General features: G+C 62.5%; 52 protein-coding genes (1 of these 52 only partly in view). 34 read left to right on the top strand and 18 right to left on the bottom strand.

The features are described 5' to 3' along the window. The 5 genes from BLO80_RS10715 to BLO80_RS10695 form a co-directional block, all read left to right on the top strand. Window positions 1-662: the 3' portion of a hypothetical protein gene (locus tag BLO80_RS10715; RefSeq protein ID WP_092333915.1), read on the top strand. It extends 1,552 nt beyond the left edge of the window; the window shows 662 of its 2,214 coding nt (coding positions 1,553-2,214); its start codon lies off the left edge, out of view; the stop codon is at window positions 660-662. 12 nt (window positions 663-674) lie between these two features. Next, window positions 675-2,789 (top strand): glycosyl transferase family protein, encoded by a 2,115-nt coding sequence (locus BLO80_RS10710; protein ID WP_092333913.1) that lies wholly within the window; start codon window positions 675-677, stop codon window positions 2,787-2,789. Next, a complete protein-coding gene (locus BLO80_RS10705) occupies window positions 2,786-4,594 on the top strand; it encodes a bacteriophage N4 adsorption protein A (protein ID WP_092333911.1) in 1,809 nt (602 codons plus the stop codon). Before BLO80_RS10710 ends, BLO80_RS10705 begins: the two co-directional genes overlap by 4 nt. Before the next feature lie 177 nt (window positions 4,595-4,771). Further along, entirely contained in the window at window positions 4,772-5,554 is a 783-nt protein-coding gene (locus BLO80_RS10700) for an alpha-amylase family protein (RefSeq protein WP_092333935.1), read from the top strand. A gap of 200 nt (window positions 5,555-5,754) precedes the next feature. Continuing rightward, a complete protein-coding gene (locus BLO80_RS10695) occupies window positions 5,755-6,003 on the top strand; it encodes a phage infection protein (RefSeq protein WP_092333909.1) in 249 nt (82 codons plus the stop codon). A gap of 90 nt (window positions 6,004-6,093) precedes the next feature. Here the strand turns inward: BLO80_RS10695 and hpaR (BLO80_RS10690) are convergent, their stop codons facing one another. After that, complete coding sequence (gene hpaR / locus BLO80_RS10690) at window positions 6,094-6,516, bottom strand: homoprotocatechuate degradation operon regulator HpaR (protein ID WP_092333907.1); 423 nt, start codon at window positions 6,514-6,516, stop codon at window positions 6,094-6,096. Between the two features lie 62 nt (window positions 6,517-6,578). Further along, the gene (gene hpaA, locus BLO80_RS10685; RefSeq protein WP_092333905.1) at window positions 6,579-7,484 is read right to left on the bottom strand and encodes a 4-hydroxyphenylacetate catabolism regulatory protein HpaA; all 906 of its coding nucleotides are present in this window, start codon (window positions 7,482-7,484) and stop codon (window positions 6,579-6,581) included. A 185-nt stretch (window positions 7,485-7,669) separates the two neighbouring features. Between hpaA and BLO80_RS10680 the strand changes: the two genes are divergently transcribed. The 8 genes from BLO80_RS10680 (at window position 7,670) to hpaI (ending at window position 15,112) form a co-directional block, all read left to right on the top strand. Further along, window positions 7,670-8,347: a fumarylacetoacetate hydrolase family protein gene (locus BLO80_RS10680; RefSeq protein WP_092333903.1), complete on the top strand. Its 678-nt coding sequence runs from the start codon at window positions 7,670-7,672 to the stop codon at window positions 8,345-8,347. Then, window positions 8,344-9,114, top strand: a complete 771-nt coding sequence (locus BLO80_RS10675) for a fumarylacetoacetate hydrolase family protein (protein WP_092333901.1) — start codon at window positions 8,344-8,346, stop codon at window positions 9,112-9,114. The genes BLO80_RS10680 and BLO80_RS10675 overlap by 4 nt, the downstream gene beginning before the upstream one ends. Window positions 9,115-9,119: 5 nt before the next feature. Then, window positions 9,120-10,580, top strand: a complete 1,461-nt coding sequence (gene hpaE, locus BLO80_RS10670; RefSeq protein ID WP_092333899.1) for a 5-carboxymethyl-2-hydroxymuconate semialdehyde dehydrogenase — start codon at window positions 9,120-9,122, stop codon at window positions 10,578-10,580. Window positions 10,581-10,795: 215 nt separating this feature from the next. Beyond that, the gene (hpaD, locus tag BLO80_RS10665) at window positions 10,796-11,653 is read left to right on the top strand and encodes a 3,4-dihydroxyphenylacetate 2,3-dioxygenase (RefSeq protein WP_092333897.1); all 858 of its coding nucleotides are present in this window, start codon (window positions 10,796-10,798) and stop codon (window positions 11,651-11,653) included. An 81-nt stretch (window positions 11,654-11,734) separates the two neighbouring features. Next, complete coding sequence (locus tag BLO80_RS10660; RefSeq protein ID WP_092333895.1) at window positions 11,735-12,127, top strand: tautomerase family protein; 393 nt, start codon at window positions 11,735-11,737, stop codon at window positions 12,125-12,127. 52 nt (window positions 12,128-12,179) lie between these two features. Further along, window positions 12,180-13,484 (top strand): MFS transporter, encoded by a 1,305-nt coding sequence (locus tag BLO80_RS10655; RefSeq protein WP_092333893.1) that lies wholly within the window; start codon window positions 12,180-12,182, stop codon window positions 13,482-13,484. 12 nt (window positions 13,485-13,496) lie between these two features. Next, the gene (hpaH, locus tag BLO80_RS10650; RefSeq protein ID WP_092333891.1) at window positions 13,497-14,300 is read left to right on the top strand and encodes a 2-oxo-hept-4-ene-1,7-dioate hydratase; all 804 of its coding nucleotides are present in this window, start codon (window positions 13,497-13,499) and stop codon (window positions 14,298-14,300) included. Between the two features lie 14 nt (window positions 14,301-14,314). After that, entirely contained in the window at window positions 14,315-15,112 is a 798-nt protein-coding gene (gene hpaI / locus BLO80_RS10645; protein WP_092333889.1) for a 4-hydroxy-2-oxoheptanedioate aldolase, read from the top strand. A gap of 77 nt (window positions 15,113-15,189) precedes the next feature. Here hpaI and hpaR (BLO80_RS10640) read toward each other — a convergent pair whose 3' ends face one another. The 3 genes from hpaR (BLO80_RS10640) to BLO80_RS10630 form a co-directional block, all read right to left on the bottom strand. Beyond that, a complete protein-coding gene (gene hpaR / locus BLO80_RS10640; RefSeq protein WP_092333887.1) occupies window positions 15,190-15,612 on the bottom strand; it encodes a homoprotocatechuate degradation operon regulator HpaR in 423 nt (140 codons plus the stop codon). 282 nt (window positions 15,613-15,894) lie between these two features. Next, on the bottom strand, window positions 15,895-16,836 hold the full coding sequence (locus tag BLO80_RS10635) for a p-hydroxyphenylacetate 3-hydroxylase reductase component (RefSeq protein WP_092333885.1): 942 nt from the start codon (window positions 16,834-16,836) through the stop codon (window positions 15,895-15,897). Window positions 16,837-16,901: 65 nt separating this feature from the next. Then, window positions 16,902-18,071 carry a p-hydroxyphenylacetate 3-hydroxylase oxygenase component gene (locus tag BLO80_RS10630; RefSeq protein ID WP_092333883.1) on the bottom strand — a complete coding sequence of 390 codons (1,170 nt, stop codon included), beginning with the start codon at window positions 18,069-18,071 and terminating at the stop codon, window positions 16,902-16,904. Window positions 18,072-18,382: 311 nt separating this feature from the next. On the opposite strand from BLO80_RS10630, the gene BLO80_RS10625 reads away from it, so the two are divergent. From BLO80_RS10625 to BLO80_RS10600, 6 genes are all read left to right on the top strand, one after another. Continuing rightward, window positions 18,383-19,681 (top strand): NAD(P)/FAD-dependent oxidoreductase, encoded by a 1,299-nt coding sequence (locus tag BLO80_RS10625; protein ID WP_092333881.1) that lies wholly within the window; start codon window positions 18,383-18,385, stop codon window positions 19,679-19,681. A gap of 44 nt (window positions 19,682-19,725) precedes the next feature. Next, window positions 19,726-20,091 carry a cupin domain-containing protein gene (locus BLO80_RS10620; protein ID WP_046065473.1) on the top strand — a complete coding sequence of 122 codons (366 nt, stop codon included), beginning with the start codon at window positions 19,726-19,728 and terminating at the stop codon, window positions 20,089-20,091. A gap of 51 nt (window positions 20,092-20,142) precedes the next feature. Beyond that, window positions 20,143-20,802 (top strand): helix-turn-helix transcriptional regulator, encoded by a 660-nt coding sequence (locus tag BLO80_RS10615; RefSeq protein ID WP_092333879.1) that lies wholly within the window; start codon window positions 20,143-20,145, stop codon window positions 20,800-20,802. A gap of 79 nt (window positions 20,803-20,881) precedes the next feature. After that, entirely contained in the window at window positions 20,882-21,703 is an 822-nt protein-coding gene (locus BLO80_RS10610) for a molybdenum cofactor biosynthesis F family protein (protein ID WP_092333877.1), read from the top strand. Then, the gene (locus BLO80_RS10605) at window positions 21,696-22,496 is read left to right on the top strand and encodes an SDR family NAD(P)-dependent oxidoreductase (RefSeq protein WP_092333875.1); all 801 of its coding nucleotides are present in this window, start codon (window positions 21,696-21,698) and stop codon (window positions 22,494-22,496) included. The genes BLO80_RS10610 and BLO80_RS10605 overlap by 8 nt, the downstream gene beginning before the upstream one ends. After that, the gene (locus BLO80_RS10600) at window positions 22,489-23,256 is read left to right on the top strand and encodes an SDR family oxidoreductase (RefSeq protein WP_092333873.1); all 768 of its coding nucleotides are present in this window, start codon (window positions 22,489-22,491) and stop codon (window positions 23,254-23,256) included. The genes BLO80_RS10605 and BLO80_RS10600 overlap by 8 nt, the downstream gene beginning before the upstream one ends. A 175-nt stretch (window positions 23,257-23,431) precedes the next feature. Here the strand turns inward: BLO80_RS10600 and feaR are convergent, their stop codons facing one another. From feaR to BLO80_RS10585, 3 genes are all read right to left on the bottom strand, one after another. Continuing rightward, a complete protein-coding gene (gene feaR / locus BLO80_RS10595) occupies window positions 23,432-24,394 on the bottom strand; it encodes a transcriptional regulator FeaR (RefSeq protein ID WP_092333871.1) in 963 nt (320 codons plus the stop codon). Window positions 24,395-24,518: 124 nt separating this feature from the next. After that, a complete protein-coding gene (locus BLO80_RS10590; protein WP_175459481.1) occupies window positions 24,519-25,139 on the bottom strand; it encodes a DUF3156 family protein in 621 nt (206 codons plus the stop codon). Beyond that, window positions 25,084-26,583 carry an APC family permease gene (locus tag BLO80_RS10585; RefSeq protein WP_092333869.1) on the bottom strand — a complete coding sequence of 500 codons (1,500 nt, stop codon included), beginning with the start codon at window positions 26,581-26,583 and terminating at the stop codon, window positions 25,084-25,086. Before BLO80_RS10585 ends, BLO80_RS10590 begins: the two co-directional genes overlap by 56 nt. Before the next feature lie 291 nt (window positions 26,584-26,874). Between BLO80_RS10585 and BLO80_RS10580 the strand changes: the two genes are divergently transcribed. Both BLO80_RS10580 and BLO80_RS10575 read left to right on the top strand, forming a co-directional pair. Next, window positions 26,875-28,203 carry an alginate export family protein gene (locus BLO80_RS10580; RefSeq protein ID WP_092333867.1) on the top strand — a complete coding sequence of 443 codons (1,329 nt, stop codon included), beginning with the start codon at window positions 26,875-26,877 and terminating at the stop codon, window positions 28,201-28,203. A 249-nt stretch (window positions 28,204-28,452) separates the two neighbouring features. After that, complete coding sequence (locus tag BLO80_RS10575) at window positions 28,453-29,940, top strand: aldehyde dehydrogenase family protein (RefSeq protein ID WP_092333865.1); 1,488 nt, start codon at window positions 28,453-28,455, stop codon at window positions 29,938-29,940. An 827-nt stretch (window positions 29,941-30,767) separates the two neighbouring features. Here the strand turns inward: BLO80_RS10575 and BLO80_RS10570 are convergent. Further along, window positions 30,768-31,775, bottom strand: a complete 1,008-nt coding sequence (locus BLO80_RS10570; RefSeq protein WP_092327918.1) for an ABC transporter substrate-binding protein — start codon at window positions 31,773-31,775, stop codon at window positions 30,768-30,770. A gap of 202 nt (window positions 31,776-31,977) precedes the next feature. Between BLO80_RS10570 and BLO80_RS10565 the strand changes: the two genes are divergently transcribed. Further along, window positions 31,978-32,988: a GlxA family transcriptional regulator gene (locus tag BLO80_RS10565; protein WP_092327940.1), complete on the top strand. Its 1,011-nt coding sequence runs from the start codon at window positions 31,978-31,980 to the stop codon at window positions 32,986-32,988. Window positions 32,989-33,014: 26 nt separating this feature from the next. Here BLO80_RS10565 and BLO80_RS10560 read toward each other — a convergent pair whose 3' ends face one another. Then, window positions 33,015-33,956, bottom strand: coding sequence for a LysR family transcriptional regulator (locus tag BLO80_RS10560; protein ID WP_092327917.1), 942 nt, complete (start codon window positions 33,954-33,956; stop codon window positions 33,015-33,017). Window positions 33,957-34,425: 469 nt separating this feature from the next. Between BLO80_RS10560 and BLO80_RS10555 the strand changes: the two genes are divergently transcribed. The 5 genes from BLO80_RS10555 (at window position 34,426) to BLO80_RS10535 (ending at window position 39,560) form a co-directional block, all read left to right on the top strand. Further along, window positions 34,426-35,877 carry a sensor histidine kinase gene (locus BLO80_RS10555; RefSeq protein ID WP_092327915.1) on the top strand — a complete coding sequence of 484 codons (1,452 nt, stop codon included), beginning with the start codon at window positions 34,426-34,428 and terminating at the stop codon, window positions 35,875-35,877. Window positions 35,878-35,882: 5 nt separating this feature from the next. Beyond that, window positions 35,883-36,524 (top strand): response regulator transcription factor, encoded by a 642-nt coding sequence (locus BLO80_RS10550; protein ID WP_092327938.1) that lies wholly within the window; start codon window positions 35,883-35,885, stop codon window positions 36,522-36,524. A 101-nt stretch (window positions 36,525-36,625) separates the two neighbouring features. Beyond that, window positions 36,626-37,000 (top strand): response regulator transcription factor, encoded by a 375-nt coding sequence (locus BLO80_RS10545; RefSeq protein ID WP_092327914.1) that lies wholly within the window; start codon window positions 36,626-36,628, stop codon window positions 36,998-37,000. A gap of 237 nt (window positions 37,001-37,237) precedes the next feature. After that, window positions 37,238-38,440, top strand: coding sequence for an NAD(P)/FAD-dependent oxidoreductase (locus BLO80_RS10540; protein ID WP_092327912.1), 1,203 nt, complete (start codon window positions 37,238-37,240; stop codon window positions 38,438-38,440). Window positions 38,441-38,648: 208 nt separating this feature from the next. Next, window positions 38,649-39,560, top strand: a complete 912-nt coding sequence (locus tag BLO80_RS10535) for a LysR family transcriptional regulator (RefSeq protein WP_092327910.1) — start codon at window positions 38,649-38,651, stop codon at window positions 39,558-39,560. A 199-nt stretch (window positions 39,561-39,759) separates the two neighbouring features. Here the strand turns inward: BLO80_RS10535 and BLO80_RS10530 are convergent, their stop codons facing one another. The 6 genes from BLO80_RS10530 to BLO80_RS10505 form a co-directional block, all read right to left on the bottom strand. After that, complete coding sequence (locus tag BLO80_RS10530) at window positions 39,760-40,800, bottom strand: ABC transporter substrate-binding protein (protein ID WP_092327909.1); 1,041 nt, start codon at window positions 40,798-40,800, stop codon at window positions 39,760-39,762. A 181-nt stretch (window positions 40,801-40,981) separates the two neighbouring features. Then, window positions 40,982-42,151: an acetylornithine deacetylase gene (gene argE, locus BLO80_RS10525; RefSeq protein WP_092327907.1), complete on the bottom strand. Its 1,170-nt coding sequence runs from the start codon at window positions 42,149-42,151 to the stop codon at window positions 40,982-40,984. Next, a complete protein-coding gene (locus BLO80_RS10520) occupies window positions 42,144-42,818 on the bottom strand; it encodes a DUF1028 domain-containing protein (protein WP_092327906.1) in 675 nt (224 codons plus the stop codon). The genes argE and BLO80_RS10520 overlap by 8 nt, the downstream gene beginning before the upstream one ends. Before the next feature lie 10 nt (window positions 42,819-42,828). Beyond that, on the bottom strand, window positions 42,829-43,239 hold the full coding sequence (locus tag BLO80_RS10515) for a RidA family protein (protein WP_092327904.1): 411 nt from the start codon (window positions 43,237-43,239) through the stop codon (window positions 42,829-42,831). Continuing rightward, the gene (locus BLO80_RS10510; RefSeq protein ID WP_092327902.1) at window positions 43,239-44,564 is read right to left on the bottom strand and encodes a flavin-containing monooxygenase; all 1,326 of its coding nucleotides are present in this window, start codon (window positions 44,562-44,564) and stop codon (window positions 43,239-43,241) included. The genes BLO80_RS10515 and BLO80_RS10510 overlap by 1 nt, the downstream gene beginning before the upstream one ends. A gap of 248 nt (window positions 44,565-44,812) precedes the next feature. Beyond that, window positions 44,813-45,727 carry a LysR family transcriptional regulator gene (locus BLO80_RS10505; RefSeq protein WP_092327901.1) on the bottom strand — a complete coding sequence of 305 codons (915 nt, stop codon included), beginning with the start codon at window positions 45,725-45,727 and terminating at the stop codon, window positions 44,813-44,815. A 123-nt stretch (window positions 45,728-45,850) separates the two neighbouring features. On the opposite strand from BLO80_RS10505, the gene BLO80_RS10500 reads away from it, so the two are divergent. Both BLO80_RS10500 and BLO80_RS10495 read left to right on the top strand, forming a co-directional pair. After that, window positions 45,851-46,690 carry a pirin family protein gene (locus BLO80_RS10500; RefSeq protein ID WP_092327899.1) on the top strand — a complete coding sequence of 280 codons (840 nt, stop codon included), beginning with the start codon at window positions 45,851-45,853 and terminating at the stop codon, window positions 46,688-46,690. A gap of 44 nt (window positions 46,691-46,734) precedes the next feature. Beyond that, entirely contained in the window at window positions 46,735-47,829 is a 1,095-nt protein-coding gene (locus BLO80_RS10495) for an alkene reductase (protein WP_092327898.1), read from the top strand. 196 nt (window positions 47,830-48,025) lie between these two features. Here BLO80_RS10495 and BLO80_RS10490 read toward each other — a convergent pair whose 3' ends face one another. Next, window positions 48,026-49,081 (bottom strand): LacI family DNA-binding transcriptional regulator, encoded by a 1,056-nt coding sequence (locus BLO80_RS10490; RefSeq protein ID WP_092327896.1) that lies wholly within the window; start codon window positions 49,079-49,081, stop codon window positions 48,026-48,028. Window positions 49,082-49,208: 127 nt separating this feature from the next. Here BLO80_RS10490 and BLO80_RS10485 point away from each other — a divergent pair, with 127 nt between their 5' ends. From BLO80_RS10485 to BLO80_RS10475, 3 genes are all read left to right on the top strand, one after another. Next, the gene (locus tag BLO80_RS10485) at window positions 49,209-50,132 is read left to right on the top strand and encodes a TIM barrel protein (protein WP_092327895.1); all 924 of its coding nucleotides are present in this window, start codon (window positions 49,209-49,211) and stop codon (window positions 50,130-50,132) included. Between the two features lie 18 nt (window positions 50,133-50,150). Beyond that, window positions 50,151-51,320, top strand: coding sequence for a Gfo/Idh/MocA family protein (locus tag BLO80_RS10480; RefSeq protein ID WP_092327893.1), 1,170 nt, complete (start codon window positions 50,151-50,153; stop codon window positions 51,318-51,320). A gap of 88 nt (window positions 51,321-51,408) precedes the next feature. After that, window positions 51,409-52,311, top strand: coding sequence for a sugar phosphate isomerase/epimerase family protein (locus BLO80_RS10475; RefSeq protein WP_092327892.1), 903 nt, complete (start codon window positions 51,409-51,411; stop codon window positions 52,309-52,311). A gap of 6 nt (window positions 52,312-52,317) precedes the next feature. On the opposite strand, the gene BLO80_RS10470 is transcribed toward BLO80_RS10475, so the two are convergent. Next, a complete protein-coding gene (locus BLO80_RS10470; RefSeq protein WP_092327890.1) occupies window positions 52,318-52,776 on the bottom strand; it encodes a metallophosphoesterase family protein in 459 nt (152 codons plus the stop codon). 128 nt (window positions 52,777-52,904) lie between these two features. Here BLO80_RS10470 and BLO80_RS10465 point away from each other — a divergent pair, with 128 nt between their 5' ends. Both BLO80_RS10465 and BLO80_RS10460 read left to right on the top strand, forming a co-directional pair. Continuing rightward, window positions 52,905-54,473: a sensor domain-containing diguanylate cyclase gene (locus BLO80_RS10465; protein ID WP_092327889.1), complete on the top strand. Its 1,569-nt coding sequence runs from the start codon at window positions 52,905-52,907 to the stop codon at window positions 54,471-54,473. 118 nt (window positions 54,474-54,591) lie between these two features. Further along, the gene (locus tag BLO80_RS10460; RefSeq protein ID WP_092327887.1) at window positions 54,592-56,592 is read left to right on the top strand and encodes a peptidase U32 family protein; all 2,001 of its coding nucleotides are present in this window, start codon (window positions 54,592-54,594) and stop codon (window positions 56,590-56,592) included. Window positions 56,593-56,740: the final 148 nt, after the last annotated feature.

Here is a 56,740-nt window from a genome sequence, read left to right as displayed (position 1 = left end):
CTACCAGCCATATCGTGCTGGACAAAACCTCATTGGGTGACGATTTCGCCGGCATCGCCGCACGCTTTGCCGTAGACACCCAAGTGCTCGTTCCCCAGGCCTACCTTGACCATCCGGCCAGCAGCCTGGCCCAGGTGATACCGGTGGCCGACGCCTCGGGTGTCTCGCCGCAGCGCGCACAGTTGAAAGTCAGCACCGATCCGAAAGCCGTCGTCAGCCCGGACAAAGCCTTCCTGGCGTTCGAACTGCCGCTCAAGGACAGCAAGGAGTCGGTCCAGGTCGACGAGCAGGGTCACCTGCGGATCAACCATAAGGACCAGGTGATGCTGGATGTGCAGCGCCTCAACCAGTTGGCGTCGTTGCAAGTGGTGCAGACCTCGGGCCAGCACGGCCTGGTCTATCGGGCCCTGGGCGACCAGCCCCCGAGCCTGGCCAAGCCGGTCGTACTGACCCGTGGCGATGTGGCGATTCTGGGCGACAACGGTGCCGTGGCGATCTTCGATACCCAGGATCCCAACGGCAGCCAGTTGATCGGCGAAGAAGAACCCAAGGGGCTGGATGCCTGGCGCAAACCCTCACTGCTTTGGCTGATCCCCGGTGGCATTGCCTTGTTCCTTATCTTGTTGCTGGCTGGCCGTAACGCCCGTCGCAATCGCCAGTAACGGTAACCTTTGATGACGTCGCTTTATTGGCCCTATTGGCTGGCCCACTACTATAACTACCTGGAAGCCGCGACCATTGTGGTCGCGGTACTGATCCTGATCTCCAGCCTGGACGATCTGATCATTGACGTGTGGTACTGGTCTCGCCGCCTGTACCGCAAGTTCACCGTGGATCGCAAATACCGGCCGCTGACCGCCGAGCAGTTGTTGGCCCGGGACGAACAGCCGTTGGCGATCATGGTGCCGGCCTGGCTGGAATACGACGTCATCGCGCCGATGATCGAAAACATGGTGTCGACGCTCGACTACCAGAACTACGTCGTCTTCGTCGGCACCTATATCAACGACCAGCGCACCATCGACGAAGTCGAGCGGATGCGCCGGCGTTACAAGCAGCTGCACCGCGTGGAAGTGCCCCATGCCGGGCCGACCTGCAAGGCTGACTGTTTGAACTGGGTGATCCAGGCGATTTTCCTGCACGAGAAAACCCATGGCATGACCTTCGCCGGCGTCGTGCTGCACGACAGCGAGGACGTGCTGCATCCGCTGGAATTGCGCCTGTTCAACTACCTGTTGCCGCGCAAGGACATGATCCAGTTGCCGGTGGTCTCGCTGGAACGCAACTGGTACGAATGGGTGGCGGGCGTCTACATGGACGAGTTCGCCGAATGGCACGGCAAGGACCTGGTGGTGCGTGAAAGCATGACCGACACCGTGCCCTCGGCCGGCGTGGGCACCTGTTTTTCCCATCGCGCCCTGCGGGTGCTGGCCGGCGAAACCGAAAACCAACCGTTCAACACCGACAGCCTCACTGAGGACTATGACGTCGGCGCGCGGTTGGCCAAGGTCGGCATGAACGCGATTTTCGTGCGCTTCCCGGTGCAGTTCCGGGTGCTGCGCAAATCCTGGTTCCGCAAGCCCTATGAATCGACCCTGACGATGCCGCTGTGCGTGCGTGAGTTTTTCCCCGATACCTTTCGCACTGCCTTTCGGCAAAAGGCTCGCTGGACCCTCGGCATCGGCCTGCAAGGCTGGGAACAGATGGGTTGGAATGGCTCGCTGGCCAACCGATACCTGCTGTTTCGCGACCGCAAAGGTGTGGTGACAGCATTCATCAGCATCATTGCCTATGTGATCCTGGTGCAACTGCTGGGCCTGATCATTCTGCGCAACAGCGGCTTGTGGGACGTCAGTTTCCCTACGCCCTTTGAAACCAATGGCGTGATCAAATACCTGTTGCTGGCCAACGGCGTTGCCTTGGCTTGGCGGATCGTGCACCGCTACTACTTCACCACGGTGCTGTATGGCTGGCAACACGGCCTGCTGTCGATCCCGCGCATGCTGGTGGGCAACTTCGTCAACTTCATGGCCGCCTCTCGCGCCTGGCGCATGTTCCTGGTGGGCAAGGTGATGAACCGCAAGCTGGTCTGGGACAAGACCATGCATGACTTCCCGTCCACGGACCTGGTCGCCATCGCACCGCGTCGCCTGGGCAGTGTATTGCTGTCCTGGCAAGCCATTACTGACACCCACCTGCAAAGCGCCCTCGACGAACAGCAGTCGCGTCATGTGCCGTTGGGGCGAATTCTGCTCAATAACGGCTGGCTGGACGACGAAACCCTGGCCGAAGCCATCGCGTTCCAGAATGACTTGCCGCGGGTCTTCGATGTGGCCGAAAAAGCCGCAGCCTCAACCTCGTCGCTGGCCAGCGAGTTTGCCTTGCGCTGGCGCGTCATTCCCCTGGGGCGCAATGGCGAAGGATGTGAACAGATCGCCGTCGCCAACCCGCTTTCCGATGAAGGTCTGCAACAGGTCAGCGCCGAACTGGGCAGCGAACCGGTGCAACTGATCGCCCGGGAGAGTGAAATTCTCGCGTTGTTGCGCCAATTGCCGGCGAACAACGGTCATGCCGTACCGAATGCCAGCGCGCCGCTGCTGGGCGATCTGCTGATCGAAATGGGCCTGCTCGATCGCGATCAGTTCAGTCGCGCCATGCTGCAGTATCGTCCGCAGCATCACGGCCGGATCGGCGACTACCTGGTCGACAGCGGCGTATTGCCCCGGGCGACGATCGAACAGGTGGTGGCACGCCAGCACAGCCTCTACCCCATGGAGCTTCCGGCATGAACCGCCCCCTTCTGACCCTCTTGGCCGCGGGGCTGAGCCTGATTCCCGTGCTCGCGTCTGCCGAGACATTGCCGCTGCCGTTGACGGGGCCGGCCTACACCGCCGCCAACGAGGCCTACAGCGCCTACGAGCGCAAGGACTACGACCTGGCCATCGCCAAGGCGCGCGAAGCCCTGCGCCTGCGCGCCGACGTGACGCGCCTGAACACACTGATCGAGTTGGCCGAGCGGGACAAGAAACTGCGCGACCAGCCGCAAACCGCCCGGTCATCCCGCCCCGCGCCGCCAGCACCGGGCTTCGCCGCCGCGTCCCAGGGCTTCAAAGCCTATGATCGCGAACAATTCGGCCTGGCCGCGCAATCGGCCCGCAAGGCCATCACCCAGGCACCCCGACGCCGGGAATACCGGTTGCTACTGGTCGACGCCCTGCAGCGCCAGCAACATCTGGAAGAAGCCGACCAAGCCGTTACCGATGCGCTAGGGGTCTTCACCAATGACACTACATTGCTGATGCGACGCAAAGAAATTCGCCGCCAACTGGCAGCACCGCTGGCGGTCCAGGGCTACCGCGCCCTGCAGCAAGGCAACCGCGCCCTGGCTGTGGAAAAGGCCCGCAAAGCCGTGGCCTGGGCTCCGGAAATCGCCGCCAACCAGCAACTGCTCGACAGTGCGTTGCTTGATGCCAACGATTCCGACGCACCGGTCCTGGAGTGTCAGGAAAGCGCCTTCGGCCTGACGTGCGCCACCCGGCCGGTCAACACCTATGAGCGGGCACCGGTGAGCGATTTGCAGCTTGCTTATGACTCGGTCCGCAGCGGCGATGACGAGGCGGCCCACGCCGCGTTCCGCAAGGCCGACGCCACTGAGCCGCTGAAGCCGGCGGCGGCCCAGGACGCGGCCTACAACGCCATGCGTGTCAATGAAGACGACGAAGCCGTCGCGTACTTCAAACGCGTGATCGATGGGCAAGAAACAGCAGAGACGCCCATGTCCGCGCAACAACTGTTCGATACCCGTCGCGCCGTGGGTGACGTTTCGCGCAGGATGGGCCTGACCAGCACCACCAGCTATCGCGGCAACAGCTCCAGTGGCTTGAGCGCCGCACCGAGCACCGGGGGCAGCGGCAGCCAAAGCAATGACTTGCTGCAAAACAGCACCGAGTTGTCCTGGCGCCCGTTGGGTTATCGCAACGCTCGCTTTGTCGAACTCTACGGGCGTATCACCGATACCCTGTGGAGCAAGAACAGCGATTCGGACACCGGCGCCGATGCCCTGCAAGGCGCTGTTGGCGTGCGGGTCAAACCCTTCAGTTCCGTCAACATCATGGCCGCCCTTGAACGCACCTTCCCCCTTGGATCGTCCAATGTCGACGGCGACTGGCTGGTGCGCCTGGGCTACGGTTCGAGCATCGGTACCGACCTGCGGGTCGATGTGCCGAGCTGGTGGACCTCGCAGTTGTATGCCGAGGTCGGCCATTACATCAATGACTCACGCAATTACTTCAACAGCGAATGGCAAGTGGGTCGCAGCTACGCCATCGGCGGGACCGGTTCGCGCTGGGTGACCTTCCCCCATGTCGTGGCGGCGATCGACTACGATTCGAAGATGAAGAGCGAGGCCGGTGGCGGCTTTTCTTCCGGCGACGCCGGGGGGATCGGGATAGGAAACAACGTACGCTATTGGTTCCGGGAAGACGCCTACAACGCGCCACGTTCCTATGTGGATTTTTCCCTGCAATACCGAGCCAGGGTGTTCGGCGAGGATCGTGCCAAAGGGGTGTTCGCGCGCTTGACCTACTCCTATTGATCCGCTGGGTGTGCCAGTCGGTCCATCGCTACGAAAAGCGGCTCGTCTTGCCGAGTCGCGACTACACTGCATCCAGAAGGAACTTGTTTGAAAAGCTTCGCAACGTTCATCCATCGCAAGACTGTCGCGGCGCTGTTACTGGCCGCGCTCCTCGCCGCAGGTACAGGGACGTACTACATGACCACCCGCGCGGCACCGAACATCGTCGGCATCGTCTGGCAGCCGGACAACCAGACCATCGGCATCAGCGGCAATTGGGAAAAACTGGGCGTGCACGAACTGCTGGTGCAATGGACGGTGGTGGACGACCAGGCCTTCGTGCCCGGCACCGGCCTGACCAGCGTGCCGGTACTGCCGGATTGGGCGCGCATCGCCAAGGCACCCTGGGCCCAGGATGTCATCCTCGGGCTGGCCGGCTATTTCAGCGAGAATCGCTCTCGGGACGATATCGAGCAACTGGCGGCGCTGTCGGAGCGCATCGCTGGGTTGCCCACGCCATTGCATGTCACCGGTTGGTATTTTCCGGCTGAAGTCGACCCCAGCTGGTCAGGCGCCACGGAGTTGCCGGCCCTGCTCGCCAAGCTGCCGCGGCCGCTGTGGATCAGTGTCTACGATGGTGCCAACATCGGCCCCACCGCCACCGCAGACTGGCTCAAGCAATGGCTGCCGAACGATATCGGCGTGTTTTTCCAGGACGGCGTCGGCGTCTACGCCCGCACCGCCCCAGTGGCCCGGAACTACGCCGATGCCCTGCGCGATCGGCTTGGCAAGGATCGTGTGCGGATCATCGTCGAAGCCTTCCGCCCCCAATACGGCGGTGGTTTCCGCGCCGCCACCGTCGCCGAGCTCACGCCACAACTGGCGGCCTATTCGGGCTACCCGCTCTACCTCTTCGATGGCCCGCACTACATGACCCCGGCATTGGTGGACCGGCTGAAGCAAGCCCTGGCCCAGCCCTGATCAGGCATTTGAACCTATCCGCTCGCCCTCGCTTACCGAGTTTGTATCGGTTTGTATATCCAAGGCGGGCTGATACGAAATGATGGATTTCGCCCCTTCTGGCACACATCGTCGATACATCCGCGCGTTTAACTGTGATCACCGGACAGCAACACATTCGTTGCCACCGGCCCACTCAATCAAGCGCAAGGAGAATCACCATGTTCAACTTCTCGAAACTTTCGTCCATGGCAATCGCCCTGACACTGGTTGGCGGCGTCGGCCTGTCGAACGCTGCCTCGGCAAAGAACGCCCCGGCCCAGGCTGCGCATCAACTGGCTGAAGGCGGGTCCGATCGTTTGATCCAGAATCGCGTGGCCGAGGGCGGCTCTGATCGTTTGATCGACAATCGCGTGGCTGAAGGCGGGGCTGATCGGTTGCAGGAGCTGCGTGAACGCAGCACGGTGTGAAGCGATTTTGTGGCCAGAGATTGCTTCCGCTCGACAGCTCCTAGGGGTGTTCACCTGCGGGAGTAGTCTCTGGCCATAAAAGCTTATGGCTCAAGGCTTGATGTTCTTGAGCTCATTGAGCAAGGCGAGCAGTTGCTGCATCTTTTCCTCGCCGAACTGTTCTTCGATCCGCCGGTAGTTGCCTTCCATGCCCTCGCTCATGGACACGAAGCACTGCTCGCCGCGCTCGGTCAGGCCAACGAAGACCCGCCGCTGGTCCTGGCTGGACTTCTGCCGACGCACCAGGCCGTCACGCTCCAGGCGACTGAGCACACCGGTCATGCTCGGCTTGAGAATGCAGGCCTGATGGGCAAGCTGGTGGCTTTCCAGCTCACCTTGCTGATGGAGGATACGGATCACTCGCCACTGCTGTTCCGTGAGGTCATGCTGGTTCAGCGCCGGGCGGAAAAAAGCCATCGCCGCTTCGCGGGCTTGCAACAACGTCAGGGTCAAAGAAGGTCTGGGGTTGGCCATGGTCGAACTGTGTGGATGGGCGAGTCGGCAGCTTAGTGTTGCGGTCACAGCGCTGCAAGCGCTCAACGCAACCCCGATTGCCGTTGGCGATACTCCCCCGGCGTGAGTTGGGCGTAACGCTGGAAAAACCGACTGAAGTACGCCGGGTCCTTGAACCCGAGCTGGTAGCAGATTTCATTGGCCGAGCTGCCGGTGAACAACAGCAGTCGCTTGGCCTCCTGCATCAGCCGCTCCATGATCAGGCGCTTGGAAGGCAGGTCGGCGATGCGTCGGCACACGTCGTTGAGGCGCGCCTCGGTCACGCCGATGCCCTCGGCGTAGCGTGACAGCGGCCAATGTTGCAGGTAGTGGGCTTCGATCAGCTCGTTGAAGCGATGAAAGATCTTCAGGTCTTCATGGCGTGCCGGCCTGGCTTCCAGGGAGTTGGAACACAGCCGCAACAGGCTGATCATGATCAACCGCGTCAACCCATCCAGCGCTGCACTGCGCCCCGGACGTCCCGCCACTACCTCCTCGCTCAGCTCTTCGAACAAGTATTCCAACCGTCGCACCTCACCCGCGTGCCCAGGCCCCAGTTGCGCCAAGGCCACGCAGGCGGCCGGCATTTGCATGCCAGCCGGCGCCAGGCTCGGGTCGGCGTCGATCAACTGCCACACCAAATGCTGGCGCACCGTCAGCACATGCCCGTCACTGTCGGCTTCGGTCACGAAAGCATGGGGAATGGTCGGCGGAGTGAGGAAGAACATCGGGCCGGATTCGACGTATTGCTGGTCATCGAGGTACACGCGCACGGTGCCGCTCTTGACGTAGTGCACCTGGAAGAACCGGTCGTGGCGATGCACCGGCATGTTGCGGCCGAAAAAACCCGCCAGGTTGGCGAGCCGGTCGTAATGCACTTCGGCGTCGCTGTAGCGCTGGTCATACACCTGACCAATGTTGATGTTCGGGATCGGCTGGCGGTCGGTCATCACGCAGTGCTCTTTTTTATTCTGATTCAGGTACCTGTCGCACTCATCCTGCACCGAATCCGGCGAGGCAACCAGTGCCGGTCATTCTGTCACGCTTGACGATAGTTAACATCTTAATTATAACTGTTAACACATTAACAATAACCGCAGAGCCCTCATCACTCTGCCATCGCCAGGAGACAAGCATGAGCCGTGCCCTGCATGACGTCGCGACCGGCACCCTGTTCGGGGTCGCGCTGAATTACCAGGGGCTGCTGAAACAGCGCCTCGCCGAGTTCGAGCAACCGCCCTACCAGAAGCCGCCGCTCAAGCCCGTGCTGTTCATCAAGACGCCCAATACCCGCAACCGGCACGGCGCCGATGTGGTTCACCCGGGTCATGGCGAAAGGCTGCAACCCGGACCGGCCCTTGGCGTAGTGATCGGCAAATCGGCCAGCCGCGTCAGCGCCGCCGAAGCCCTGGACTACGTGGCCGGCTACACCGTCGTCAATGAATTCAGCCTTCCGGAAGACAGCTATTACCGCCCCGCCGTCAAGGCCAAGTGCCGGGACGGCTTTTGCGCCATCGGCCCGGAACTGGTGCCGCAAGCCCAGGTGGCCGACCCCCACAGCCTGGCGATCACGCTGTATGTGAACGGCCAGGTACGCCAGCAAAACAACACGGCCAATTTCGTTCGCAACATTCCCCAGTTGATTGCCGAAATCAGCGAGTTCATGACCCTGCATGCCGGCGACGTCTTGATCACCGGCACGCCTGAGGGCCGGGTCGACGTATTGCCCGGTGACCGTGTCGAAGTGGACATCAGCGGCCTGGGCCGTCTGGTCAATACCATCGTGGCCGAGGAAACAGGAGCAGGTTCATGAAGCACGCGCGCATTCGTTTTGAAGGCCAGGATCATGCCGTCACCGTCGAAGCTCACAACGCCGTACGCCTGGCGGACGGTCGCCTGCTGGCCGAGGATCAGGTCCAGTGGCTGCCACCGGCCACCGGCAACATGTTCGCCCTGGGCCTGAACTATGCCGATCACGCCGCCGAACTGGCGTTCAAACCACCGACCGAACCCCTGGCGTTCATCAAGTCGTCCGGCACCTACACCGGCCATAACCAGGTGACCTGGCGTCCCGACAACGTCGCCTACATGCATTACGAGTGCGAGCTGGTGGCGGTCATCGGCAAAGCCGCGCGCAACGTCAAGCGCGAGGATGCGCTGGGCTACCTGGCTGGCTACACCGTGTGCAATGACTATGCGATCCGCGACTTCCTGGAAAACTACTACCGCCCCAACCTGCGGGTGAAGAACCGTGACGCCACGACCCCCGTCGGCCCATGGATCGTCGACGTGGCCGATGTGCCGGACCCGAGCAACCTGAAACTGCGCACCTGGATCAACGGCCAGTTGCGCCAGGAAGGCAGCACGCAGGACATGATTTTCGACATCCCCTACCTGATCGAATACCTGTCCAGCTTCATGACCCTGCAGCCCGGCGACATGATCGCCACCGGCACGCCGGAGGGCCTGGCGGACGTGGTGCCGGGTGATGAAGTGGTGGTGGAAGTGGAAGGCGTCGGTCGCCTGGTCAATCGAATCGTCAGCGAAGCCGAGTTCTTCGCATCCCGTAAAGAGGCTTGAGCAGCATGATCAAACACTGGATCGACGGCCTTGAGGTCGAAAGCAAAGATGTGTTCGTCAACTACAACCCAGCCACGGGCGAAGCCATCGGCGAAGTCGCCAGCGGCGGCGCCGAGGAAGTGGCCCAGGCGGTCGCGGCGGCCAAGGAAGCGTTTCCGAAATGGGCCAACACCCCGGCCAAGGAACGCGCCCGGCTGATGCGCAAGCTCGGTGAACTGATCGAGCAGAACGTGCCAAAGCTGGCCGAACTGGAAACCCTCGACACCGGTTTGCCGATTCATCAGACCAAGAACGTGCTGATCCCGCGGGCCTCCCACAACTTCGATTTCTTTGCTGAAGTCTGCACGCGGATGGACGGCCATACCTACCCGGTCGACGACCAGATGCTCAACTACACCCTGTATCAACCGGTGGGTGTCTGCGCGCTGGTATCGCCCTGGAACGTGCCGTTCATGACCGCGACCTGGAAGACCGCGCCGTGCCTGGCCCTGGGCAACACGGCCGTGCTGAAGATGTCCGAGCTGTCGCCGTTGACCGCCAACGAGCTGGGTCGCCTGGCCGTCGAGGCCGGCATTCCCAACGGCGTGTTGAACGTGATCCAGGGCTACGGCGCCACGGCCGGCGATGCGTTGGTGCGCCATCCGGACGTGCGGGCGATCTCCTTCACCGGCGGCACCGCCACCGGCAAGAAAATCATGCAGACCGCCGGGCTGAAAAAGTACTCGATGGAACTGGGCGGCAAATCGCCGGTGCTGATTTTCGAAGACGCCGACCTGGAACGGGCACTCGATGCCGCGCTGTTCACCATTTTTTCCCTCAATGGCGAACGCTGCACCGCCGGCAGCCGGATCTTCATCCAGGAAAGCGTCTACCCGCAATTCGTGGCCGAGTTTGCCGCCCGCGCCAAACGCCTGATCGTCGGCGACCCGCAAGACCCGAAGACCCAGGTCGGTTCGATGATCACCCAGGCCCATTACGACAAGGTCACCGGCTACATCAGGATCGGCCTCGAAGAAGGCGCCACCCTCCTGGCCGGTGGCCTGGAACGCCCGGCCAACCTGCCGGCGCACTTGAGCCGCGGCCAGTTCATCCAGCCGACGGTGTTCGCCGACGTCAACAACAAGATGCGCATCGCCCAGGAAGAAATCTTCGGCCCGGTGGTGTGCCTGATCCCGTTCAAGGATGAAGCCGAAGCCTTGCAACTGGCCAACGACACCGAATATGGCCTGGCTTCGTACATCTGGACCCAGGACATCGGCAAGGCCCATCGCCTGGCCCAAGGCATCGAGGCCGGCATGGTGTTCATCAACAGCCAGAACGTGCGCGACCTGCGCCAGCCTTTCGGCGGCGTGAAGGGTTCCGGAACCGGCCGCGAAGGCGGACAGTACAGCTTTGAAGTGTTTGCCGAGATCAAGAACGTTTGCATTTCCATGGGCAGTCATCACATACCGCGGTGGGGGGTATGACCCGCACCGATTGATACCCCGTGCACCTATGGCAAGTGATACACCCTGTGGCGAGGGAGCTTGCTCCCGCTGGGCTGCGAAGCGGCCCCCGCTTTTCCTGGCGATTGCTGCGCAATCGAGCGGGAGCAAGCTCCCTCGCCACAAGGTTCATCATCGATACTTGATTCACCCGCTGTCCCGAGATTCAACAAGAACAATTTTTCAGGAGAATCATCATGGGCGAAGTCATCCTGGCGGCGAAAATCTGCCACGTTCCCTCGATGTACCTGTCGGAGCTGCCCGGCAAGCACCACGGTTGCCGCGCCGCAGCGATTGCCGGCCACAAGGAAATCGGCCGTCGCGCCCGTGAACTGGGAGCCGATACCGCCGTGGTGTTCGACGTGCACTGGCTGGTCAACAGCGCCTATCACGTCAACAGCGGCGAGCACTTCAAGGGCGTCTACACCAGCAACGAGCTGCCGCACTTCATCAAGAACATGGAATACGAATACTCGGGCGCCCCGGAACTGGGCGAACTGATCGCCGCCGAGGCCAATGCCGTCGATGTGCGCACCCTGGCCCACAACATCCCAAGCCTTGAACTGGAATACGGCACGCTGGTGCCCATGCGCTACATGCACATGGATGTCCCGCAAGATCAGAAATTCAACGTCGTGTCGATTGCCGCCTGGTGCGCCTGGCATCGCCTGCAAGACAGCTTCGCCTTCGGCGCCGCCGTGCGCCGGGCCATCGAGAAAAGCGATCGCAAGGTGCTGGTGCTGGCGTCCGGTTCGCTGTCGCACCGTTTCTCCGATGATCGCGACGCTGAAGCCAACATCCACAACTGGACACGGGAGTTCGACAAGCAGGTCGACCTGCACGTCGTCGAGATGTGGCGCCAGGGCCGCTGGAAAGAGTTCTGCGCGATGCTCCCGGACTACGCCGAACACTGCTTCGGCGAAGGCAAGATGCATGACACGGCGATGCTGCTGGGGCTGCTCGGCGGACCGGACTACGACAAGCCCGCCGAAATCATCACCGAGCCTTTCGGCAGCTCCGGCACCGGCCAGATCAACGCCATTTTCCCAGTCTAAGAAGCCGCCACACGTTGCAAGCGGATCGCTTGCAGCTTGTAGCTCGCTCACCACTCGAAGCTGCCGACGCAGGAGGCTCCCATGCCGCATTTCATCGCTGAATACACCGACAACATCGAACAACAAGCCGACCTGCCCGGCCTGTTTGAAAAGGTCCACGCCTTGCTGGGCGACAGCGGCGTGTTCCCCCTGGGCGGCATCCGCAGTCGTGGCGTGCGCCTGGACACCTGGCGCATGGCCGACGGCAAGCATGACTACGCCTTCGTGCACATGACCTTGAAAGTCGGCCATGGTCGCGACCTGGCCACCCGCCAGAACGTCGCGGAAAAACTCTTCGAGGTGATCACCGCGCACTTCGCCGAACTCCAGGCCCAACGCCTGCTGGCCCTGTCGTTCGAGATGATCGAGCTGCACGAGCAACTCAACTTCAAGGCCAACAACGTCCACGCCTTTCTCAAGGCCCAGACCACCTGATTCCGTCTGCCCCGCACTCCCCATCGGCCTCTCTGACAAAAAGTACAAGATCATGAGCACAGCCAATACCGCCAACACTGCCGGCACCGTCGCCCACGACCGCACCCATGCCACCATCACCTGGCGGCTGTTGCCGTTGCTGCTGGTCTGCTACCTCTTCGCCCACCTGGATCGCATCAACATCGGCTTCGCGAAGATGCAGATGAGCGCCGACCTGCAATTCAGCGATACGGTCTACGGCTTCGGCGCCGGCCTGTTTTTCATCGCTTATGCGCTGTTTGGCGTACCCAGCAACATGGCCCTGGACCGGGTCGGTCCGCGACGCTGGATCGCCACGCTGATGGTGGTCTGGGGCGCCCTGTCCACCGGCATGTTCCTCGTCGAGAGCGCCGCTGGTTTCTACGTGTTGCGCTTCCTGCTCGGGGTGGCCGAGGCCGGTTTCTTTCCTGGCATCCTGGTCTTTCTCAACCGCTGGTATCCCGCCCGGCGCCGGGCCCAGGTGACCGCCTTGTTTGCCATCGCCGTACCGATGGCCGGGGTGATTGGTGGGCCATTGTCCGGTGGCATTCTCGAACATTTCCATGACCTTGGCGGCCTGCGCGGCTGGCAGTGGATGTTCGTCATCGAAGGGCTGCCGGTGATCCTGCTCGGCCTCGTGGTGCTCAAGTGCCTGCCGGACAGTTTCGAGACGGTCAACTGGCTCACACCGCACGCCAAGCAGCAATTGCGTGAACAACTGAGCCTTGAAGAACAGCGCAAATCCATTACGTCGTTCTCGGCGATTCTCAACAACCCACAGGTCTGGCTGCTGGTGGCGGTGTATTTCGCGGTGATGCTGGCGGTGAACACCCTGGCCTTCTGGATGCCGACCCTGATCCATGGCGCCGGCATCGGCAGCGATGGCAAGGTCGGGCTGCTCAGCGCGGTGCCCTACCTGGCTGGCTGCTTTTTCATGATCGGCTGCGGGCGCTCCTCCGACCGCCATCGCGAACGCCGCTGGCACCTCTGCGTGCCACTGTTGATGGCTGCGGCAGGCATTGCGGTCGCCGGACTCTCACCGGCGAACCCGACCCTGGTACTGACTGGCCTGATCGTCGCCGGCATGGGCGCCAGTGCGGCGCTGCCGATGTTCTGGCAATTGCCGCCGGCCTTCCTGTCCAACGGCACCCAGGCCACCGGCATCGCCCTGATCAGCTCCTTCGGTAGCATCGCCTCGTTCTTCGCGCCCTACCTGATCGGCTGGATGCGCGACACCACCCAGAGCGCCAGCCTCGCCCTGTACGTACTGGCCCTGCTCATCACCCTTGGCGGCTTGCTGGTGCTACGCACCCAGGCGGCTATCGTCAATCCTCAATAAGAGACCCTTGCCATGCTTGACCAGACCTCCATCCAGCAAGCCGCTGCCCGCCTCGACCGTGCCGAACGCTCCCGGGAACAGGTGCGGCAGTTTTCCCTCGATCACCCGGACATCACCATTGAGGATGCCTACGCCATCCAGCGTGCCTGGGTGGCACAAAAAATCCAGGACGGACGCAAGCTGGTCGGCCACAAGATCGGCCTGACCTCCCGCGCCATGCAAGTGTCGTCGAACATCACCGAACCGGACTACGGCGCGCTGCTGGACGACATGTTCTTCGATGAAGGCACCGATATCCCGTTCGAGCGTTTCATCGTGCCACGGGTGGAAGTGGAGCTGGCGTTCATCCTGGGCAAGCCCTTGAAAGGCCCGAATGTGACGGTGTTCGACGTGCTCGACGCCACCGAATGGGTGATCCCGGCGCTGGAAATCATCGATGCGCGTATCCAGCAGATCGACCCACAGACCAAGGCGACCCGCAAGGTGTTCGACACCATTTCCGACAACGCCGCCAATGCCGGGGTGGTCATGGGCGGCCGCGCCGTACGCCCGACCGAGATCGACCTGCGCAAAGTGCCGGCGGTGCTCTACCGCAACGGTGTGATCGAAGAGTCCGGTGTCTCGGCGGCGGTGCTCAATCACCCGGCCAAAGGCGTGGCCTGGCTGGCGAACAAGCTGGCGGCCTACGACGTCACCCTGCAACCGGGACAGATCATCCTCGGTGGCTCCTTCACCCGCCCCGTGGCCGCCAACCCCGGCGATACCTTCCATGTCGACTACGACATGCTCGGTTCCATCGCCTGCCGTTTCGTCTGATCGGAGACCGCCTCATGGACATGCCCATCAATACCTTCAAGCAACGCCTGCACAGCGGCGAGGCCCAGATCGGCCTGTGGCTGGGGTTGGCCGATGCCTACTGTGCGGAACTGGCGGCCAATGCCGGCTTCGACTGGCTGCTGATCGACGGCGAACACGCGCCCAACGACTTGCGCACCCTGCTCGGCCAGCTCCAGGCCGTGGCGCCCTACCCCGGCCAGCCGGTGATACGCCCGGTGGTCGGTGACACGGCGCTGATCAAGCAGGTGCTCGACATCGGCGTGCAAACCCTGCTGGTACCCATGGTGGAAAGCGCCGACCAGGCGCGTGAACTGGTGCGCGCCATCCACTACCCGCCCCAGGGTGTACGTGGCGTCGGCAGCGCACTGGCCCGGGCATCACGCTGGAACAGCATCGCCGGCTACCTCGACAAGGCCGATGAACAGATGTGCCTGCTGGTGCAGATCGAGAGCCGCGAAGGCCTGGCCAACCTCGATGCCATTGCCGCGGTGCAAGGTGTGGATGGGGTCTTTATCGGCCCGGCGGACCTGAGCGCGTCCATGGGGTTTCGCGGCAACCCCGGGCACCCGGAGGTACAAGCGGCCATCGAAGACGCCATCGCCCGCATCCGCCAGGCCGGCAAGGCCGCCGGGATTCTCAGCGCCGATGAAAAACTGGCTCGTCGTTACATCGAACTGGGCGCGGCGTTTGTCGCGGTGGGCGTGGATACGACGGTGTTGATGCGGGGCTTGCAGACACTGGCGGCAACGTTCAAGGACACGCCAAAGCCTGAGGCTGGCGGCGTGTACTGATCATTATCAAATACCTTGTGGCAAGGGAATCTGTGGGAGCAAGATTTGCTCCCACAGAAAGCAACCAGCCCGGGTTCTCAGCGCCTGATCATCTTCAGCTCATTGAGCAACCCCAGCAACGTCTGCAGCTTTTCCTCCCCTAACTTGTCCTGCAAACGCCGGTAGTTCTCTTCCATGCTCTGGCTCATCGAATCGAAGCTCGCCTGCCCTTGCGGCGCCAGGCGCACCAGCACCCGCCGCTGATCCTGTTCGGCCTTGCGCCGCACCACCATGCCCGCCGCTTCCATGCGCACCAACACGCCGGTCATGCTGGGCTTGAGGATGCAGGCCAGTTCGGCCAGGCGATTGATCTCCAGCTCGTCGTGCTGGCTGAGAATCCGGATGACTCGCCATTGCTGCTCGGTCAAACCGTGCTGATTGAGGGAAGGCCGGAAAAACCCCATGGCCGCTTCACGGGCCTGTAGCAGGGTCAAGGTCAAGGATTGGCGCGGCTTGGGCATGGATTGGGTTCGCGAGAAGATTTAGTTAATGAGTTAACCAAATCTTAACAGCTTCCCACCCATCCCGGACCATCCGCTCACAGAATCTGGATCCAGCGATGGCCCTTGTGGCGAGGGAGCTTGCTCCCGCTGGGCTGCGCACATAACCCTGTGGGAGCGAGCTTGCTCGCGATAGGGGCCTGTCAGTCAACATCAGTTTCGACGGGGCCACCGCCATCGCGAGCAAGCTCGCTCCCACAGGAATGCGTCGGCTTGACCAGGGGTGGATACCCATCAAGTCGCTCAAAGGCCCTTGATCACCCCCTTGAGCACTTGTTTGAAATGCTCGACCTGTTCTTCGCTGAACTGGCCGAACACCTTGTCCTGCTGTTCCTTGGCGATGGCCCAGAGCCCTTCGGTTTCATCGATACCCTTGGCGGTCAGGCGTACCCGCCCGCCTTCATCGCTCACCAGGCCTTTGCGCTTGAGGTTGGCCACGGCCTCTTCGATCTCGCGCACCGGCATCGCCACCTCCCGCTGCAGGTCGCACAGGTTCAGCCCGGCGTCGTTCTCCAGCACCATCAACATCCGCGCTTCGCTGGTACGCAACCCAGTGGACAACTGGCGCGGCTGGTAGCTGGCCTGATAGGCCCGCAGCGCCTGGGTCATCAGGTAATACAGGTTATGACTCAAGCGGCCCTGAAAATGACTGCTGGGGGACTGACCCTCTTCCCGTTTGGTCATGCGAGTGTGGGGCAACACCATCGAGTAGGCGCCCTGGTGATAGAGCAAGGGCGAGCGTCCGAAATCGTCAAAGGCCACGACTTTGCCGATCATGATCCAGTGATCGCCACCATCGACCTGCTGGAATTTTTCACAGTGAAAACGCGCCGAGCAATCGACAAACACCGGAGCGCCACCTTCGCCGGTCTCGAACTGGATTTCAGCGAAGCGGTCCTCCTTGGGTCGAGCGAAATTGTTCGACAGGTCGATCTGGTCGGCGGCCAGCACATTCACCGCAAAATGGCTGGCGGCTTCGAACACTTCGTGGCTGCTGGAGCGTTTGTCGATGCTCCACAGGATCAGTGGCGGGTCCAGGGACACCGAGTTGAAACTGTTGGCCGTCACACCGACCTTGCGGCCATCTTCAGTGGCGGCGGTGACCACGGTCACGCCGGTGGCGAAGTTACCCAGGGCCCGGCGGAACGCGCGGGTGTCGAAAGCGATATCACAAAGACTGGACATGCAAGACTCCCGGCCGCCTCAAGGGACGGCCTCGATTATTGTTCTAGGGTTCAGCGAACAGGCGGTCAAACCATGGACGGATCGGGTTCGAGCCCCATCAGCTCACGACCGAGGATCTGCGCGCAAACGTCGTAGTCGGTGTAGGCATGGGCGCCGGTCAGGTGGGCATCGCGGAACAGCCGTTGCAACTCGTTGTTCTCGAACCAGGCGCCGCCGCCAGCCGCCTCCATCAAGCGGTCGACAGCCTGGATGCACATCTTGGTGGCGTACCCCTGGTTGGTCCGCCAGAACGCCAGGGTTTCCCGGCTGGGGTATTCGTGGCACTCGCCATGTTCGGCGTGCTCCTGCCAGGTTTTCTCGAGGAAGGCACGGGCCGCCGCCACCTGGTGGGTGGACTCGGCCAGGCGCATCAACGCCGGGGTGGCGGCACCGACGGCCGCGCCGGTGTAGGCCCGCACGCGGTGCCTGGTTTTCTCGCGAAAGACCTCCAGCATGCGTTCGGCCACGCCCAGGCTGACCGTGGAGAAACCACTGGCGAAGTACGGCCGGTACGGTGAGTAGAAAATCTTGCTGTCGGGGTACAAGCCGAACCCACCGGACTTGCCTTCCATCATGTCCTTGGCCTTCTGGATCCGGTGTTCCGGTACGAAAGCGTTGTCGATGATCAGCGTCTTGCTGCCACTGCCGCGCATGCCCACCGCGAACCAGTCATCGCGAATCTCATAGTCGCTGCGCGGCAGCACCGCAAAGCAATAATCCTGGGTGCCTTCGGCGTTTTTCCGGCGAAACCCCACGATCGCCCATTCGGCGTGATCGCAGCCGCTGCTCCAGCCCATTTCACCGCTGAACAGCACACCGCCGTCGACTTCCTCGGTGCGGCCAAACGGTGCGATGCTGCTGCTGGCGGTGGCATCCGGGTCATCGCCCCAGACCTCTTGCTGGGCCTTGGCCGGGAACATAGCCAACTGATGGCTGTGAGTGCACAACAGGCTCATGGCCCAGGCCGTGCTGGCACAGGCACCGGCCAGCAGCGCGATGCAATCGGCGAACTGCGGCAGGGAAATCTCCAGGCCACCGTAGGGTTTCGGCTGGAAGGCCCGGTGCATGCCGATGCTTTTGAGCAAGGCGATATTCTCGGCGGGCACGCTACGGTCTTTCTCCGCCTGGAAGGCATTGGCGGCGATGGCGGGCAGGAGGGGCTTGAGGTCTTCGAGCAGCGGGTTTGGCTTTTTCATGGACGGGCTCTTTTATTATTGGCGTCTGCCGACCCCGCCTTTGCCCGGCAACCTGAGGTTGCACAAACAGCGGGATCCGTGATTAAGGCCGGTCCAGTATGGGCAATCGCGGGCAGATGAAAAATGCACCTTCCAGATCCAAGATTGTACTTTTCACGGGGCAGGTTCCGGCGCCATGGCGCGCTCGGTCAAATCCCCCGGCACGGATGATCAAGACAAGCGCCTCGCCAAGGCCCTTAATAGGGCCATCCCTTGCGATGCCTTGCGTAGGCGTGGCAACGGAGTTTCCTTTCACTTTGTCAGGTTGCGTCATGATCAATATCGAAACGCCCACCTATTACACGGCCACCAAGAAATACAACCTCAGCTTCCCCACACTGGAACAGGACGTGGAAGCCGACGTCGTGGTCATTGGCGGTGGTTTTTCCGGCATCAATACTGCGCTGGAGCTCGCTGAAAAAGGCATCACCAACATCGTGGTGCTGGAGGCGCGTTACCTTGGGTTCGGCGGCACCGGGCGCAATGGCGGGCAAATCATGGCCGGCATCGGTCATGACCTGGAAAAGATCAAGAAGGACGTCGGCGAAGACGGCCTGCGCCAGGTCTTCGAGATCAGCGACCTGGGCGCCGACATCATCAAAGATCGTATCGCCAAGTACGCCATCGATGCCGATTTCTGCCACGGCTATGGCTACATGGGTTTCAACGCCCGCCAGGAAAAAACCCTGCGGGCCTGGGAAAAAGACTTCAAGTCGATCAACAGCAAACATGAGATCCGCTTCCTCGGCGGCTCCGACGTGCAGCAGATCATCGGCTCCAAGGCCTACGGCAGCGCATTGCTGCACATGGGCGGCGGGCATGTGCACTCGCTGAACCTGCTGCTGGGTGAAGCCAAGGCGGTGGTCAGCCACGGCGTGCGGATTTTCGAAAACAGCCCGGCCCTGGAAGTCAGCTATGGCGAACGCATCACCGTGCGCACCGGACGCGGTTCGGTCAGGGCCAGCAAGCTGCTCTGGGCCTGCGACAGTTTCCTCAACAAGTTGGAACCGGAACTGCACCGCTCGACCATCAACACCTACGCCTTCCAGATGATGACCGAGCCACTGTCGGACGAGCTGATCCAGCGCATCAGCCCGATTCGCGGTGCCTACAGCGACATTCGCCCAGTGATCGACTACTACCGCGTCACCAACGAAAACCGCCTGCTGTTCGGTGCCGCCACGCCGTTGGTGGAGCACATTCCCCAGGATCTCAAGGCCTGGAACCGGCGCCTGATGCTGAAGATCTTCCCGTACCTCAAGGACGTGAAAATCGACCTGGCCTGGGGCGGGCCGATGGCCTGCAGCCCGAACCTGTTCCCGCAGATCGGCACCCTGCCGGGGCGCAGCAACGCGTTTTTCGTCCAGGGTTACTCAGGCTTTGGCGTCACCCCGAGCCACATCATCTGCAAAGTGCTGGCCGAAGGCATGAGCGAAGGCTCGGCGCGCTACGACCTGGTCAGCTCGATCCGCCGCCCGACCATCATCGGCAAAGACGCCATTCGCCCATTGCTGCTGACCGCCGGCAAGTCCTGGCATCAGCTGTCGGGCTACTGGAACGGCCGTCGCTGACGGCCAACCTCATTCTTCCTTTCAATCATCAGGAGTCACCTGCCATGCCCCTCATCACCCTCGAAAAAGACATCCAGCTGTCCGACCTGGACGCCTGGGGCACCGTCGCCGACCTGGGTTCGCAGATTCTCGAAGGCGAAGTCAAGGCCTTCGGCAAGATGACCTTCGGCGCCCCCACCGACCCGGTCAGCAGCGCCTACTTCGGCACTACCCAAGGCAAGTTCCGGATGGTCTACCCTTTCGCCGAACAAGCCACCGTGGTCACCGGTGAAGTGGTTCTCACCGACGAGGCCACCGGCCAGAGCACTCGCTACAAGGCCGGCGACAGCTGGTTCGTGACCAAGGGCACGCCGGTGCTGTGGGAAGTGGTCAGCGAAAGTTTCGTCAAGCACTACTTCGCGGTAGCCTGACCGGACAGGGCTGCCGGCCCACCCGGCAGCCCGCTTGCGAAGGTTGCGATCATGAACGTCATCCCTACCCAGGACATCGCCGACCATTGCCTGCACGCCTTCACCCAGTTGATTCCCGTCAGCCGGGCGGCGTTCTACTGCGTGGATCGGCAATTGCAAGCCCACGACTTCAGCCTCCATGGGATGAGCGGCGAGATGCACCGCGACTACCTGGACAATTACCGCCAGTTCGACCCACTGCACCCGCGCCACTGCGCGTCCAGCGAACTGGCCGTGGTGCCGCTGGGCCTGGCGATGGCCCGCCAACCGTTGCGTGACAACCATCGTTATCGCGACTTCCTGCAACGCTACGGCGTGGTCGACGTGGTGGAAGTTTTCGCCCATCGCGATGGTCAGCCCCAAGCCGCGATTTCGTTGTTGCGCACCGCCGAGCAAGGCGTCTTCACCCATCAGCAGTTGAGCCAACTCAGCGCGTTGCAGGCCTTGTTGCAGCTGGCCGTGGCCCATTTGCCGGCCCATGAGGATGCACTGGACGATTTGACGCCCAAGGAGCGCCAGATCGCCTGGCTGTTACGCCAAGGCGTCAGCAACAAGCAACTGGCCCGGGAACTGGGGGTGGGCTTGCCGACCATCAAGACTCACCTGATCCACCTGTTCCGCAAAGTCGGTGTGAGCAGTCGCACCGAGCTGGTCAGCGCACTGTTCCTCTAGTCAACCATTCGGTTGATAGGCCGCCATCGCCCGGCGCCGCATGATCCGAGTGGCTAATTCAACCACCGGAGCCTTGCAAATGAGCACCTCTACAGACTGGATCACCGTCGGCGCCCTGGCCGATGGCTTTGCCCCCGAAGCCTTCATCCTGCCAAACCTGGCCGACCTGGACGGCAAGACGTTCACCCTGCATTTCGCCAATGGCTGGCAGATCGAGCATCGCTTCGAGCGGGACACCCTGACCTGGCACGCCGCCGATGGGCACTCCAGCGGCAACGCGATCTACCGGGCCACATCCGTGCGCCCGGGCCTGTACCTGGTGGACTTCATCAAGCGCGAAGGCGAGCTGACCTCGTCGATAAGCCTCGTGCTCGATACCGCCAGCGCCGCCTTCACCGCCGTGATCGGCCGCATGCCAAGCCAGCCAGAAACCGGCGAAGGCCTCTACAGCCGGGCGTTGGCCGGCAAGCCATTGACCTCGGTTCAAGCGCAGTTCCTGCATGGCAGCCTCGATCGTCCCTGGCAGCCTGGCCTGTGCCCGCACGCACCGACCACCGAGCTGGTGGGGCTGCGCAATCTGTATCGCTACAGCCCGAGCGAAGTCTACGAACACATTTATCTCAACGATCAGTTCTACTCGTGGCAGTGCCTCAAAGGCGTCGAGCAAGGCCTGTGCGACACCGATCGTTGCGACACCTACAAGATCGCCGATCAGTTGTACCTGTTCGTGTGGCGAGAAAAGATCATCCCGACCCTGGGGTTGGTGCTGATCGACCTGCAGCAGCATCGCAGCGACGGCAAGATCTTCGGCTATGCCGGTGAGTCCTTCGATGAGTTTTCCAATTTCCCGATCAGTTCCTACTGCCAGGTGCTCAATCAGACGGAGTATCCCGATGCCTGAATCACGCACCGTGGTGATCACCGGTGCCGGTACCGGCATCGGTGCCGCCTGCGCTCGCCTGTATGCCGCCGAAGGCGCCAACCTGGTGCTGATCGGCCGCCGTCGCGAGCCCCTGGAAGCACTCGCCGAGAACATCGGCGGCCTGGTGCTGGTGGGCGACGCGGCCTGTCCAGACACCTGGAACGGCTTCATCGAGCAGATCCGCACGCGCTACGGCCGGCTCGACGTGCTGCTCGCCTGTGCCGGTGGCTTGGGAATGGGCAGCGCCACTGAGACTCAGCCATCGGCCTGGGAAGCGGCCCTGCGCAGCAACCTCGGCAGCGCCTTCTACAGCGCCCGGGCGTGCTTGCCACTGCTGCAGGAAAGCGCCGGCAACATTGTGCTGATCGCCTCCATCGCCTCATTGGCGGCAGGCCCCCAGGTGTGCGGCTACACCACCGCCAAGCACGCACTGCTGGGCCTCAACCGCTCCCTGGCAAGGGATTACGGGCCTCACGGCGTACGGGTCAATGCGGTCTGCCCAGGCTGGGTCCGCACACCCATGGCCGATGAAGAAATGCAGGCATTGATGCAGTTCCATGGCGAAACGTTGCAGCAGGCCTATGACCGGGTCTGCGCCGACGTGCCGTTGCGCAGGGCTGCCAGTGCGGAGGAAATCGCCAACGTCTGCCGCTTCCTGGCCTCGCCCGATGCGTCGATCATCACCGGGGCGACGCTGGTGGCCGATGGCGGCTCCAGCATCGTCGACGTGCCGACACTGGCCTTCAGCCGGATGGAGGCCAGCGATGTCTGAGGACCTTGATTTCAGCGGCCAGACCGTACTGGTCACGGGCGGCGCCCAGGGCATTGGCCGGGCCATCGTCGAAGCGTTTGCCCTGCGCGGGGCACGCGTGGTCATTGCCGACCTGGGCCTGGCCCGCGCCGAGGCGGTAGCCGACGAACTGACGGCCGTGGGCTGTCAGGTGCAGGCGGTGGGCGTTGACCTGGCCGACGCGACGGCGATCTTCGAAATGATGACCGCGCTGGAACAGCGCTTGGGGAGGCTGGATACCCTGGTGCACAACGCCGGGTATTTCCCGTTGACGCCGTTCGCCGAGATCACCCCGGCGATGCTTGAGCGAACGCTGGCGGTAAACCTGTCGGCGCTGTTCTGGCTGACCCAGGCGGCGCTGCCGATGTTCCGGCGCCAGGGCCGAGGCTGCGTGCTGGTGACCTCCTCGGTCACCGGCCCGCGGGTGGCGTATCCGGGGCTCAGCCACTACGCGGCCTCCAAGGCCGGGGTCAATGGGTTCATTCGCAACGCCGCGCTGGAACTGGCGGCCGAGAATGTCCGCGTCAACGGGGTCGAGCCGGGCATGATCGCGACACCGGCCATGGCCAACCTGGGCGACGATGAAGTCAACCAGGACATTGCCCGCCGGGTGCCGCTGGGGCGATTGGGCCAACCAAGCGACATCGCCGGCGCCATGCTGTTCCTGGCGTCGAGCTTGGCCAGTTATGTGACCGGGCAGACTTTGGTGGTCGATGGGGGTTCGACGTTGCCGGAGGTTTGAACCTGAGTGGGGGGAGTCAGCTTGCGGTGGATGGACCACCGTCATCGCGAGCAAGCTCGCTCCCACACTTTCCAGTGTCACCCGCAAAACTCATGTTCAGCACAAATCCCTTTGTGAGAGCGAGCTTGCTCGCGATAGCGGTAGTTCAGACTACAAAGCCGTTAGATATCTCCACTCAAGCCATCCCCTGCCCCATCTGCAAACGGCTGGAACGAAACTCCTTGGGCGACAGCTCGAACTGCTTCTTGAACGAACGGCTGAAGTGCGCCGAATCGGTAAAGCCCCACTTGTAGGCGATCGAGGTAATGGACTCGTCCCGCAGGAACGGGTTGGTCAGGTCATCGGCGCTGCGCTTGAGGCGGGCCCGCTGGATGTAGCGGCAAACGCTGTCATCCTGCTCTTCGAACAAGCGATACAGATGCCGCACCGAAATATTCAGTCGATTGGCCAGGCCTACCGGGCTGAGGCCGGGCTGGGTCAGTGACTCGTCGATGACCTTCTGCACGTAGCTGCGCAAGTGACTGCCCTGCAAGGCCACTCCTTCGTCACGGCCATCGCTTCCCTGTTCCAGGGCCGAACCCAACAGTGAAACGAAGGCACTCTGCAAGGCTTCACCCTCGCCCGCCGCACCCTCGCCGTCCGGCGTGTCCTTGCACAGTTGGTCCATCAGCACATGCAGCATCCGTCCACACGCCTTGCTGGACGAAACCTTGCCGAAAGTCTTGGTTTCCCCGCCCAATTGTCGCGACACGTCCTGGCGAGACAAGGACAGCACTGCGTGCTCGATCAGGCCGAACGGGGTGATCTCAAGCGCCCCAACGGAATCCATCAACAACAATTCACCGGGCGCCAACTGGATGCTGCGACCGTTCTGGGTAATGCGACAGTAGCCACTGCGCTGGCTGACCAGAAGGCAATCCTGGTCATCATCATGATCGGCGCTGGGTGAGTGACGCTTGATGCTGCCGGCATTGGTGCGCAGGTTCGCCAGGGCAAGGCCACCCCGATGGAAATTCGACACCTCACCAATGAACAACGCGCGATTGAAGGCCAGCTCGGTATCGAAGTGACCGCAAGTCGCCCGCAGATCCCGGGTCCAGATGTCCAGACCGTCCTGCCCAACCTGTTGCATGCTCATGGCATTCTCCGCAGTGGCTTTGTTGTTTTTGTGCGGTAATAGTTAACATGTTATCTATATACGCGCAACAAGTACCTGATCGCCAGAGCAGTAGCAGGAATGATGCCAGGACAGCACAACAGGATCAGAGCGTTGCCAACACCCGCTGCAGGCTGCTCAAGGTCACCAGCAAGACGCCGCGCTGCTCGCGACTCAACGGGATATAACGACGAAAGGCCGGCATGCGATTGACCACTTCGCTACCGCCCATGTGCTCCAGGCGCACGCACCACTGGCGCCCCTGCAGATCGATGCGCAGCCGTTTGAAATCCAGCGGCATGAGGGCCTGATACAACGCAGGATCCCTCTCCACGGCCGCCTGCAACCGGGCCGCCAGGTCACTGCGCCCGTCCCGCTGCCGGCAACGAATGCCGCTGCGCCGCAAAGCCCCACCGTGGTGCAGTTCCAGGCGTGCCGTGCCCTCTCGGGAAGCAGGCACGCGCAGGACGAACTCGGTCATCACCAAGTGCATCAACAACTGCGACTCGGTGCGTTCGACGATCTCCAAGTGCAAGCTGCCGTCGTCGGTGACTGCCGTGGCCATGGCCGGACCCGCGACCTCGAATCGTGCCAATGCGAGGTTGCGCCGCAGATGCTCCAGGGTCACCCCGGGCCGATAACCGGCCGGGGCGCGCTGGGTGCCGAACAACTCAGACAGTTTTTGCAGCAGGGACGATAAACTCGCCCGCAGGTTGCCCTGGCTCATGGGAAAACTCCTTGGCCAACACGTCTTCCACCGACGCTGGCTTGAATGGATTGACCTTCTGCACCACCAGGGTCCAGAACAAGGCGTACGCCGCGGTGCCACCGAGCATCACCGCGAAGGGCACGTAGATGTCCGCCGGATTCATGCCAGGTGGGGTGATGAACCACATGCCCAACCCAATGCCGACACTGGACAGGATCTGTGGCAATGGGAACCACGGCGAGCGATAGGCGCGCGGCAGATCAGGGCGACGAATCCGCAGGCTGACCACCGACACGGTCACCAACAGGTAGGCAAAACTCCAGGCACACACCGCGGCCAGCACCAGGTGCATGATGTTGTCGGGATTGCCGCCCAGCCACAGCGCATGCAGGCAAGGAATCAGCATCGCCACCAGGATGCACACCAATGGCGTCTTGAAGCGTGGATGCAGATAAGTGAAGACCTTCGGCAATGCGCCGTCCACCGCCATGCCATAGAGAATCCGCGGCACGCCGGCCATCAGGGTGTTGATGGTCGCCGCACCGGCAAACAGAAAGCCAATGCCCAGCCACATCGGGCCGATATCGCCCATGACCTGCTCGGCGAACCGTGGAATCGCCATGGGGGTGTCCAGCAGATGCACGCCGCTGGTGGCATCGAGCAGCACGTTTTCCACCTGGCGCTTCATCGCCGCGCCATAGATGAACATGCAGGTGGCAACGCTGAACAAGCCCAGCATCATCGCCCGAGGCATGGTCCGGGCGGAGTGGCGCAGGTCCGGCGCCAGCGGCGTGACGAATTCGCAGCCGACAAACATGAACATGGCCATGCCCACCAGCGACAGCACCGTGACCAGGTCGGTGCCCACCACGGACACGCCGAACCAGCCCTCCAGCTCCACCGCCGGCGCGGCGATCAGGCCCAACACGCCGAACACCATCAAGGTGGTCCACATGCCGAACGTCAGGATGATTTCGGCCCGGCCAAAAGCACTGACGCCGAACGCATTGAGTACGCCAAACACCACCACGAACCCCACGCCCAGCAACCAGGAACCGCCTGCCGATTCGGCCAGGGTGTTGAGGTGTTCGAAGTTCACCAGGGCCATGACCCCGGCCAGGATGGTCTCGGCGGTGCCGGCGAACACATGGACAATCAGATAAGCCGACAAGGTGCCAGTGATCGCGAAGAAACGCCCCATGCCACAGTTGATGTAGTCATAGACCGAGCCGGTGGTCGGGAGAATCGATGCCGCCTCGGCGAACGTCGTCGCCTGGGCCAGCATCATCACCGCGGCGATCAGCATCGCCAAGGCAAAGGCGCTGCCGCCGATGCCAAAGCCCATGGTCGCAGTGAGAATCACGGGGCTTGCCATGATCAGGCCAATGGTGCTGGCCAACGCGGTGGGAAAACCCACCGAACCCCGGTTCAAGTGTTCGGTGAGCCTGTCATTGATCGACATCGTGCAGATCCTCGAAAGCGGATTTTTAGTATGGATGCCACTGCCGTCCAGGAGCCGGCGATCATGCCCTCCCCAACCGGTCCCTGATCGAAACGGCGTTGCGTACAGCCTTACTCTGCGCCGCCCTGCCTCGGGCGTCTTGCCCGTGTCTGCCGCCGGTTTTGTTGCTGCCTGCCAACGCTGCCGCGCTGGCGGCCTGGATCAACTCCATGGCAGGCAGGTGAAAGACTTCCCTAGGTGCCGCTCCCTTTAATGCGCGCTCTGCTGTCCTATCACACAGGGGAATCCACCATGGAGCACACACGCCGTACACCTTTGCTGCGCAATGCCATCGGCTTGGGCATCGCCCTGCTGGTCGCCGATTCATCGGCTCACGCTTATGAGCTTTACGCCGACGAAGACACCACCGTCACCGGCAACTTCCTGGCGGTCTACGGGCTGTTCAACAGCCGCAAGAACTACGACGGCACCGCCGGTGGTTCGAGCTGGCGCGAAGGCTTCATCAAGTATGGCCTGAGTATCGACCAGACGCTCGGAGGCCTGGGCAGTGTCTACGGGACGGCCAACCTGGTCAGTTCCGGGACCTGGGGCGACGGCGATGCGGCGGGCCTGAGCGATGGCTCCGAACGCACCACAAAGTTCGATGAAGCCTTCGCGGGCTGGCGCTCGGGGGATCTGTTCCCGGCACTGGGCAAGGACGGCGTTGACCTGTCCTACGGCCGCCAGGTGATCACCCTCGGCGATGGCTTCATCATCAACGACGACGGCCTGAACCTGGGCAAAGGCGTGGCCGATGGTGAGTTCAACCGCGGCGGCGCCTATTACCTGGCGGCCCGGCATGCCTTCGACAAGACCGCCGTGCTGCGCCTGGGCGGCAAGGAAGGCGTGCATGGCAGCCTGATGTGGCTCAAGTCCGACAACCGCGCCCAGGCCAACACCGAAATGGCCGCCGGCACCCTGGAATACACCGCCGCGCCTGGCACCCTGGGGCTGACCTATATCCACGGCATCGATGTCGATGACCGCTACGCCAGCGATTTCCAGAAGCAGCGCGACGGCATGGACATCTACAGCCTGCGCGGCGCTGGCAATGCCGGCATCGAAAATGCCCACTTCTCCTTCGAGTACGCCTGGCAAGACAAGGACGCGGGCCCGGAGAAAGCCTGGTACGCCGAAGCTGGCTACACCTTCGCCGACCTGCCCTGGACACCAGACCTGACCTATCGCTACAGCCGCTATTCCAAAGACTGGGACTCGATGTTCAACGGCCAGAACCGCGGCTATGGCACCTGGTTCCAGGGTGAAGTGGCGGGTAACTATGCCGGCCCGTTCAACAGCAACACCGCCATCCAGCACGTCGGCCTCAAGCTCAAACCGACGGAAACCGTGACCCTTGGTGCGCTGTTCTTCGACTACCAGACCCTGCACACCCGTCAAGCGCTGAACCTCGACGCGCGGGAGCTGGATCTGTACGTGGAATGGGCGGTGAACGAACACCTGATCGTCACGCCGCTGGTGGGTTTGTACAAGCCGCAGAAGGATGCGGACAACGGTGGCAATCAGGTCGGTGGCAACGGCACCAACGTCTACAGTCAGTTGGTGGTGGCGGTTCCGTTCTGACAACCAACCGCAGGAGCTGCCGCAGACTGCGATCCTTTGATCTTTCGCTTGAGACTCGATTCGCTTGAGACTCAAGCGTCGGGGGAAAGATCGCAGCCTCGCTCCGCTCGTCAGCTCCTACGGGTAGCGATTACCTTGTTCCCCGCGGGCTGGCAGCCACAGACATACCGCGAGGCAGGCACAGTCAAGCCGGGCGGTCGTGCCGGGATTACTCTCGGGCTTTCCCTTGTTCGCGATCAGGAAACCCTCATGAGCGATATTGCCCTGCTGCCTCAGGTCGAAGCCTTTCTCGGTCGACGCCACGCCCTGTTCATCGACGGAGGCTATGTCGAAAGCCAGAGCCACCAGACGCTGGATGTGGTCAACCCCGCCACCGGCCACGTCATCGCCCAGGTCAGCGACGCCAGCCCCAGCGACATCGATGCGGCGGTGCAGTCGTCCCGTCGCGGCTTCAAGCAGTGGTCTCAAACCGCGCCGGCGGTGCGTGGCCATGTGCTGCTCAAGTTGGCGGACCTGTTGGAACGCAACCGCGAAGAGCTGGCGCAGATCGAAACCTGCCAGTCGGGGAAGATCATCCACATCTCCCGGGCCTTCGAAGTCGACCAGGCCGCACATTTCCTGCGCTACTACGCCGGCTGGGCGACCAAGATCAATGGCGAGACGATCACCCCCTCGTTGCCCTCCTTCGCGGGCGAGCGCTACACCGCGTTCACCTTGCGCGAACCGGTTGGGGTGGTGGTCGGTATCGTGCCGTGGAATTTCTCCACCATGATCGCCATCTGGAAACTGGCCTCAGCCCTGGTGACCGGTTGCAGCGTCATCATCAAGCCCAGCGAGTTCACCCCCCTGACCATTCTGCGTATCGCCGAACTGGCCATGGAGGCCGGCCTGCCGGCTGGTGCCCTGAATGTGTTGACGGGCGGCGGCCAGGTGGGCAAAGGTCTGATCGAACACCCGGGCACCAACAAGGTTTCATTCACCGGTTCCGTGCCCACCGGCCTGGCGGTGGGCCAGGCGGCCATGGGTGCCGGGTTGACCCGGGCGACCCTGGAATTGGGCGGGAAGAATGCGGCGGGGTTCCTGAGCGACATCGACTCCGAGGTGGCGGTCAACGGCATCATCGAGGCGGGTTTTCTGCATTCGGGACAAATCTGCGCGGCGGCGGAACGGTTCTTCGTCCACCGCTCGCAGATCGAGTCGATCATGGACAAACTGGCCCAGCGCCTGGGCAAACTCACCATCGGCTCGCCCCTGGACGAGCGCACCGAATTCGGCCCGGTAACCAACCGCCAGCATCAGCACAAACTCGCGGAATTCTTCGCCAAGGCCCGTGCGCAGAACAACACCATCATCCACGGCGGCAAGCTGATCGATGGGCCGGGGTGCTACGTCGAGCCGACCATCATCCTCGCCAATCGCCGCGACGACGCCTTGCTCAACGAAGAAACCTTCGGCCCGATCGCCACGTTCTTTCCTTATGACACTGAGGACGAACTGCTGGAACTGATGAACGACACGCCCTACGGCCTGAGCGCCAGCCTGTGGACCAACGACCTGGGCAAGGCCCTGCGCATGGTCCCCGCCATCGAAGCGGGCACGGTATGGGTGAACATGCACACCCTGCTCGACCCGGCCGTGCCTTTTGGTGGCAGCAAATCTTCCGGGGTGGGCCGTGAGTTCGGCGGTGCATTCATCGACGACTACACCGAACTGAAATCGGTGATGATCCGCTACTGAGCAAAAAGGGCTCTGGAGCAACACCCCAGAGCCCCTCCCCAGCCAAAATCCCCTTTGTGGGAGCGAGCTTGCTCGCGATAGCGGACTATCAGCCAACCATGATGCCGACTGACACAACGCCATCGCGAGCAAGCTCGCTCCCACATGGGTTCTTCGGTGTCCACAGATCCAGTATCTGCCCGCAATCCCTTGTGGGAGCTGAGCTTGCTCGCGATAGCGGACCGTCAGCAATGATGATGCCGACTGACACAACGCCTTCGCGAGCAAGCTCGCTCCCACATGGGTTCTTCGGTGTCCACAGATCCAGTATCCGCCCGCAATCCCTTGTGGGAGCTGAGCTTGCTCGCGATAGCGGACTATCAGCCAACCATGATGCCGACTGACACAACGCCATCGCGAGCAAGCTCGCTCCCACATAGGTTCTTCGGTGTCCAGAGATCCAGTATCCGCCCGCAATCCCTTGTGGGAGCTGAGCTTGCTCGCGATAGCGGACTATCAGCCAACCATGATGCCGACTGACACAACGCCATCGCGAGCAAGCTCGCTCCCACAGTTTTTTCCGAGTCGTCCAAGGCATCCGCGACCACCACAGTTTCACCGCTGGCAGGCGTTGACCGCTGGGACTCGGCCGCGCCAGGGTTGGGCGCGTTCCAGCTGGGCGGCCAGGGCCAGCAAGGTGTTTTCCTCGCCAAAGCGCCCGGCAAAATGTGCCCGATTGACCCGACCTTTGATGATTCCAGGGCTTATGGGTCAAAGCTCAGGCAAGTTCCATTCCGCCCCGTGGACCGGTCGTGCGATTGTGCCGAAAACGGATAACCGGCCCGGATTCAGCTGCCGGCGTCGGCATGGGCCTCTTCGAAGAAATAGTCCTTCCAGCTGTCGGCCTTGTTTTTCAACACGCCCAGTTCATGCAGTTTTTCGGCATAGATGTAGGTGCGTTGCGGAACGACGGTGAAGTCGATTTCGGGGTCGGTGACGATTTTTTCCACCAGCGTCAGCGGCAACTTGGACTGTTCAACGCGGATATAAGTCTGGGCAGCGGCCGGCTTGTCGGCCTTGATGATGCCCTGCGCCTCCACCAAGGCATCGTAGAACGCCTTGTAGGTCTTGGGGTTTTCGTCGTGGAATTTTTCCGTGGTGTAGAGCACGTTGAACGTCGCCGGCCCGCCCAGCACATCATAGGAACTGAGCACCTTGTGCACATTGGGGCTTTGCAGTGCCTGGTACTGGAACGGTGGGCTGGAGAAGTGCGAATTGATCTCCGACTGGCCGGCGATCAGCGCCGCCGTCGCATCCGGGTGTGGAAGGCTGACCGAGATGTCGTCAAATTTCTTGAAGTGATCGTTGCCGAACACCTTGGCGGTTTCGATCTGCAACGTGCGCGACTGGAATCCGACCCCTGCGGCCGGGACAGCGATCCGGTCCTTGTCGGTGAAGTCCTTCAGGCTCTTCACGTTCGGGTTGTTGGTCAGCAGGTAGTTGGGCATCGACCCCAGCGAGGCGATGGCCTTGACGTTCTGCTTGCCGCGGGTCCGATCCCAGATCGTCAGCATCGGTGGAACACCTGCCGACACCACATCCAGAGCGCCGGTCAGCAAGGCCTCATTCATCGCCGTCGCGCCGGAAATGCTGTTCCAGTCCACTTTGATATCCAGGCCCTGGGCCTTGCCATGCTTCTCGATGAGCTGCTGGTCACGCACCACATCCAGGATCAGGTAGCCGATACCGAATTGCTGGGCGATGCTGATCTTGCCCTCGGCGTGGGCCAAGGGATTGAGCAGCGCAGCGGCCGCCAGGGAAACCAACAAGGTGAGCGCAGGACTCTTGAAAGCCATGGTCTGGTGAACCTCACAGTAGGAAAGACTGAAGGCCAGGACTTTAAAGCTATAAGAATATTATTTTAAATACCTTAATAGCATATCAATAGCACCTAAATGTTCGGCATCCGAGTCCATGAAATAGCCCTCACGAGCACGTTCCCTTGATAACCTTGCAGGCCTCCCTGACGAACACCAGCGCGAAGCGAACATGAACGAGATGACCCTGGCTATCGGCATCGCCGCCGAGTCCGTTTCCCAGCCGCGCACCCTGGTATTCCTGGCCTACCCGCAGATGGGTTTGCTGGACCTGACCGGGGCCCAGACCGTGTTCTGGGCCGCCACCAAAGCCATGACCGAGCGCGGCCTGCCCGGCTACGCCATGCACACCGCGAGCCTGGCTGGCGGGTTGATGCAAAGCGCCGAAGGCCTGGTCGTGGATACCCGTGCCCTGCATGAGCTCGACGGAACGCTCATCGACACGCTGATCGTCCCCGGCGCACCGGACATTCGGCAGGCAATGATCGACTGTGTCGACCTGGTGCACTGGTTGCGCAAGGCCTCGGTCCAGGCCAGGCGCACCGCATCGGTGTGCAGCGGTACCTTCCTCATGGCCCAGGCCGGCTTGCTGGACGGACGCCGGGCCGCCACCCATTGGGCCATGTGCGAGATGCTCAAGAGCGGTTTCCCGTCGGTTGAAGTGGACCTCGATGCGATCTTCATCCAGCAGGGCAACGTGTGGACCTCGGCCGGTGTCAGTGCCGGCATCGACATGGCCCTGGCATTGGTCGAAGCCGACTGTGGTCGCGATGTGGCCTTGCAGGTAGCCCGTGAGCTGGTGGTGTTTCTCAAGCGCCCCGGCGGGCAGGCGCAGTTCAGCCAACTGTTGCAATTGCAGATGCAAGAGAGCGCCGGCTTCGATGAACTGCACGTGTGGATTTCCGAGCACCTGGACGACAACGACCTCACCGTCGAACGGCTGGCCCGCCAGGCCAGAATGAGCCCGCGCAATTTTGCCCGGGTCTATAAACGCCAGACCGGCCGAACCCCGGCCAAAGCCATCGAGATGTTCCGCCTTGAAGCGGCGCGTCGAATGCTCGAAGACTCTCAGCGCAACATCGACCAGATCGCCCGATCCTGCGGTTTCGGTGACGAGGAACGAATGCGCCACACGTTTCAGCGCCATCTCTCGATATCCCCCCGGGAATATCGCAGCCGGTTTTCTCGCTGAGTGCGAAACCCTTGCGCAACTGTCCGTCAGGCTACTCGCCTGGATTGCTCCTGCGGATCGGCCTGCTCAGCCAGGAGCGCGCTGCAACGGGAACGCAACCAACGCTCCCCGGGATCATTGTGCGTAGCGCCGCGCCAGACCATGGAAAGCTCATGCCGGGGCAAGCAGATCGGGACCGCTTGCACCCGCATGCCGGTCACCACGGCCATCGCCTGGGCAACGTAATCCGGCACGATGGCAATCATGTCGCTCTGGGCCAGCAGCACGGGCAAGGCGCTGAACTGGGGCACGGTCAACACCACCCGGCGCTGTCGGCCCATCAGGCATAACGCGCGGTCCGAATCATCGATGACATTGCCCATGGACGATACGACGGCATGGGGCCGACGGCAGAATTCATCCAGGGTCAGCTCGCCGGGCTGCGAATCGGCGCGCAACAACATCGGTCGAATCGGCCGCAGTGTCTTGCGCCGGGCATTGGCCGGCAGCTCCAGCGTCGGGCTGATGCCCAGGGAAATCTCGCCACTGACCAACAGCTGGGAGACCTGCCACTGATCGGTCCGGCGCACCACCAAGGTGGTGCCCGGTGCCTCGACCCGCAGGCGACGCAACAGCTCCGGCAGCAGGGCGTACTCGACGTCATCGCAAAGGCCGATATGGAAGGTCGCCTCGCTGGTGGCCGGCTCGAACGCCTGGCAGCGACTCAAGGCGGCGGCGATGCCGTCCAGGGCCGGTGACAGGTTAGAGAAGATTTCCCGCGCCCGGAAGGTCGGTTCCATCAACCGCCCCGAACGGATGAACAAGGGATCATCGAACATCAACCGCAAGCGCGCCAGGGCACTGCTGATCGTTGGCTGGCCGAGAAACAGCTTTTCGCTGACGCGGGTCACGTTTCGCTCGTGCATCATGGTTTCGAAGACCACCAGCAGATTGATGTCAGCACGACGCAGGTCATTTCTGTTCATCATAGTCGTCGCCCCAGGCGCCAGGCCATTGAGTCGGAAGTGGACAAGATCATCGCCTGCGCCCTCCATCAAGGCCTACGGCGACGAGGTGTTGAAAGCGTAATCCCCCGAGGCACGCCAGGTCTGTTGTACGTGGGGACACTCGACTCACCCTTTGGGCAACGTCGTCGATACCTCGGTATATATCCAGGCCTTGGCGAACACCGCCTTTGTGGCGAGGGAGCTTGCTCCCGCCGGGCCGCGCAGCGGCCCCCTCCCTTTGGCACAGCTTGGCGGGATTTCAGGGTTTTATGTCCTACCTCAGGCAAAGCGGCGCTTCTAAGATACAAACCGATGCTCTGTCGCCCCGACATCCAGAGCGAGACCACGTAAAAACAAAAGGTCTGCCAGCGTGCCCCTACCCTCCGCGATGCTCAAGAACGTCTATGACAGCCTTCGATACAGCCCAAGCCAGAGCGGGCCTAGGCCGTCGATGGGAATCAGCACCCACCCGCTGATCAACGCTCTCGGCTGGGCGGTGGGCCTGGTGGTGGCCTGCGGCATTGTCATCATCAACTCCGAAACCCATTCCGACCTGGCGCCAACCCTGCTGTACATCACCTTGCTGTTGATGGCGGCCAATCTGTTCTCCATCAATCTGGTGATCACCGTCGCGCTGATGTGCATGGGCTTACTCACCGCGATGTTCTTGTACAACGGCGGCTATCACCGCTGGGAATCGACCACCGGCTTCTTCCGCTGCCTGACCGCGCTGTCCGCCATAGCTTTCCTGGCCCTGCGCAGCAAGCAGGCTTCCGACAACCTGCGGCACAACGAGGCTTACCTGACCGGCGCCCAGCGCCTGAGCCAGACTGGCAGCATGGGCTTTCGCGGTGATCGACAAGCGTTGTCCTGGTCGGAGGAATCGGCACGGATTTTCGAGTACCCGCCCAGCAAGACGCCAACGGTGTCGATGCTGCTGGAACGAACCCATCCTGAAGACCTGGAGTTGGCACGCGGGGTTTTCCAGCAGGCCGCCGCTGGCGAACCGCAGATCGAGGTCAAGCTGCGGCTGCTGATGCCTGATGGGCGCATCAAGCACATTCACATGATCGCCAGTCCCCTGCTCGTCCAACATGGCCGTTTCCAGTATCTCGGCGCCCTCATGGACGTGACGGCCAGCAAGCAGGCCGAAGAAGCGTTGTTTCGCACCCAGAGCCAACTGGCCCACGTCACTCGCTTGACCTCACTGGGGGAAATGGCCGCGTCCATTGCCCACGAGGTCAATCAGCCACTGACGGCCATCACCAGCAGCGGCGAGGCCTGTCGCCGCTGGCTCAAGCGCCCGGAACCCGATCTCGGGGAAGCCCTGGATTGCCTCGACCGAATCGTCGCCAACGGCTGTCGCGCCAGCGAGGTCATCAACGGTATCAGGGCGCTGTCGCGCAAGTGCGACCCGTTGCGCCAGCCCGAGCGACTGGACGACATCGTCCGCGAGACCCTGAACCTGGTCCAGCAACAACTGGCTCATCATAAAGTCCGGGCCAAGGTGGATCTGGCAGCGCCAAACGACCAGGTCAGCGCAGACCGGGTGCAACTGCAGCAAGTGATCATCAACCTGATCATCAATGCCTGTCACGCCATGGACGGGGTCAAGGTACACACACGAACCCTGCATATACGCACCTGGACGGAGAGTGACGAAGTGCTGCTGGAGGTGACTGACCACGGACCCGGCATTGCCCCCGAGGTCTTGCCGTGCTTGTTCAATGCGTTTTTCACCACCAAGGAAAACGGCCTGGGCATGGGCCTGTCCATCTGCCGGTCCATCATCGACTTCCATGACGGCAGGATCTGGGCGACCAGCGAGGCCGGCCAGGGCACCTCGTTCAGGTTCGCACTGCCGCGGCTCACTGGCACCGCTCTGTCGGGGGGTGGGCAATGACCTCCATGCAGTCCGCAAGCCCGATCGTCGACAACGCCCCCATCGTCTATATCGTTGATGACGACGCACCGCTGTGCCAATCCCTCGGCAGCCTGCTGCGCTCCATCGGCTTGCAGGTCCATCTGTTCGGTTCGGTCGCGCAGTTCATGAACCATCCCAGGCCCGACCAGCCCAGTTGCCTGGTCCTGGATGTGCGCCTGCAAGGCACCAGCGGCCTGGATTGCCAGCGGGAGCTCGCCGCGGCCAACGTTCGACTGCCGATTGTGTTCATGACCGGTCACGGTGACATCGCCATGACCGTGCGGGCGATGAAGGCCGGTGCCGTGGATTTCCTCGCCAAACCGTTGCGCGAACAAGACCTGATCGACGCTGTGACCGCCGCCCATCACCAGGACCGCCAGCGGCGCGACGCCGAACGCAGCCACCGGCAAGTGCTTGACCGCTACGCCACCTTGACGCCCCGGGAGCAACAGGTCATGGCACTGGCGGTGTCAGGCCTGATGAACAAACAGATCGCCGGGGAGCTGGGTTTGAGTGAGATCACGGTCAAGATCCACCGTGGCCAGGCCATGCGCAAGATGTGCGCACGCTCGTTTGCCGATCTGGTGCGCATGGCCCAGGTGCTTGAACTGCGCGGCGAGCGGTAGAAAGTTCATACACACGTATACTTGGCGGGGCCACCGGACGGCGTATCTTGCAGTGACACAGGGGGCCTTATGGCTACCTGATATCACTTCCAGGTATCGACATGTCCAGCACTGCAATCATTTCAATCATTGATGACGATGAGTCAGTTCGAATTGCATTGGATGGTTTGTTACGTTCCCACGGATATCGGGTTGAAACATACGCCAGCGCCTTGGATTTTTTGTCTTCCTGCGAACTTGAAAACACAGCGTGCCTGATATCGGATATTCAAATGCCTGGTATGACGGGCATTCAGATGTACGATCGATTGTCGACCCTGGGCATTCATCCCCCGATAATCTTCATCACCGGATACCCTGGCGTGCCCCCTCGTGTCAGCGCCGGTACGCCTGAGCCGGTGGCGTTTTTCCCGAAACCCTTCGACTGCGCCGAATTGATCGCCTGCATCGAATCGGTACTTGTCCGGTCTGCTTGACTGCGTCGCGCCCTCATACCTTCGTATAGATCCCCCCTACCCAGGCATAGGCCCGATGACCTTATGTAGAAGTGTTAAACACAGGTCCTGCCAATAAGCTTCCCTACAGCGAACCGAAACTGAATGTGCTCGATGGCAACTCATTGCTGCCAGGCGCTTTTGGGGTACTTCGCGACACGGTCACGCTGAAACAGTTGAACCATTCAACGTATCGATTTTTGTCTTCGGGAGCTCATCATGAAACAACGTATTCTGGTTGTCGGCGCAGGCTTCGGTGGGGTCTGGAGCGCATTGAGCGCGGCCCGGCTGCTGGACCAACACGACCGTCATGACGTGGAGATCAGCGTCCTGGCCCCCCAAGCCGAGCTGCGCATTCGTCCCCGTTTCTACGAGCCGGACGTCCACACCATGGCGGCGCCGCTGGGTGAGCTGTTCGACGCGGTGGGCGTGAAATTCGTCCAGGGTTCTGCGAGCAGCATTGATGTCGAGAACAAGCGGGTTGGTTACGTCGATGTGTTCGGTACCCAGGGCACCCTGAGCTATGACCGACTGGTGCTCGCGGCGGGCAGCCGGTTGGTTCGCCCCGACCTTGAAGGCATGATCGAGCATGCCTTCGACGTTGATGAAATCGAACAGGCCACCCGTCTCGAAGCCCATATCAAGTCGCTGAAAAATCTGCCGGACAGCCCGGCCCGCAACACCGTGGTGGTGGCCGGTGGCGGCTTTACCGGGATCGAAACCGCCACCGAAATGCCCGCACGCCTGCGCGCGGTCCTCGGCGAGGACGCGGACATCCGGGTCATCGTGGTGGATCGCGGGCCGCAGATTGGCGCAGCGTTGGGCGACGGCATACGTCCATCCATTGTCGAAGCGTCCGAGCACCTGGGTATCGAGTGGATCCTCAACGCCTCGGTCGAATCGGTGGACGCCACGGGTGTCACCCTGTCGAGCGGCCAGCGTATCGAGTCCCATACCGTGATCTGGACCGTGGGGTTCCGCGCCAGTCCCTTGACCCAGCAGGTACCCGCTACCCGCGATCGCCAGGGTCGCCTGCACGTCGATGCCAACCTGAAAGTCCTGGGCCAGAACGACATATTCGCCAGCGGTGACGTGGCCTACGCCGCCACCGACACGCTGGGCAACTATGCGGTGATGTCCTGCCAGCACGCCATCGCCCTGGGCCGCTATGCCGGCAACAACGTCGCGGCCGACTTGCTGGGCGTCGCGCCGATGGCCTACAGCCAACCCAAGTATGTGACCTGCCTGGACCTGGGTGCCTGGGGCGCGGTGTACACCGAAGGCTGGGATCGCCAGCTCAAGTTGGTCGGGCAGGAAGCCAAGGAGCTCAAGACCCAGATCAACACGGTGTGGATCTACCCGCCCGCGGCTGATCGCGCAACCGCCCTGGCCGCCGCCGACCCGTTGATCCCGGTAGCCTGAAACCCGTTTCCGCCCCCACCAATCCCTCCTTTTTCGCCGGCCTTTCCCAGACGCCTGCCAACGATCCTTGGGCAGGCGTTTTTTCCGGCGCTCGTCCCCAAGCCAGCCTGAATATCGTCACTGCCCAGCAAAATCCGTATCAATGCCCGCCCACCGCCCTCCGTGCACAAGGTAAGGTAGGCAGAAATCATCCGGATCGAGGTGTGCCGTGGCGTCCTATTCCTTGCGTCAGCTGAAGTACTTCGTCACCACCGTCGAATGTGGCAGCGTCGCCGAAGCCTCTCGCAAGCTGTACATCGCCCAGCCGTCGATCGCCTCCGCCATCAAGGGCTTGGAAGACAGTTTCGGTGTGCAATTGCTCATTCGTCATCACGCCCAGGGCGTATCGCTGACGCCCGGCGGCGCGCGCTTCTATCGCAAGGCCCAAGAGCTGTTGCGCATGGCCCGGGAGTTCGAGCAGAACGCGCTGGCCGATAACGATGTGGTCAGCGGGCAGATCGACATCGGCTGCTTCGAAACCGTCGCCCCGCTCTACCTGCCACGGCTGATCGCGGGTTTTCGCCAGCGCTTCCCGGGGGTGGAAATCCGCGTGCAGGATGGCGAGCAACAGGAGCTGGTGCAGGGCCTCACGGGGGGGCGTTTCGACCTGGCGATTTTCTATGAACACGACCTCGACAGTACCATCGAGACCGAAGCACTGACGGCGCCGCAACGCCCCTACGCGTTGTTGCCGGTGGGGCATCGCTTCGCCGACCAGGCCCAGGTATCGCTGCGCGACCTGGCCCTCGAACCGATGATCCTGCTGGACGTGCAGCCCAGCCGTACCTATTTCGTGAGCATCTTCGAGGAGCTGGGCCTGACACCCAACATCGTCTTCAGCTCGCCCTCCATCGAGATGGTGCGGGGCATGGTCGGCCAGTCCTTTGGTTTTGCCGTACTGGTGACCCGGCCGCAGTCCGCCTGCACCTACGATGGGCAACACCTGGTGTGCGTCGACATCGCCGAGGACGTGACCGGTTCGGCACTGGTGGCAGGCTGGCTCAAGCGCGCGCACCTCACCAAACCGGCCCAGTTGTTTGTGGACTACTGCAAGGAACAGTTCAGGCAATGGCTGCCTTGAGCCACGGCAGGCCAGGCACAACTGCCCGCCCCGGCCTGTAAGTAAAACACCAACCCCGTGGCGAGGGAGCTTGCTCCCGCTGGGTTGCGCAGCGACCCCATGCAAGCCGAACGCGGTCAGGCTGATACACCGAGGCGCCTGGTGTCGGGGCTGCTGCGCAGCCCAGCGGGAGCAAGCTCCCTCGCCACAAGGGATATGTCTAGCGAGCGGCCCAGGCGTTGAAGCGTTGTTCCAGTTCCTCGCCATGGTCGACCCAGAACTCCGCGTCCACGGCTTGGGCTTCAGCCAGGTTGGCCTCGGCGGTGGGCAACTGTTCCTGTACCGCCGTCGGCAACAGCGCCAGTGCCTTGCGGTGCACCGGCCCATAAGGGATGTTTTCCGAAAACACCTTCTGGGTCTGCGGCTGGCTGGCAAAGGCAATGAACTGCTCGGCCAGGGCCTTGTTCGGCGTGCCCTTGACCACGGCCCAGTACTCCGGGTCGTAGAAGCTCTGCGGCCAGACGATGCTCAACTTCATGCCTTCTTTCTGCGCCGACGCGATGCGTCCGTTGTAGGCCGCACTCATCGCCACGTCCCCCGCCACCAACCACTGCGCCGGTTGCGCGCCGGCTTCCCACCATTGGATGTTCGGCTTGATCTGGTCGAGCTTGGCGAATGCCCGGGACACGCCTTCCGGGGTGTTCAGCACCTTGTACAAGTCCTGCGCCTTGACCCCGTCGGCCAGCAAGGCGATTTCCAAGGTGTACTTGGCGCCCTTGCGCAGGCCGCGTTTGCCCGGGTACTCGGCAACGTTCCAGAAATCCGCCCAGGACTTGGGCGCCTTGGCGAGCTTGCTCTGGTCATAGGCCAGGACCATCGACCAGACGTAGGTCGCGACCCCACATTCATTGAGCGCTCCCGGCACATAGTTCGCCGGGTCGCCAAGGCCTGCCAGGTCGAGTTTCTCGAACAGCCCCTCCTCACAACCACGCAACAGCTCGGGGCTCTCCACTTCGACCACGTCCCAGCTGGTGTGGCCGGCGGCGACCATGGCCTTGATCTTCGACAATTCACCGTTGTATTCGCCAGCCACGATGTTTCCCGCGCCGCTGGCGTTGAAAGGTTGGAAGTAGGCCTTGTCCTGGGCCTGCTTGGTGGCGCCACCGAAGGAAATCACGGTCAGGCTCTGTGGCGCGGCCAGGACACTGGTACTCAGCAACGCCAGGGCACACGCAGTATTGCAACGCAAGGATCTGGACATGAAGCGGTTCCTCGAAAATACCGGCTCGCCCGCACGAGCCGGTGACGGGACTCAAAAGTGACCGTAAATACGGGCGGCAAGGTCTACAGCAAAGGCTCTTGTCGGCCTGTTCATGGGTGTCGCCTGGCTGACCGCGAGGAATCTCCCTCCATTGAAATCGTCCTCCTCAGGCACCTTGCGGTCAGCAATCATTGGGTTCACAGAGATAGCTCGCCAGCCGATCCATCAAGCGGTCGCAGGCGGCCATTTGTTCAACGCTCACGTATTCGTCGGGCTTGTGCCCCTGGTCCATGCTGCCGGGGCCACAGACCACCGTCGGCACCCCGGCCTGATGGAACAGGCCGCCTTCGGTGCCAAAAGCGACGGTGCCGAACGCGTCGCTGCCGCACAGTTGCGCAACCAGTCGGGCGGCCGCGCTGTCAGGCGAAGTGGCCAGGCCCGGGTAGGCCGACAACGGTTCGAAGCGGATCGCCGTATCCCCCGCCACCGCCTGCATGGCCGGCAGCAGGGTCTGCTCGGCATAACCTTGCAATTGCTCGGCCACCACGAGGGGATCGAAATCCGGCAAGGCGCGCACCTCGAAATCGAAACGACAGTCCGCCGGAACGATGTTCAGCGCCGTGCCGCCGTGGACCACCCCGACCTGCACTGTGGAAAACGCCGGGTCGAAGCGCGGATCGTGCCGCGAGGGTTCGGCCAGTTGCGCGCCGATCTCGCCCAACCGCCCGATCAGACGCGCCGCCTGTTCGATGGCGTTGACCCCGTAAGGGGCATAGGCCGAATGACAAGCCGCCCCTCGGACATGACAACGCATCGCCAGCTTGCCTTTGTGCCCCAGCACCGGTCGGAGTTGGGTGGGTTCGCCAATCAGGCACAGGGCCGGTTGCGCAATTCGCCGGACCAGCACCTCCAGCAAGCTGTGAACGCCCAGGCAACCCACCTCTTCGTCATAGGAAAACGCCAGGTGCACCGGTCGCCGAAGCGGGCTGGACAAGAACACCGGCACTGCCGCGAGCACCGAGGCCAGGTAACCCTTCATGTCCGCCGTGCCGCGCCCGAACCATTTGCCGTCCATCTCGGTCAGGCAGAACGGATCGACCGTCCAGGCCTGCCCGTCCACCGGCACCACGTCGGTGTGCCCGGACAACACCACACCACCTGGCACCGCCGGGCCGATGCTCGCCAGCAGGTTGGCCTTGGTTCGCTCGGCGTTGTAGATCAGCTCGCTGTTCACGCCCAGCCCTTGCAAGTAGTCGCGCACGAACTCGATCAAGGCCAGGTTCGAATCGCGGCTGACCGTGGCAAAGCTCACCAGCTCGGCAAGCAGCGCGCGACTGCGCGGCTCACTCATCGCCCGGCACTCCATAACTCGGCGCCAGGGTCGGGTTGAGCGCACGGGTCAGGTAATCCTGCAATTGCGGTTGATAGGCGAGCCAGAGTTTTTCCAGCTCGCCGATGGGATTTTCCTCGGCCCAATCCACCCGCAGATCGACGATGGGCCAGGTCAGATCATCGACCACCGACAGCGCCGCCGAATGCACCGCCCCGGCCTCCCCGCCCGCCGCCTGCCCGGCCTGCAACGCGCTCATCAAGCGTGAGGCAAGACAACCACCGCCCTGCTCGAAGGCCGTGACCATGGCCTCGATCACCCCAGCGTTGGCCAACAGATTGCCGGCCGCCACGCATTGCTCACCGGTCACGGCGTTGTGGGTGCCCAGGGTATGCTCGCCGCTGAAAATCGCCGTGCGGCCCTCGGCATCGATCACCGCCACTTGCCGGTATTGGCTGTAGCCGTTACGCGCCAGGGTCCGCTCCAGCGCCGCTTGCGCCGCCAGGCCGCCCGCCAGTTCATCGAGAACCTGCGGGCCCAGGGCCGGCAGAGTAATGTTCTGGCTCGACACCGCGCCGACGCCCGCCCGCAACCAGGGGCAACGGGCACCGACGGCAATGCTCGAGGAACTGATGGCGATGCCCAACTGGCCGGTTTCGACACAGCGTCCAACGATGGAAAAGGTCATGTTCCGTTCCTTATTCAGGGATCACCGCGATCACGTCGATTTCCATCAGCCACTGCGGCTGGCCCAGGGCACTGACCACCAGACCGGTGGAAATCGGAAACACGCCCTTGAGCCACTTGCCGACCTCTTGGTACACCGGCTCGCGGTAGCGCGGGTCGATCAGGTACGTCGTGGTCTTGACGATGTGGCTCAGGTCACTGCCGGCCTCTTCCAGCAATTGCTTGACGTTGCGCATGGCCTGCTCGGCCTGGGCACGAGGATCGCCCAGCCCCACCAGTTGACCGCTGAAGTCGGTGCCGACCTGGCCGCGCACATAGACGGTGTTGCCGGCGCGCACGGCCTGGCACAGGTCATTGTCCAGCGTCTGGTTCGGGTAGGTGTCCTTGGTATTGAACATGCGAATACGCGTGTGAGTAGGCATCAACGAACTCCCGTGAGACTGGTTTTCGAACGGTGTGAATCGCTGTCGAGGGCCTGGGTCTGGCGCTGGTCAGCATCTTGATAGGCGAGATAAATGCGCTGCTTCACGATGTGGTCGGCAATATGCCGGGCGTCATGCCAGACGCCCCAGATGAACGCCGAGCCCCGTCGCGACAGCCAGGGCAAGCCGACGAAATACAGGCCCGGTTCACTGGAAACGCCACGCTGATGCCGAGGCTTGCCATTGGCGCCGAGGGCGTCGACCTTCAGCCAGCTGTAATCCACCGAGTAGCCGGTGGCCCAGATGACACTGGTCACGCCGGCGGCGACCAGGTCCAGTTCCAGGATCGGCCGGGTCAGGCATTGCGGATCAGGCAGCCGGTGACGAGCTTCAGGTTCGAGGGGCAGGTCCAGGCCGTTGCGGGCGATGTAGGCGTCGGCGGCATCCAGCAGCGCCAGGTAGTTTTCGTCGCCGCGGGCGATGTTCTCGGCCAGGTTGTCTTCGAAGGTCACCACGCTGCCCTTGAACGCTTTCGTCAGGCCCACCAAGGTGATGCCTTCGTGGGCCAGCCGACGGAAATCCACGGTATGCCCTCCACGGGCACCGCTTACCGCGATGGTGACGTGCTCCTTGCCAGGCTTGACGGCCTCCGCATCCCATTCGCCGAGCACGCCCAGCCACCAGCAGAAATCGCGGTTGCGATAAGCCCGGGGCGGACGATCATGAGCCCCTACCGAAAGATAGACCTGCTTGCCGGCGCGCTGCAGTTCATCGGCGATCTGTACCCCTGACGACCCGGCGCCCACCACCAACACAGCCCCCTCGGGCAATTGCCCGGGGTTGCGATACTGAGCCGAGTGAAGCTGGGTGACTGTCGCCATGTCCGGCGCAATCGGTGGAATCACCGACCGCTGGAAGGGCCCGGTGGCGACGACCACGTGGATCGCTTCGATCAGGCCTTCAGAGGTTTCAACGGTGAAGCCCGGACGGCCGATATTGCGCTCGACGCCCCGGACCTCCACGCCCGTACGGATCGGTGCGTTGAATTGGCGGGCATAGGCTTCGAAGTAATCGGCCACCTGGTCCTTCGTCGCGAAGGCATCCGGGTCGAGCCCTTCGAATTCCAACCCCGGAAAGCGGTCGTGCCAGGCCGGTCCATTGGCCACCAGCGAATCCCACCGCGCCGTGCGCCAGGCCTCGGCAATCCGATCGCGCTCGACCACCAGGTGAGGCACGCCTTGCCGGCTCAGGTGCTCACTCATGGCCACGCCGGCCTGGCCGGCGCCTATGACGAGCGTATCGATGTGTAGAGTTTCAACAGGCATGTCTGTGCACTTCCGACAATAGGTTCGATTCAGGCCGGCATGGCGCCGCCTCGGGTTCGGTGTTCTTGTTGTTCCGCGGTTGCGGTTATCGAGATGAGGTGTCGAGGCGATTGTGTTGGCAGGCGGGAATTTGCGAAACGAGGGTTTTTATCGTTGCTGGGAAGGAAAAAACTGGATGAACGCCCGACGAGGGATCAGGCGTTTCAAGAGGGGTCAAGATCTGAAAGGAATGGATGTTACTGACCGGCCTACTCCAACCGCGCCGGAAACGCCTTGAGCTCCAGCTTTTCCATCACCAACTCAATGAACGCCGAAACCGCTAGCGGCAATTGGCGCCGGCTCGGATAAAGCACATTCAAACCAAAGCCGATGCGCTGGTACTGTGGCAGCACCCGTACCAGCCTTCCGGCTTCCAGGTCCACGCGGCTCAGCGCCGAGGGCAGCACGGCGATGCCCAGGCCCGCCACGGCAGCCTTGCGCTGCGCTTGAGCGGTGTTGGCGTTGAAGCGGCTGGGAACCTGCACCTCCTGCTCGGCGCCGTCCGGGCCAATGAGCCGCCAGTGACTCAAGCCGCTGGGATGGGCGAAGCTCACGCTGTCGTGGTGAGCCAGGTCCTGCAGCGAAATCGGCGCACCGCGCTTGGCAATGTATGCAGGACTGGCAACCATGCCGTCACCGTCGTTCTTGATGAGTTGGCGCCCGACATAGCCGGAGTCCTGTAGCGGACCGCCGCGAAAGGCCACGTCGATGCGGTCGGCAATCAGATCGACACGGGCATCGCTGAGTACGAAATCAAGCTGAACCCGGGGGTGCGCGGCGAGAAAGTCCGCCACCCATTGCATCGGGAAAAAATCGAAGAAATCCGCCATCGCCGCGATACGCACCAGGCCACTGGGTTCATCGCTGCCCTTCATCAGTCCCTGCCCCGCCTCGGTCAGCCCGTCCACGGCGCCGACGCAGCGCTCATAGAACCCCTGCCCCACCTGAGTCAGCGTGAGTTTGCGGGTGGAGCGTTGCAGCAGTCGCGTCCCTAATTGCGCCTCCAATTGCTGGACGCGCCGGCTCACGGTATTGGACGGCATGCCCAAGCGCCTCGCCGCTTCGGCAAAGCTGCCGCTGCGCACCACCTGGACAAACAGTGCGACGTCGTTCAGATCGAGCATCGGGGCGCTATTCCTTCGTTATTTGGATGAGTTCAATCCGATTGTATCGACTAATCAATCTATTGCCAGGCACTTATCCTTCTCCCATCGAGACCACCAACGCTCAAGCATCCGAGGTCAACCATGAACAGCATCGTCGCAGCACCACCGCGCACCATCGTCCACCGCACCCGGGGCAACCGCCACGGGCCGATCACCCGCCTCATGAGTCCGGGCGACCTGGGCCAGCTCTGCAAGCCCTTTGTGTTTCTCGACCTCTTCGCCTTCCAGACCGACGCCATGCACAGAGGTTTCGGCATGCACCCGCATTCCGGAATCGCGACGCTGACCTACATGATCGAAGGTCAGGTGGCCTACGAAGACACCACCGGGCAATCGGGTGTACTGCCCAGCGGTGGCATGGAGTGGATGCAAGCCGGTAACGGCGTATGGCACGACGCCCGGCCGGTCGGTAGCTCATCGATCCATGGCTTCCAGCTTTGGATCGCGCTGCCGGCCGCTGAAGAAAACGCTCCAGCCCACAGCGTCTACCTGGCACCCGCCGATATCCCCCAGGAAGGTCCGGCGCGGGTGTTGCTCGGCCAACATGGCGCGGCTCGCAGCAGCGTTGCAGCCCCGGCGGGCATGAACTACTTGGCTGTGCAATTGAAAGACCAGGAACGCTGGCGCTATACGCCACCGGCTGGGCACACCGTTGCTTGGCTGGCGGTCAACGACGGCAGCCTCGACGCCGGCGGCCGCGTCAATGCCGGGGAAATGGTGGTGTTCGAAGAATCCGGCGCAGCCATCGACATCGTTGCCCGGGGCGCGACCTCCTTCGTGCTCGGCTCGGCGGTCAAGCATCCCCACGACCTGGTGATGGGTTATTACTCCGTGCACACCAGCGAGGCAGCCCTGGAAAAAGGTGAAAAGGAAATCCAGCGCATCGGCACCGTTTTGCAACAAGAGGGTCGGCTGGCCTAGCTGCCCCTCGACTCAATTCTATCTGTTCTCTTTTGAGGTGAATCATGAGCAACGTCGGTCTCGATCTTCTGCTGTCCCGCGCCCAGGTCGGCAAGCTGTCCCTGAAAAACCGCATGATCATGGCCCCCATGACCCGCAGCCGTGCAGGTGCCGGTGACGCCGCCACGCCCCTCATGGCCGAGTACTACAGCCAACGCGCCAGCGCCGGCCTGATCGTCAGCGAAGGTTCCCAAGTGTCGGCCCAGGGCAAGGGTTACCTGAGAACGCCGGGGATTTTTACTCCCGAACAAATCGCCGGCTGGAAACACGTGACCGACGCGGTTCACGCCGAAGGCGGACAGATGTTCCTGCAGCTGTGGCACGTGGGCCGTCTGTCCCATCCTTTGGTGCAAGTCAACGGTGCCCAACCGGTAGCGCCCTCGGCGATCAAGGCCGATGGCGAGATCTATACCCCCGAAGGCCTCAAGCCTTATGAACTGCCGCGGGCGCTGGAGCTCGATGAAATCCCCGGCGTGGTGGCTAATTTTCGCCAGGCCGCTGTCAACGCGAAGCTGGCCGGCTTCGACGGCGTGGAGATCCATGGCGCCAATGGCTACCTGATCGACCAATTCCTGCGTGACGGCACCAACCAACGCACCGATGCCTACGGCAGCTCGGTCGAGAATCGTGCCCGTTTCCTCAAGGAGGTGGTCGAGTCGGTGATCGAAGTCTTCGGGGCCAGCCGGGTCGGCGTGCGCCTGTCGCCGATCTTCAGTTACTTCTCGATGAGCGACAGCAACCCGCAGGCGACCTTCGACTACACGGCCAGGATGCTCAGCCGCTATGGTCTGGCGTACCTGCACATCGTGGAACTGGGTGAAGGCCCGTTCGACTTCCAGGAACTCAAGCGCCGCTTTGGCGGGCCGTACATCGCCAATGGCGGCTACAGCGCCGAACGCGCCGGCACCGCCATCAGCAATGGTGAAGCGGACCTGGTGGCGTTCGGCACGCCGTTTCTGGCGAACCCGGATCTGGTGGAGCGTTTCAAACGGGGCCAGGCGCTGAACGCCCCTGACCCGTCGACCTTCTACCAAGGCGACGAGCGGGGCTATACGGACTATCCGACCCTGACAGAGGCTCAAGCAGGCCAAGAGGCTTGATACCCAAGAGCGGAGGGAGCAAACCTGCTCGCGAAAGCGGTGTACCAGTCACCCTTCTTACCGACTGAACCGGCACCATCGCGAGCAAGCTCGCTCCCACAATGTTTCTGGTAGACCGCAATATCTACAGCCACCATCAATCCCCTGTGGGAGCGAGCTTGCTCGCGATAGCGGTGGCTGAGAAGGCATCAAACATTCAGGTGCTTTCCGGCACATCGATCTGAAGCGGCACCACCCGCCTCGGCACCGGTCCTGGCGGTGTGGTTGTCGCGGCCTCGACCAGTGCTTCGACCGCCTGTTCGGCCATGGTCACGACGGGATGGGACAGCACCGCCTGGACCAGCCCCGTCTTCAACGCCTCGCGTGTCAGCGGCGTCAGGTCGTGGCACACCACCACGGGCAGGCGAAGCTGCTGTTCATGGAAGCTGCGCAAGGCACGCAACACGCCGGCGATGCCGCCGCCGGCCACATACAGCCCCGCCAGCTCGGGCTCGGCCGTGAGCAAGTCCAGCGTATTGCCATACGCGAACTCATCGTCCTCCAACGTCAGGCGCGACGCGAGCAGCTCCCATTCGCTGGAGTGCTCGGCCAGATAACTGCGAAAACTCAGCTCGCACAACTCCTGGCACTGGAAACGCTGACTGCTGAGCATGACGGCCGCCGCTCCGGGTCGACTCGCCAGGCGGCTGATGAACCAACCTGCCGTGCGGCCCGTGAGGCGATTGTCCAACCCGACATACCCCGTGCCGCTGACGCTGGACAGCTCCGACAGCAGCGCCACCACCGAGACACCCGTCTCGCGCAATTGTGCAACCGCCTCCCGGACCCGGGGATGGTCCACCGCCACCACGCCCAGGCCGTCCACTTGATCGCGCAGGGCCAGGATGCGTTGCGCCACGATCACCGGGTCGAGGTCATCCAAATAACCCATCACCACGCGAATCCGTGCTCGCCTGCAGGTCGCGGCAGCGTTCGACAAGGCGTGGGCGAGCCCTTGGTAAAAAGGCACGCCGCTTTTCTGCAGCAGGAAGCCAAGCCGCAAGGTCGGACGGTCGTTGAGTACCCGTTGTTCGATAACGCCCTTGGCATGGAACCCCAACCGCGCGGCAGCTGCAGCGATGCGTTGGGCCGTGTCGGCACGCACATCGGCACGCAGGTTCAGCACCCGGTCGACGGTGGACAGGCTGACCCCGGCTTCCCGAGCGACATCGGCCATGGTGGGGCGAAGTAATCGGCGTGGTTTTTCTGACATGTTTTGACACCTCTACTGGGCATCATGAGGGGTTTTGACAGATTAAGCCATCACCCCATGGCCCTCTCCCCGGCAGCGCAATAGCATCAGGCCAAGCACATAAAAACAAACACAGCCGGAGTGCTCCATGACGATCCACATCTGCACCGCGCCTTGCTGCTGGGGCGTCGACGACATCAAGAATCCTTTCCTGCCACCGTGGCGCCAGGTGCTCGACGAAGCAGCCGAGGCCGGCTATCGCGGCATCGAGCTGGGGCCATACGGTTACCTGCCATTGGACGCCGAAACCGTCAGTCCAGCCTTGTCCGAAAAGGGCCTACAGGTGGTCGCCGGGACGATCTTCGACGACCTCGTCAGCCCCGCCAACCTGCCCAAACTGCTGCGTCAGACCCACAATATCTGCGCGTTGCTCAAGCAATTGCCCGCCTTGAAAAAGCAAACCGGCCAGCGCCATGCCGGGCCCTACCTGGTGATCATCGACTGGGGTCACGAGGCGCGCGACTACGCAGCCGGTCACCCGGACCGCGCCCCGCGCCTGGACGATGCACGCTGGCACACGATGATGACGCACATCCGCGCCATCGCCGACATCGCCTGGCATCAGTACGGCATCCGCGCGGTCATCCATCCCCACGCCGGTGGTCACATCGAGTTCGCCGACGAGTTGGCGCGCCTGGTGGACGACATTCCCGATGAAGTCGCCGGGTTGTGCCTGGACACCGGCCATCTTTACTACGCCGGCATGGACCCGGTCGCGTCGCTGCGCACCTATGCCCATCGCCTGGACTACTTGCACTTCAAGGACATCGACCCGGCGGTGTTCGACCAGGTGCTGAACGAACGCATCCGCTTCTTCGACGCTTGCGCCCGGGGCGTGATGTGCCCCATAGGGCGTGGCGTCATCGACTACCCGGCGCTGTACAGCCTCGTGCATGAACTGGGTTACGTGGGCTGCATCACCGTCGAACAGGAGCGTGACCCACGCCATGCGCAGGGCAGCCTCGACGACGTGGCCGCCAGCCGCGCCTACCTGGCCCGCATCGGTTTCTGACCACACAAGGACAACGTCATGATCAACGGCAGCAAAACAATCACACGGCCCATCCGCTGGGCCATGGTGGGCGGCGGCGAGCACAGCCAGATCGGCTACATCCACCGCTCGGCGGCTCTGCGCGACCGGAACTTCGAACTGGTCGCCGCGGCGCTGGATATCGACCCCGTCCGTGGCCGGGCCTTCGGCGAGCAATTGGGTATCGACCCCGCGCGCTGCTATGCGGATTACCTGAGTCTGTTCGAGCTGGAGGCGCAACGCCCTGATGGGATTGAGGCGGTGTCGATCGCCACGCCCAATGGCACCCACTACGCCATCACCCGCGCCGCCCTGGAAGCTGGGCTGCATGTGGTCTGCGAAAAGCCGCTGTGTTTTACCCTCGAACAGGCAGAGGCGCTGCGCACCCTGGCGCACGCCAAGGGACGCATCGTGGGGCTGACCTACGGCTACGCCGGGCACCAGTTGATCGAACAGGCCCGGGCGATGATCGCGGCCCAGGAATTGGGCGAGATCCGCATGGTGCACATGCAGTTCGCCCATGGTTTTCACAGCGCGCCGGTAGAGGCGCAGAACCAGGCGACCCAGTGGCGCGTCGACCCGCGCCAGGCCGGGCCCAGCTATGTATTGGGGGATGTCGGCACGCACCCGTTGTATTTGTCCAAGGTGATGCTGCCCGACCTCAAGATCAAACGCTTGATGTGCAGCCGGCAAAGCTTCGTTGCCAGCCGCGCCCCGCTGGAGGACAACGCCTACACCTTGATGGAATACGAAGGCGGCGCCATGGGCATGGTCTGGTCCAGCGCCGTGAACGCCGGTTCCATGCACGGGCAGAAAATCCGCGTGATCGGCTCCCGTGCCAGCCTCCAATGGTGGGACGAGCGGCCCAACCAACTGAGCTTCGAGGTCCAGGGCCAACCGGCGCAGATCCTGGAGCGCGGCATGGGCTACCTGCACCCCGCCGCACTGCGGGACGACCGCATCGGCGGCGGCCATCCCGAAGGGCTGTTCGAAGCCTGGTCCAACCTTTATAGCCGCTTCGCCCTGGCCATGGATGCGGCCAACCGCGGCAACGCCGAGGCGCTGGCCGCCCTGCGCTACCCCGACATCGATGCCGGCGTGGATGGCGTGCGCTGGGTCGAACGCTGCGTGGAATCAGCCAACCTGGATTCAACCTGGGTCGCCTATTGATCCAATGCCCGCCAGCCAGGAAAAACACGTGTGGCGAGGGAGCAAGCCCCTCGCCACGGTCACGAGCGTTACTTGACGGAGAACAACAATGAAAATCGCCCTCGACCCCTACATGCACCGCCACCTGAGCCTGCCGGACCTGTGCCGCAAGACCGCCGAGCTCGGCTTCGAGTACCTGGAACTGTCGCCACGGGAAGACTTCCTGCCCTGGTGGGTACGCCCTCGCGCCCACAAGGAGCGGATCGCCGAATTCAAGAAAGCCCTGCGCGACAACCATCTGCAACTGGCCTCGCTGCTGCCGATGTACCGCTGGGCCAGCCCTCATGAAGACGAACGCCGGGCAGCGGTGAACTACTGGAAGGAGGCGATCCAGGTCGCCGTGGAGATGGGTTGCACCACGATGAACTCGGAGTTTGGCCGCGGGCCGTCGCCTGATCGCGGGCATAAAGTCAGTTGCTGCGGTGGTGTGCACAGCCACGAATCGAGCGAAGCGGCCTGGTGGCGCTCGATGGAGGAACTGGTGCCTGTCCTGGAAAGCGAGGGCGTCACGCTGAACGTCGAGCCTCACCCGGAGGACTGGTGCGAAACCCTGCAACCGGCCCTCGATATGCTCAAGACCCTCGGCTCGGACAACGTCAAGTTCCTGTACTGCACGCCCCACACCTTCTATTTCGGCGACGACATGAAAGCCATGATTGCCGAGGCCGGGTCGATGATCGCCCATGTCCACATCGCCGACACCTACAACCACAAGGCCTCGTCCGGCCTGCGCTACATCATCAACCCACCCGGCGCCAAGGTCACCGTCCACCAGCACATGGACATGCACCAGGGCGAGATCGACTGGGACCTGTTCTTCAGTGAACTGGCCAAGACCGGCTTCGACGGCATCGTCACCGCGTGCGTATTCGGCTGGGAGGAACGGGCCGATGAATCCGGGCGTTTCATGCGCAAGGAAATCCAGGCCTACGTCGACAAGTACTTCAGGTAAACGGGCTCATTCCAACAACCGGACCAGCCGCGGCTCGATCGCCTGTTCACTCACCTCAAGCAGCGCCAGCGTCACCGGCAACTTGAACCGTCGCCGGCCGGCGCTGCCGGGGTTGAGGTAGAGCCGCTCGCCACGCCACTCGATCAGCGGTTTATGGGAATGGCCGGTGATCACCAGCCTCACACCCGGGTCGAGTGGCGCCGGCACATCCGAGATGTCATGGACCAGCAACACCGGCCATCCCCCCAAGTCGAATTGCAGGCAATCGGCAAGGTGCCCTGCCCACTCGGCCTCCAGATCGTTGTTTCCGCGCACCACGTGCAGTTCGCCGATAGATGCCAGGACGTCGAGGATTTCCGGGCTGCCAATATCACCGGCATGAATGATCCGCTCACAGCCTTGCAGCGCGGCAAGCGCTTCGGGGCGAAGCAGGCCGTGGGTATCGGAAATGACACCGACTTTCATGAAACCTTTCTCCCCGATCGTGTGTCGCCGCGTGTACCTGCCTCGTCGCAGTCAGCTAACATGCTGAATTCGAATAGGATAGGCTGCGCCGTGAAAAAGTGCAGCCCCATCGTGGAAAGGATACGTCAATGCTCGGACGCAAGCAGCCAGAGCCCAAGATCGAAAGCCCCGATGAGGCCTTCTCCCAGCAAGCTGTGCGGGCAGGAGCGGCATTCCGGCTGACCGTGAGCTTCATGCTCGTGGTCGTCATCGCCTTCCTGGCCGTCGAAGGCTGGCGGGCCTGGCGCGACTACCGCGCCGCCTTTGCGTCTGCCCGGGATTCGGTGACGAACCTGGCGCGGGCAACGGCCCAGCACGCTGAAGACACCATTCGACAAGTGGATGTGGTCACCGCCGCCCTCGCCGAACGGGTGGAGGGCGATGGTCTGCAGAACATGGACATCCCGCGCATCCATAAGCTATTGGTGCAGCAAGCCGCCATCATGCCGCAACTGCACGGATTGTTTATCTACGGCCCGGACGGCCAATGGCTGGTGACGGACAAGGAGACGATCCCGGAAATGGCGAACAACGCCGACCGCGACTACTTCCAATACCACCGCACCCACCAGGATCAGGGCGTGCGCATCGGCGACGTCGTCAAGAGCCGTTCCACCAACGACCTGATCATTCCCATTTCTCGCCGTCTGAACAACCCCGATGGCTCGTTCGCCGGCGTATTGCTGGGGACCGTGAAGGTCAGCTATTTCGTCGACTACTACGGCGACTTCAAAATCGATGGCAAAGGCGCACTGGTCCTGGCCAAGCGCAGCGGAACGATCCTGGTCCGACGTCCCTTTGTCGCTTCGGTGATTGGCAAGAGCCTCGTCAACAGCGTGATTTTCAGGGAACATTTACCCACCTCCAACCAAGGGGTTGCCGAAGCCAAGGCCGTCGTCGACGACACCGAGCGCCTGTACGGCTACCGGGCCCTGACCACTTACCCGCTGGTGGTGGAAGCCGGCTTGTCCCGCGAATCGATCATCGCGCCCTGGCGCCGCGACCTGTTCAAGACCGGTCTGGTGCTGATTTTCCTGATCGCGATCCTGGTGGGCTTCGGGCTCATCGTGTTGAGCCAGCTGCGCTACCGCATGGCCATGGAGAAGCAGATTCGCAGCGCCCACCAGGCCATGCGCGACATGGCCCTGACCGACAGCCTGACCGGGCTGGGCAACCGCAGGCGGCTGGACATTGCCCTGGCCGATGAGATCCGCCTGGCCAGGCGCCAGGCTTCGTCCCTGGCCCTGATCATGCTCGACGTCGATTACTTCAAGCGTTTCAACGACAGATACGGCCATGCCGCCGGGGACGATTGCCTGCGGGCGATTGCAGCCGCGCTCAGGCAGACCATCAAACGGCCGGGCGACCTGGCGGTCCGCTACGGCGGTGAAGAGTTCACCGTGCTGCTGCCGAACACCGACAGCGCTGGCGCCACCCAGGTCGTGCAGCAAATCCTCGAAGCGGTCAGGGCCTTGAACATTGAACATGGCGACCATCCCTTGGGCATCGTGACCATCAGCGCGGGCGTCACCACCTGCCAGCCGAGCGGCGAGGACGTCACCCCGGCCATGCTGATCAGGGGCGCCGATGCCTTCTTGTACCTGGCCAAGAACACCGGGCGAAACCGCTGGTGCAGCGCCGACTCGACGCCGGGGTGAACCCCGCGGGAGCGCCGCGCATCGGTCAGGATCGTGCAAAACCAAGTCCACAGGTGCCGGCGAGGCGCCTGGCGGCTACAATGCGCGCTTCGACCGTGACCAGCCTGACTAAAAACAAATGTCCTTGCCCAAACATCATCTGGAATTGCTCAGCCCCGCCCGCGACGTGACCATCGCCCGCGAGGCCATCCTGCATGGCGCCGACGCCGTGTACATCGGTGGCCCGAGTTTCGGCGCGCGTCACAACGCCTGCAACGAGGTGGGCGATATTGCCCGGCTGGTGGAGTTCGCCCATCGCTACCACGCCCGTGTGTTCACGACCATCAACACCATCCTGCACGACAATGAACTGGAGCCGGCCCGCCAGCTGATCCACCAGTTGTACGATGCCGGCGTCGACGCGTTGATCGTCCAGGACCTGGGGGTGATGGAGCTGGATATCCCGCCCATCGAGCTGCACGCCAGCACCCAGACCGACATCCGCACCCTGGCCCGGGCAAAGTTTCTCGACCAGGCCGGTTTCTCGCAACTGGTCCTGGCCCGTGAGCTGAACCTGCAGGAAATCCGCGCCATCGCCGACGAGACCGATGCGGCCATCGAGTTCTTCATCCACGGTGCGCTGTGCGTGGCCTTTTCCGGCCAGTGCAACATCTCCCACGCCCAGAACGGCCGCAGCGCCAACCGTGGCGACTGCTCCCAGGCCTGTCGCCTGCCCTACACCCTCAAGGATGACCAGGGTCGGGTGGTCGCCTATGAAAAACACCTGCTGTCGATGAAAGACAACAACCAGAGCGCCAACATCCGTGCCCTGGTCGAAGCCGGCGTGCGTTCGTTCAAGATCGAAGGCCGCTACAAGGACATGGGCTATGTGAAGAACATCACCGCCTATTACCGCCAGCGCCTGGACGATGTCCTCGAAGACCGCCCGGACCTGGCGCGCGCGTCCAGCGGCCGCACCGCGCACTTCTTCGTCCCCGACCCGGACAAGACCTTCCACCGTGGCAGCACCGACTATTTCGTCAGCGAGCGCAAGATCGACATCGGTGCCTTTGATTCGCCAACCTTTACCGGCGTGCCGGTGGGCGTGGTGGAAAAAGTCGGCAAGCGCGACCTGCAAGTGGTGACCTTCGATCCGCTGTCCAACGGCGACGGTCTCAATGTGCTGGTCAAGCGCGAAGTCGTCGGTTTCCGCGCCAACATCGCCGAGCCCAAGGGTGAATTCGAAGAGGACGGCCAGAAGCGCTACCGCTACCGCGTCGAACCCAACGAAATGCCGGCCGGCATGTACCAATTGCGTCCCAACCACCCGTTGAGCCGCAACCTGGATCACAACTGGCAGCAAGCGTTGCTCAAGACCTCATCCGAGCGCCGGGTCGGCCTGGCCTGGGTCGCGCGCCTGCGCGAAGAGCGCCTGGAACTGACCGCCACCAGTGAGGAAGGCATCAGCGTCAAGGTCTCCCTGGACGGGCCGTTCGGCCTGGCCAACAAGCCGGAACAGGCCTTGGAGCAACTGCACGACTTGCTCGGCCAACTGGGCACCACCGAATACCACGCCACCGCCATCGAGCTGGATGCGCCCCAGGCGTTCTTCATCCCCAACTCGCAGCTCAAGGCGTTGCGCCGCGAAGCCATCGAAGCCCTGACCGCCGCCCGCATTGCCGCTCACCCTCGCGGTGGCCGCAAGGCCGAGACCAGCCCGCCGCCGGTGTACCCGGAGTCGCACCTGTCGTTCCTGGCCAACGTCTACAACCAGAAGGCCCGGGACTTTTATCATCGCCACGGGGTCAAGCTGATCGATGCGGCGTTCGAGGCCCACGAGGAAACCGGTGAAGTGCCGGTGATGATCACCAAGCACTGCCTGCGCTTCTCGTTCAACCTCTGCCCCAAGCAGGCCAAGGGTGTCACCGGCGTGCGCACCAAGGTCGCGCCGATGCAACTGATACACGGCGATGAAGTGCTGACGCTGAAGTTCGACTGTAAACCCTGCGAGATGCATGTGGTCGGCAAGATCAAGGGGCACATCCTTGACCTGCCATTGCCCGGCAGCACGGCGCAGCCCGTGGTGGGCCATATCAGCCCTGAAGATCTGCTCAAGACCATTCCACGCGCACCGCACTGAGTCCGCAAGGCCTGGTGCCCGCGCAGATCCCTGTGGGAGCGGGCTTGCTCGCGAAGGCGGTGTGACAGTCGACATCAATGTAACTGACCCATCGCCTTCGCGAGCAAGCCCGCTCCCACACTGGATCTGCGGTGGAGGAGTGGCCGAA

The sequence above is a fragment of the Pseudomonas sp. NFACC56-3 genome (assembly GCF_900100025.1).
GTDB lineage: Bacteria > Pseudomonadota > Gammaproteobacteria > Pseudomonadales > Pseudomonadaceae > Aquipseudomonas > Aquipseudomonas fluorescens_AA.
This window is presented reverse-complemented; position numbering and strand designations above follow the sequence as displayed.

Excerpts from the sequence above, each read along its gene's own strand:
- BLO80_RS10710 (WP_092333913.1), top strand. The coding sequence starts at position 675 with ATGACGTCGCTTTATTGGCCCTATTGGCTGGCCCACTACTATAACTAC.
- BLO80_RS10705 (WP_092333911.1), top strand. The coding sequence starts at position 2,786 with ATGAACCGCCCCCTTCTGACCCTCTTGGCCGCGGGGCTGAGCCTGATT.
- BLO80_RS10700 (WP_092333935.1), top strand. The coding sequence starts at position 4,772 with ATGACCACCCGCGCGGCACCGAACATCGTCGGCATCGTCTGGCAGCCG.
- BLO80_RS10695 (WP_092333909.1), top strand. The coding sequence starts at position 5,755 with ATGTTCAACTTCTCGAAACTTTCGTCCATGGCAATCGCCCTGACACTG.
- hpaR (WP_092333907.1), bottom strand. The coding sequence starts at position 6,516 with ATGGCCAACCCCAGACCTTCTTTGACCCTGACGTTGTTGCAAGCCCGC.
- hpaA (WP_092333905.1), bottom strand. The coding sequence starts at position 7,484 with ATGACCGACCGCCAGCCGATCCCGAACATCAACATTGGTCAGGTGTAT.
- BLO80_RS10680 (WP_092333903.1), top strand. The coding sequence starts at position 7,670 with ATGAGCCGTGCCCTGCATGACGTCGCGACCGGCACCCTGTTCGGGGTC.
- BLO80_RS10675 (WP_092333901.1), top strand. The coding sequence starts at position 8,344 with ATGAAGCACGCGCGCATTCGTTTTGAAGGCCAGGATCATGCCGTCACC.
- hpaE (WP_092333899.1), top strand. The coding sequence starts at position 9,120 with ATGATCAAACACTGGATCGACGGCCTTGAGGTCGAAAGCAAAGATGTG.
- hpaD (WP_092333897.1), top strand. The coding sequence starts at position 10,796 with ATGGGCGAAGTCATCCTGGCGGCGAAAATCTGCCACGTTCCCTCGATG.
- BLO80_RS10660 (WP_092333895.1), top strand. The coding sequence starts at position 11,735 with ATGCCGCATTTCATCGCTGAATACACCGACAACATCGAACAACAAGCC.
- BLO80_RS10655 (WP_092333893.1), top strand. The coding sequence starts at position 12,180 with ATGAGCACAGCCAATACCGCCAACACTGCCGGCACCGTCGCCCACGAC.
- hpaH (WP_092333891.1), top strand. The coding sequence starts at position 13,497 with ATGCTTGACCAGACCTCCATCCAGCAAGCCGCTGCCCGCCTCGACCGT.
- hpaI (WP_092333889.1), top strand. The coding sequence starts at position 14,315 with ATGGACATGCCCATCAATACCTTCAAGCAACGCCTGCACAGCGGCGAG.
- hpaR (WP_092333887.1), bottom strand. The coding sequence starts at position 15,612 with ATGCCCAAGCCGCGCCAATCCTTGACCTTGACCCTGCTACAGGCCCGT.
- BLO80_RS10635 (WP_092333885.1), bottom strand. The coding sequence starts at position 16,836 with ATGTCCAGTCTTTGTGATATCGCTTTCGACACCCGCGCGTTCCGCCGG.
- BLO80_RS10630 (WP_092333883.1), bottom strand. The coding sequence starts at position 18,071 with ATGAAAAAGCCAAACCCGCTGCTCGAAGACCTCAAGCCCCTCCTGCCC.
- BLO80_RS10625 (WP_092333881.1), top strand. The coding sequence starts at position 18,383 with ATGATCAATATCGAAACGCCCACCTATTACACGGCCACCAAGAAATAC.
- BLO80_RS10620 (WP_046065473.1), top strand. The coding sequence starts at position 19,726 with ATGCCCCTCATCACCCTCGAAAAAGACATCCAGCTGTCCGACCTGGAC.
- BLO80_RS10615 (WP_092333879.1), top strand. The coding sequence starts at position 20,143 with ATGAACGTCATCCCTACCCAGGACATCGCCGACCATTGCCTGCACGCC.
- BLO80_RS10610 (WP_092333877.1), top strand. The coding sequence starts at position 20,882 with ATGAGCACCTCTACAGACTGGATCACCGTCGGCGCCCTGGCCGATGGC.
- BLO80_RS10605 (WP_092333875.1), top strand. The coding sequence starts at position 21,696 with ATGCCTGAATCACGCACCGTGGTGATCACCGGTGCCGGTACCGGCATC.
- BLO80_RS10600 (WP_092333873.1), top strand. The coding sequence starts at position 22,489 with ATGTCTGAGGACCTTGATTTCAGCGGCCAGACCGTACTGGTCACGGGC.
- feaR (WP_092333871.1), bottom strand. The coding sequence starts at position 24,394 with ATGAGCATGCAACAGGTTGGGCAGGACGGTCTGGACATCTGGACCCGG.
- BLO80_RS10590 (WP_175459481.1), bottom strand. The coding sequence starts at position 25,139 with ATGAGCCAGGGCAACCTGCGGGCGAGTTTATCGTCCCTGCTGCAAAAA.
- BLO80_RS10585 (WP_092333869.1), bottom strand. The coding sequence starts at position 26,583 with ATGTCGATCAATGACAGGCTCACCGAACACTTGAACCGGGGTTCGGTG.
- BLO80_RS10580 (WP_092333867.1), top strand. The coding sequence starts at position 26,875 with ATGGAGCACACACGCCGTACACCTTTGCTGCGCAATGCCATCGGCTTG.
- BLO80_RS10575 (WP_092333865.1), top strand. The coding sequence starts at position 28,453 with ATGAGCGATATTGCCCTGCTGCCTCAGGTCGAAGCCTTTCTCGGTCGA.
- BLO80_RS10570 (WP_092327918.1), bottom strand. The coding sequence starts at position 31,775 with ATGGCTTTCAAGAGTCCTGCGCTCACCTTGTTGGTTTCCCTGGCGGCC.
- BLO80_RS10565 (WP_092327940.1), top strand. The coding sequence starts at position 31,978 with ATGACCCTGGCTATCGGCATCGCCGCCGAGTCCGTTTCCCAGCCGCGC.
- BLO80_RS10560 (WP_092327917.1), bottom strand. The coding sequence starts at position 33,956 with ATGATGAACAGAAATGACCTGCGTCGTGCTGACATCAATCTGCTGGTG.
- BLO80_RS10555 (WP_092327915.1), top strand. The coding sequence starts at position 34,426 with ATGGGAATCAGCACCCACCCGCTGATCAACGCTCTCGGCTGGGCGGTG.
- BLO80_RS10550 (WP_092327938.1), top strand. The coding sequence starts at position 35,883 with ATGCAGTCCGCAAGCCCGATCGTCGACAACGCCCCCATCGTCTATATC.
- BLO80_RS10545 (WP_092327914.1), top strand. The coding sequence starts at position 36,626 with ATGTCCAGCACTGCAATCATTTCAATCATTGATGACGATGAGTCAGTT.
- BLO80_RS10540 (WP_092327912.1), top strand. The coding sequence starts at position 37,238 with ATGAAACAACGTATTCTGGTTGTCGGCGCAGGCTTCGGTGGGGTCTGG.
- BLO80_RS10530 (WP_092327909.1), bottom strand. The coding sequence starts at position 40,800 with ATGTCCAGATCCTTGCGTTGCAATACTGCGTGTGCCCTGGCGTTGCTG.
- argE (WP_092327907.1), bottom strand. The coding sequence starts at position 42,151 with ATGAGTGAGCCGCGCAGTCGCGCGCTGCTTGCCGAGCTGGTGAGCTTT.
- BLO80_RS10520 (WP_092327906.1), bottom strand. The coding sequence starts at position 42,818 with ATGACCTTTTCCATCGTTGGACGCTGTGTCGAAACCGGCCAGTTGGGC.
- BLO80_RS10515 (WP_092327904.1), bottom strand. The coding sequence starts at position 43,239 with ATGCCTACTCACACGCGTATTCGCATGTTCAATACCAAGGACACCTAC.
- BLO80_RS10510 (WP_092327902.1), bottom strand. The coding sequence starts at position 44,564 with ATGCCTGTTGAAACTCTACACATCGATACGCTCGTCATAGGCGCCGGC.
- BLO80_RS10505 (WP_092327901.1), bottom strand. The coding sequence starts at position 45,727 with ATGCTCGATCTGAACGACGTCGCACTGTTTGTCCAGGTGGTGCGCAGC.
- BLO80_RS10500 (WP_092327899.1), top strand. The coding sequence starts at position 45,851 with ATGAACAGCATCGTCGCAGCACCACCGCGCACCATCGTCCACCGCACC.
- BLO80_RS10495 (WP_092327898.1), top strand. The coding sequence starts at position 46,735 with ATGAGCAACGTCGGTCTCGATCTTCTGCTGTCCCGCGCCCAGGTCGGC.
- BLO80_RS10490 (WP_092327896.1), bottom strand. The coding sequence starts at position 49,081 with ATGTCAGAAAAACCACGCCGATTACTTCGCCCCACCATGGCCGATGTC.
- BLO80_RS10485 (WP_092327895.1), top strand. The coding sequence starts at position 49,209 with ATGACGATCCACATCTGCACCGCGCCTTGCTGCTGGGGCGTCGACGAC.
- BLO80_RS10480 (WP_092327893.1), top strand. The coding sequence starts at position 50,151 with ATGATCAACGGCAGCAAAACAATCACACGGCCCATCCGCTGGGCCATG.
- BLO80_RS10475 (WP_092327892.1), top strand. The coding sequence starts at position 51,409 with ATGAAAATCGCCCTCGACCCCTACATGCACCGCCACCTGAGCCTGCCG.
- BLO80_RS10470 (WP_092327890.1), bottom strand. The coding sequence starts at position 52,776 with ATGAAAGTCGGTGTCATTTCCGATACCCACGGCCTGCTTCGCCCCGAA.
- BLO80_RS10465 (WP_092327889.1), top strand. The coding sequence starts at position 52,905 with ATGCTCGGACGCAAGCAGCCAGAGCCCAAGATCGAAAGCCCCGATGAG.
- BLO80_RS10460 (WP_092327887.1), top strand. The coding sequence starts at position 54,592 with ATGTCCTTGCCCAAACATCATCTGGAATTGCTCAGCCCCGCCCGCGAC.